This is a genomic window from Cellulophaga lytica DSM 7489 (assembly GCF_000190595.1).
Classification (GTDB): Bacteria; Bacteroidota; Bacteroidia; order Flavobacteriales; family Flavobacteriaceae; genus Cellulophaga; species Cellulophaga lytica.
In genome coordinates this window covers 2,147,913-2,205,583 of sequence record NC_015167.1, presented here as the reverse complement: position 1 = coordinate 2,205,583, position 57,671 = coordinate 2,147,913, and the positions used below count along the sequence as shown (strand labels likewise).

52 protein-coding genes, 2 tRNA genes and 1 pseudogene (2 of these 55 cut by a window edge) are annotated in these 57,671 nt (G+C 32.1%); 30 read left to right on the top strand and 25 right to left on the bottom strand.

What is annotated here, in order from left to right; genetic code table 11:
* The 3 genes from metK to CELLY_RS09855 form a co-directional block, all read right to left on the bottom strand.
* A protein-coding gene (metK, locus tag CELLY_RS09865; protein WP_013621530.1) for a methionine adenosyltransferase crosses the window boundary here: on the bottom strand, positions 1-135 show its start. It extends 1,122 nt beyond the left edge of the window; only the first 135 of its 1,257 coding nucleotides appear in the window; the start codon lies at positions 133-135; its stop codon lies beyond the left edge, outside the window.
* Positions 136-411: 276 nt separating this feature from the next.
* Positions 412-3,180 (bottom strand): carboxypeptidase-like regulatory domain-containing protein, encoded by a 2,769-nt coding sequence (locus CELLY_RS09860; protein ID WP_013621529.1) that lies wholly within the window; start codon positions 3,178-3,180, stop codon positions 412-414.
* 29 nt (positions 3,181-3,209) lie between these two features.
* Positions 3,210-4,043: a GLPGLI family protein gene (locus tag CELLY_RS09855; protein ID WP_013621528.1), complete on the bottom strand. Its 834-nt coding sequence runs from the start codon at positions 4,041-4,043 to the stop codon at positions 3,210-3,212.
* Positions 4,044-4,328: 285 nt separating this feature from the next.
* Between CELLY_RS09855 and CELLY_RS09850 the strand changes: the two genes are divergently transcribed.
* Positions 4,329-4,949: a deoxynucleoside kinase gene (locus tag CELLY_RS09850; protein WP_013621527.1), complete on the top strand. Its 621-nt coding sequence runs from the start codon at positions 4,329-4,331 to the stop codon at positions 4,947-4,949.
* Between the two features lie 58 nt (positions 4,950-5,007).
* Here CELLY_RS09850 and CELLY_RS09845 read toward each other — a convergent pair whose 3' ends face one another.
* From CELLY_RS09845 to CELLY_RS09830, 4 genes are all read right to left on the bottom strand, one after another.
* Positions 5,008-7,452 carry a sodium-translocating pyrophosphatase gene (locus CELLY_RS09845; protein WP_034643071.1) on the bottom strand — a complete coding sequence of 815 codons (2,445 nt, stop codon included), beginning with the start codon at positions 7,450-7,452 and terminating at the stop codon, positions 5,008-5,010.
* A 120-nt stretch (positions 7,453-7,572) separates the two neighbouring features.
* Positions 7,573-8,100: an inorganic diphosphatase gene (locus tag CELLY_RS09840; protein WP_013621525.1), complete on the bottom strand. Its 528-nt coding sequence runs from the start codon at positions 8,098-8,100 to the stop codon at positions 7,573-7,575.
* Between the two features lie 84 nt (positions 8,101-8,184).
* Complete coding sequence (locus CELLY_RS09835) at positions 8,185-10,683, bottom strand: DUF5686 family protein (protein WP_013621524.1); 2,499 nt, start codon at positions 10,681-10,683, stop codon at positions 8,185-8,187.
* A 101-nt stretch (positions 10,684-10,784) separates the two neighbouring features.
* The gene (locus CELLY_RS09830) at positions 10,785-11,762 is read right to left on the bottom strand and encodes a pyruvate dehydrogenase complex E1 component subunit beta (protein ID WP_013621523.1); all 978 of its coding nucleotides are present in this window, start codon (positions 11,760-11,762) and stop codon (positions 10,785-10,787) included.
* Positions 11,763-11,931: 169 nt separating this feature from the next.
* On the opposite strand from CELLY_RS09830, the gene CELLY_RS09825 reads away from it, so the two are divergent.
* The 6 genes from CELLY_RS09825 to CELLY_RS09800 all read left to right on the top strand — a co-directional run bounded on the left by CELLY_RS09825 (position 11,932) and on the right by CELLY_RS09800 (position 17,339).
* Entirely contained in the window at positions 11,932-12,678 is a 747-nt protein-coding gene (locus tag CELLY_RS09825) for an electron transfer flavoprotein subunit beta/FixA family protein (protein WP_013621522.1), read from the top strand.
* Positions 12,679-12,680: 2 nt separating this feature from the next.
* Positions 12,681-13,649, top strand: coding sequence for an electron transfer flavoprotein subunit alpha/FixB family protein (locus CELLY_RS09820; RefSeq protein WP_013621521.1), 969 nt, complete (start codon positions 12,681-12,683; stop codon positions 13,647-13,649).
* 91 nt (positions 13,650-13,740) lie between these two features.
* Entirely contained in the window at positions 13,741-14,373 is a 633-nt protein-coding gene (locus tag CELLY_RS09815) for a bifunctional nuclease family protein (protein ID WP_013621520.1), read from the top strand.
* Positions 14,374-14,392: 19 nt separating this feature from the next.
* The gene (locus tag CELLY_RS09810) at positions 14,393-15,844 is read left to right on the top strand and encodes a NupC/NupG family nucleoside CNT transporter (protein WP_042257403.1); all 1,452 of its coding nucleotides are present in this window, start codon (positions 14,393-14,395) and stop codon (positions 15,842-15,844) included.
* A 154-nt stretch (positions 15,845-15,998) separates the two neighbouring features.
* The gene (locus tag CELLY_RS09805; protein ID WP_013621518.1) at positions 15,999-16,823 is read left to right on the top strand and encodes a thymidylate synthase; all 825 of its coding nucleotides are present in this window, start codon (positions 15,999-16,001) and stop codon (positions 16,821-16,823) included.
* 18 nt (positions 16,824-16,841) lie between these two features.
* A complete protein-coding gene (locus tag CELLY_RS09800; RefSeq protein ID WP_013621517.1) occupies positions 16,842-17,339 on the top strand; it encodes a dihydrofolate reductase in 498 nt (165 codons plus the stop codon).
* Positions 17,340-17,346: 7 nt separating this feature from the next.
* Here CELLY_RS09800 and murI read toward each other — a convergent pair whose 3' ends face one another.
* The 8 genes from murI to CELLY_RS09760 all read right to left on the bottom strand — a co-directional run bounded on the left by murI (position 17,347) and on the right by CELLY_RS09760 (position 25,385).
* Positions 17,347-18,138 (bottom strand): glutamate racemase, encoded by a 792-nt coding sequence (murI, locus tag CELLY_RS09795; RefSeq protein WP_013621516.1) that lies wholly within the window; start codon positions 18,136-18,138, stop codon positions 17,347-17,349.
* Between the two features lie 95 nt (positions 18,139-18,233).
* Positions 18,234-18,743, bottom strand: coding sequence for an OmpH/Skp family outer membrane protein (locus tag CELLY_RS09790; protein WP_013621515.1), 510 nt, complete (start codon positions 18,741-18,743; stop codon positions 18,234-18,236).
* 56 nt (positions 18,744-18,799) lie between these two features.
* Positions 18,800-19,585, bottom strand: coding sequence for an OmpH/Skp family outer membrane protein (locus CELLY_RS09785; RefSeq protein ID WP_013621514.1), 786 nt, complete (start codon positions 19,583-19,585; stop codon positions 18,800-18,802).
* Positions 19,586-19,686: 101 nt separating this feature from the next.
* The gene (locus CELLY_RS09780; protein WP_013621513.1) at positions 19,687-22,308 is read right to left on the bottom strand and encodes a BamA/OMP85 family outer membrane protein; all 2,622 of its coding nucleotides are present in this window, start codon (positions 22,306-22,308) and stop codon (positions 19,687-19,689) included.
* Entirely contained in the window at positions 22,280-23,020 is a 741-nt protein-coding gene (locus CELLY_RS09775) for an undecaprenyl pyrophosphate synthase (protein WP_013621512.1), read from the bottom strand. Before CELLY_RS09775 ends, CELLY_RS09780 begins: the two co-directional genes overlap by 29 nt.
* A gap of 9 nt (positions 23,021-23,029) precedes the next feature.
* Entirely contained in the window at positions 23,030-23,725 is a 696-nt protein-coding gene (gene porG / locus CELLY_RS09770; RefSeq protein WP_013621511.1) for a type IX secretion system protein PorG, read from the bottom strand.
* Positions 23,726-23,842: 117 nt separating this feature from the next.
* Positions 23,843-24,724: an NAD kinase gene (locus tag CELLY_RS09765; RefSeq protein ID WP_013621510.1), complete on the bottom strand. Its 882-nt coding sequence runs from the start codon at positions 24,722-24,724 to the stop codon at positions 23,843-23,845.
* 4 nt (positions 24,725-24,728) lie between these two features.
* Positions 24,729-25,385 (bottom strand): CBS domain-containing protein, encoded by a 657-nt coding sequence (locus CELLY_RS09760; protein WP_013621509.1) that lies wholly within the window; start codon positions 25,383-25,385, stop codon positions 24,729-24,731.
* 147 nt (positions 25,386-25,532) lie between these two features.
* Here CELLY_RS09760 and CELLY_RS09755 point away from each other — a divergent pair, with 147 nt between their 5' ends.
* The 6 genes and pseudogenes from CELLY_RS09755 to clpX all read left to right on the top strand — a co-directional run bounded on the left by CELLY_RS09755 (position 25,533) and on the right by clpX (position 30,978).
* Positions 25,533-26,246 carry a pyridoxine 5'-phosphate synthase gene (locus tag CELLY_RS09755; RefSeq protein WP_013621508.1) on the top strand — a complete coding sequence of 238 codons (714 nt, stop codon included), beginning with the start codon at positions 25,533-25,535 and terminating at the stop codon, positions 26,244-26,246.
* Entirely contained in the window at positions 26,246-27,016 is a 771-nt protein-coding gene (locus CELLY_RS09750) for an alpha/beta fold hydrolase (protein WP_013621507.1), read from the top strand. The genes CELLY_RS09755 and CELLY_RS09750 overlap by 1 nt, the downstream gene beginning before the upstream one ends.
* An 18-nt stretch (positions 27,017-27,034) precedes the next feature.
* Positions 27,035-27,385, top strand: a complete 351-nt coding sequence (locus tag CELLY_RS09745; RefSeq protein ID WP_013621506.1) for a phage holin family protein — start codon at positions 27,035-27,037, stop codon at positions 27,383-27,385.
* Positions 27,386-27,484: 99 nt separating this feature from the next.
* Positions 27,485-28,813 (top strand): annotated as a pseudogene (tig, locus tag CELLY_RS09740) (trigger factor).
* A 203-nt stretch (positions 28,814-29,016) separates the two neighbouring features.
* Positions 29,017-29,697, top strand: a complete 681-nt coding sequence (gene clpP, locus CELLY_RS09735; RefSeq protein ID WP_013621505.1) for an ATP-dependent Clp endopeptidase proteolytic subunit ClpP — start codon at positions 29,017-29,019, stop codon at positions 29,695-29,697.
* A 45-nt stretch (positions 29,698-29,742) separates the two neighbouring features.
* Positions 29,743-30,978 (top strand): ATP-dependent Clp protease ATP-binding subunit ClpX, encoded by a 1,236-nt coding sequence (gene clpX, locus CELLY_RS09730; RefSeq protein WP_013621504.1) that lies wholly within the window; start codon positions 29,743-29,745, stop codon positions 30,976-30,978.
* Positions 30,979-31,024: 46 nt separating this feature from the next.
* Here clpX and CELLY_RS09725 read toward each other — a convergent pair whose 3' ends face one another.
* Both CELLY_RS09725 and CELLY_RS09720 read right to left on the bottom strand, forming a co-directional pair.
* Positions 31,025-31,615: an alpha/beta fold hydrolase gene (locus CELLY_RS09725; RefSeq protein WP_013621503.1), complete on the bottom strand. Its 591-nt coding sequence runs from the start codon at positions 31,613-31,615 to the stop codon at positions 31,025-31,027.
* Positions 31,616-31,685: 70 nt separating this feature from the next.
* The gene (locus CELLY_RS09720) at positions 31,686-33,200 is read right to left on the bottom strand and encodes a GH3 auxin-responsive promoter family protein (RefSeq protein ID WP_013621502.1); all 1,515 of its coding nucleotides are present in this window, start codon (positions 33,198-33,200) and stop codon (positions 31,686-31,688) included.
* 83 nt (positions 33,201-33,283) lie between these two features.
* Between CELLY_RS09720 and CELLY_RS09715 the strand changes: the two genes are divergently transcribed.
* Positions 33,284-34,078 carry a DUF2797 domain-containing protein gene (locus tag CELLY_RS09715; RefSeq protein WP_013621501.1) on the top strand — a complete coding sequence of 265 codons (795 nt, stop codon included), beginning with the start codon at positions 33,284-33,286 and terminating at the stop codon, positions 34,076-34,078.
* Here the strand turns inward: CELLY_RS09715 and CELLY_RS09710 are convergent.
* Both CELLY_RS09710 and CELLY_RS09705 read right to left on the bottom strand, forming a co-directional pair.
* Positions 34,068-36,806, bottom strand: a complete 2,739-nt coding sequence (locus tag CELLY_RS09710; RefSeq protein WP_013621500.1) for an AsmA family protein — start codon at positions 36,804-36,806, stop codon at positions 34,068-34,070. The two genes, CELLY_RS09715 and CELLY_RS09710, sit on opposite strands and share 11 nt — an antisense overlap.
* Before the next feature lie 109 nt (positions 36,807-36,915).
* Positions 36,916-37,626, bottom strand: coding sequence for a queuosine precursor transporter (locus tag CELLY_RS09705; RefSeq protein ID WP_013621499.1), 711 nt, complete (start codon positions 37,624-37,626; stop codon positions 36,916-36,918).
* A gap of 132 nt (positions 37,627-37,758) precedes the next feature.
* Here CELLY_RS09705 and folK point away from each other — a divergent pair, with 132 nt between their 5' ends.
* Positions 37,759-38,904: a 2-amino-4-hydroxy-6-hydroxymethyldihydropteridine diphosphokinase gene (folK, locus tag CELLY_RS09700; RefSeq protein ID WP_013621498.1), complete on the top strand. Its 1,146-nt coding sequence runs from the start codon at positions 37,759-37,761 to the stop codon at positions 38,902-38,904.
* A 164-nt stretch (positions 38,905-39,068) separates the two neighbouring features.
* Here the strand turns inward: folK and CELLY_RS09695 are convergent, their stop codons facing one another.
* The gene (locus tag CELLY_RS09695) at positions 39,069-39,602 is read right to left on the bottom strand and encodes an RNA methyltransferase (protein ID WP_013621497.1); all 534 of its coding nucleotides are present in this window, start codon (positions 39,600-39,602) and stop codon (positions 39,069-39,071) included.
* 157 nt (positions 39,603-39,759) lie between these two features.
* On the opposite strand from CELLY_RS09695, the gene mutS reads away from it, so the two are divergent.
* From mutS to CELLY_RS09640, 11 genes are all read left to right on the top strand, one after another.
* Positions 39,760-42,342 (top strand): DNA mismatch repair protein MutS, encoded by a 2,583-nt coding sequence (gene mutS / locus CELLY_RS09690; RefSeq protein WP_042257400.1) that lies wholly within the window; start codon positions 39,760-39,762, stop codon positions 42,340-42,342.
* A 142-nt stretch (positions 42,343-42,484) separates the two neighbouring features.
* Positions 42,485-42,556 (top strand) — tRNA-Gly (locus CELLY_RS09685).
* A gap of 45 nt (positions 42,557-42,601) precedes the next feature.
* Positions 42,602-42,685: transfer RNA gene (locus tag CELLY_RS09680), tRNA-Leu, on the top strand.
* 166 nt (positions 42,686-42,851) lie between these two features.
* Positions 42,852-43,205 carry a hypothetical protein gene (locus CELLY_RS09675; RefSeq protein ID WP_013621495.1) on the top strand — a complete coding sequence of 118 codons (354 nt, stop codon included), beginning with the start codon at positions 42,852-42,854 and terminating at the stop codon, positions 43,203-43,205.
* Positions 43,206-43,214: 9 nt separating this feature from the next.
* Complete coding sequence (locus CELLY_RS09670; protein ID WP_013621494.1) at positions 43,215-43,718, top strand: hypothetical protein; 504 nt, start codon at positions 43,215-43,217, stop codon at positions 43,716-43,718.
* A gap of 19 nt (positions 43,719-43,737) precedes the next feature.
* Positions 43,738-43,923 carry a hypothetical protein gene (locus CELLY_RS09665; protein ID WP_013621493.1) on the top strand — a complete coding sequence of 62 codons (186 nt, stop codon included), beginning with the start codon at positions 43,738-43,740 and terminating at the stop codon, positions 43,921-43,923.
* 252 nt (positions 43,924-44,175) lie between these two features.
* Positions 44,176-44,949 carry a hypothetical protein gene (locus CELLY_RS09660; protein WP_013621492.1) on the top strand — a complete coding sequence of 258 codons (774 nt, stop codon included), beginning with the start codon at positions 44,176-44,178 and terminating at the stop codon, positions 44,947-44,949.
* An 11-nt stretch (positions 44,950-44,960) separates the two neighbouring features.
* Complete coding sequence (locus CELLY_RS09655; protein WP_013621491.1) at positions 44,961-45,698, top strand: hypothetical protein; 738 nt, start codon at positions 44,961-44,963, stop codon at positions 45,696-45,698.
* A 3-nt stretch (positions 45,699-45,701) separates the two neighbouring features.
* Positions 45,702-46,085 (top strand): DUF5071 domain-containing protein, encoded by a 384-nt coding sequence (locus CELLY_RS09650; RefSeq protein WP_013621490.1) that lies wholly within the window; start codon positions 45,702-45,704, stop codon positions 46,083-46,085.
* A 39-nt stretch (positions 46,086-46,124) separates the two neighbouring features.
* Entirely contained in the window at positions 46,125-46,763 is a 639-nt protein-coding gene (locus CELLY_RS09645) for a suppressor of fused domain protein (RefSeq protein ID WP_013621489.1), read from the top strand.
* Positions 46,764-46,848: 85 nt separating this feature from the next.
* Complete coding sequence (locus tag CELLY_RS09640; RefSeq protein ID WP_013621488.1) at positions 46,849-47,757, top strand: hypothetical protein; 909 nt, start codon at positions 46,849-46,851, stop codon at positions 47,755-47,757.
* On the opposite strand, the gene CELLY_RS09635 is transcribed toward CELLY_RS09640, so the two are convergent.
* On the bottom strand, positions 47,758-48,519 hold the full coding sequence (locus CELLY_RS09635) for a helix-turn-helix domain-containing protein (RefSeq protein WP_013621487.1): 762 nt from the start codon (positions 48,517-48,519) through the stop codon (positions 47,758-47,760).
* Positions 48,520-48,558: 39 nt separating this feature from the next.
* Positions 48,559-49,701 carry an MFS transporter gene (locus CELLY_RS09630; protein ID WP_013621486.1) on the bottom strand — a complete coding sequence of 381 codons (1,143 nt, stop codon included), beginning with the start codon at positions 49,699-49,701 and terminating at the stop codon, positions 48,559-48,561.
* Positions 49,702-49,970: 269 nt separating this feature from the next.
* Between CELLY_RS09630 and CELLY_RS09625 the strand changes: the two genes are divergently transcribed.
* From CELLY_RS09625 to CELLY_RS09615, 3 genes are all read left to right on the top strand, one after another.
* Entirely contained in the window at positions 49,971-51,383 is a 1,413-nt protein-coding gene (locus tag CELLY_RS09625) for a pyridoxal phosphate-dependent decarboxylase family protein (protein WP_013621485.1), read from the top strand.
* 26 nt (positions 51,384-51,409) lie between these two features.
* Positions 51,410-52,495 carry an SGNH/GDSL hydrolase family protein gene (locus tag CELLY_RS09620; protein WP_013621484.1) on the top strand — a complete coding sequence of 362 codons (1,086 nt, stop codon included), beginning with the start codon at positions 51,410-51,412 and terminating at the stop codon, positions 52,493-52,495.
* Between the two features lie 164 nt (positions 52,496-52,659).
* Positions 52,660-53,478, top strand: a complete 819-nt coding sequence (locus tag CELLY_RS09615) for a 3-keto-disaccharide hydrolase (RefSeq protein ID WP_013621483.1) — start codon at positions 52,660-52,662, stop codon at positions 53,476-53,478.
* A gap of 50 nt (positions 53,479-53,528) precedes the next feature.
* On the opposite strand, the gene metE is transcribed toward CELLY_RS09615, so the two are convergent.
* The gene (gene metE / locus CELLY_RS09610; RefSeq protein WP_013621482.1) at positions 53,529-55,847 is read right to left on the bottom strand and encodes a 5-methyltetrahydropteroyltriglutamate--homocysteine S-methyltransferase; all 2,319 of its coding nucleotides are present in this window, start codon (positions 55,845-55,847) and stop codon (positions 53,529-53,531) included.
* 157 nt (positions 55,848-56,004) lie between these two features.
* Here metE and CELLY_RS09605 point away from each other — a divergent pair, with 157 nt between their 5' ends.
* Entirely contained in the window at positions 56,005-56,466 is a 462-nt protein-coding gene (locus tag CELLY_RS09605) for an Lrp/AsnC family transcriptional regulator (protein WP_042257397.1), read from the top strand.
* Between the two features lie 37 nt (positions 56,467-56,503).
* Here the strand turns inward: CELLY_RS09605 and CELLY_RS09600 are convergent, their stop codons facing one another.
* Together CELLY_RS09600 and CELLY_RS09595 are read right to left on the bottom strand one after the other, a co-directional pair.
* On the bottom strand, positions 56,504-57,019 hold the full coding sequence (locus CELLY_RS09600; RefSeq protein ID WP_013621480.1) for a hypothetical protein: 516 nt from the start codon (positions 57,017-57,019) through the stop codon (positions 56,504-56,506).
* 127 nt (positions 57,020-57,146) lie between these two features.
* On the bottom strand, positions 57,147-57,671 hold the 3' portion of the coding sequence (locus CELLY_RS09595; RefSeq protein ID WP_042257394.1) for a S41 family peptidase. 1,059 nt of this gene lie beyond the right edge of the window; the window shows 525 of its 1,584 coding nt (coding positions 1,060-1,584); the start codon falls outside the window, past its right edge — the gene reads right to left on this strand; its stop codon occupies positions 57,147-57,149.

Here is a 57,671-nt window from a genome sequence, read left to right as displayed (position 1 = left end):
AACTAGGGTTTCACAAGCTACTTTACTTTCTGGATCAAAAGCTAAAAAATTGTCTAATAATGCATCACTAATTTGATCTGCAATTTTATCTGGATGTCCTTCACTTACAGATTCTGATGTGAATAAATATGCCATAATATTGTGCTTCTATTGTTAGTAGAGGAATGGTAAGTTAGATTGCAAAAAAACAGGAAAAGGCGTCAAAAAAAATTAACTAAATCTGTTTTAGCATTTTTTGTAGTACTGAGAATCAGTATACGAGGTTGCAATCAGTCAAATCCTTCCTCTTAAATTAGATTGCAAAAGTATAAAATTAGATTGGTTCTAAAATAGTTTTAACGAAAAAATAAGAGGCTACAGTTACAAATTAATTTGCAATCCATAGCCTCTATATAAACAAACAATGCTGTATTACAGGTTGTACCTTACTTTTAAGGTTACATATCTAGGTTGTATAAAATACTCACTTGTGCTAACAAACAAAGTATTATCACTATCCTGATTTAAAGATTCTGTATTAAATAAGTTAGTTACTCCTAAAATATACTCCCATTTGCTATCCTTTTTTTGATAACCTAAGGTAGCATCCATAAAAGAATATGTATTTAAACTTTCTATCTCGTTTTTGTAATTGTAATAAGAGTAGTCTGCATTAAAAATAAAATCTCTTAAAAAAGTAGCATCTAGTTTTACGCTTGGCTGATGTGTATAATATTTTATACTAGAGCCATTTGGCTGCTCATAATTGTTCACCGCTAGGTTGTATCCAAACTCTATATTTGGCGCATTTAAAAAACGTGTTCCTAAGCTACCTCTGTAAGTAGTTGTAAAAGACTCGTTAATTGCCTGTTCATTATCTACTATTTGGTTAAACTTAGAATAATTCATAGTTGCTCCTAAACCAGCTTTTATTTTACCAAAAGTACGCTCAAAAGATCCGTTTGCAGAAAAGGTCTCGTCTGCAAAGTTAGAGTTAAATGGAGACGATATTCTGTTAGATGTTTGTATAAACTCTTCATCTGATGTTGCAGGATAATCTGGATTAGGGTAATTTAAGAAGTCTGAGATGTTACGTACTTGGTCTACCCTTTTGTTATATGATAATGATGCTCTAATATTGCTAAAATTAAACATATTAAAATTGTTATAACGCAATGTTAAGTTATGAGACAATGCACTTTCTAAATCTCTGTTACCCTGAAAAAGAGAATTGTAATTGTTCATTACAAAAGAAGATGCAAACTGGTTAACATCAGAAAAACTTGTCATCATTCTGTAATTAAAGTTAATATCTTCACTCTTTTTAATTTGTAATCTTGTATTAAAACTTGGTAATAAACGTACAAAATCATCTGTAACAGTAGATCCTAATTGTTCATTTTTTGTAGTGTAATTGTGTACAGATACACCTGGTGTAAAGGTAAATGCACCTGCTTTTACTCTATACTCAAAGGCCATATAAATATCACTAAAGTTATACTTAACATCGTTCTCTACAGAGCTCACTGCATCATCTAAGCTATATTTTGCTCCACTATCTAGTATCTGAAAAATTTCTGAATTAAATTTTTGTGTACTTAATAGAGAGCCAAGTGTAAACTTTACATTACTCTTATCTCCTGTAATATACCAGTAATCTATTTTTGCATCTAGCTTATTGGTTTTTACCATTTTGTCTTGCACAACATCATAACCATCTTGGGCTTGGTCCATACCTAAAACCTCATCTAACCTGAATTGATCACTCTGTGCTAAAGCAGCATTATAAAAAGGATCTTCTTCTTGAATTAAATACTGTGCCTCTACTGCAAAAATATTTTTAGCATTTAATGTGTAATAGTAATTAGCGTTTTGATTAATGCTGTAAGGATCTTGCTTTTGAACCTCATCTATATTACCCGTTAAATTAGAGAATAAATCTTGTACTTCTTTTTGACTAGATATTCTTCCAAAAATATCATAATCAAAATGGTTATCTGCATTAGGTTTGTAACTAGAACTTAATTTAATAAGAGCCAAATCACTCCTTTGGTTTGTAACACTCTCTGTAAGTTCATCTGGAGATGGTTGGCTACCGTCTGCATTAGCCTTATATTGTCTAAATGTGTTTTGTTGCATATCTGTAACATTACCAGAATAAATTGCAAAACCACTTAAATCCCACATTTTTTTTGGTGAATAACTAAAGTTAGCTGCACCAAACTTAGAACTAATTTCTTGAGCTCTATTGTTTTGTAATGTTAAAAAACCCATGTCACTAGAACCTACATTAAAGCTTGTACCAGTGTTAGCACTACCGCCATTACCAAAACCACCCGTAAATCTAAAATAGTCTCTACGTGTAAATGGCACCTCGCCAATATTGTTAAAATTGGTAATTAAGTTTATACTATAATTAGGGTTGTAATAAAATAATTTAGGGTGCGCAATATAACGTTCCTCATTACCAACGCCTGCTGTAATTTCTCCAAACCAAAAATTCTTTTTACCTTCTTTTAGTTTTATGTTAATTGCGTAATTGTCTTGATTATCTGTTACACCTTTTAATTGTCCAACCTCATTATAGTTTTTTAAAACCTGAATTTTATCTAATGCATTTGCAGGTATATTTTTAGATGCCAATTTACTATCGCCATCAAAAAAGTCTTTACCTTCTACCATTACTTTACCTACAGACTGCCCTTCTACTTCAATTTCCCCATCATCATTAACCTCTACACCTGGTAAATTTTTAAGAACATCTTCAAGCTTTTTTTCTGTACCAGTAGCAAAAGAATCTGCGTTATACTCTATAGTATCACCTTTTACGTTTACAGGCATCTCATACGTAATTTCTACACCGTCTAAACTTTCTGCTTCATCTAACAATGTAAAATCTCTTTTTACATCTACCTCCTTAGTTTCTAAAACAATTTCTCTTGTTTTAAATCCCAAGTAACTTACTTTAATGTTGTACTTAGAGTTTTCATTTACATTCATTTTGTAAATACCTTTTTCATTGGTAATTCCAAAACCATCTAACGCTTTAGTTTCTGCATTAATAGCTACTACATTAGCCATCTCTAAAGGGTTATTAAGGCTATCCTTAACAACACCAGTAATTGTTATTTTTTGTGCCTGTACAGCTCCAGTTATAGTAATACATACCATAACCATAAAAAACTTTATGAATTTGCTCATTATAAATTTGTATTATTTTTTGATAAAAATTAACGACCTCTTCCTCCTCTATTACCTCCTCTACGAAAGTTCTCCATCATTTCCTGACGCTTTTTTATCATAAGCTCATCAAAGTCTTTTTGATTAATATCTTTTCCTTTGGTTGGTGCTTTTACCTCTACAACATCATCTGCGTTCATAACAATTTTACTACAAACCAAAGTAGATCCTTCTTGTTCTACCTCTAAAATTAAACCAGGTAATCCCCAGTATTCTGCAGGACCTTGACTAATAGGAATATCTAATGTATACCAAGCCACAACTGTTTTTTCTGTAGGTATTTCACGTTCAGGCTGTTCTCCTTGTCTACCACGTCTAAACATTCTGGTCATAGAACCTACACCTGTAGTATCTATTGGAGTTGTAAGTGTTGCCTTATAAACTGTATAGTTTCCTATTTTTTTAGTTTCTGAGCCCATTTTCCACTCAGGTTTTTTTAGCTCATCCTTAATTAAAAAGTTTTTACTATACATTTCTACTTGGTTGGTATAGTTTTGCTCTTTAATATTTTTGTAATATTTACCAGTAGAACCACTACCCATAAAACGCATCCAACCTGGTCCGCTACCTCCAGGAGCCTCTAATTTTTCATCTTCTACGTAGTAAGACTCGGTTCTGTTAAACGTTAAAATATATGTTTTTTCCATAGCGCTTTTCATACGCTCCATAATTTCTTTTTTACGAGCCTCTGGCATATCTCTACCTCCAAAATCTGGAGCTTTAGTAAGCTTTGTTTCATAAATGGCTTTACCTTGAAATTCTTGAGCCGTTGCAGTAAACACTGTACTTATTAATGTTATTGCTATTAAAAAAATATTTCTCATTTTATCTGTGGTTTATATCCTTGTGGGATAGTTAGCTTTCAACTACTTAGACTGTTAACTTTTAATTTAGTTTAATTGCTAACCACCTTTTTTTTGAAAAAATCATTTTACACATACGTATATGACTTATTTTATCGTTGTAACTTTGCATAAATACAATGGTTTGCTACTGTTTTTAAAAAGTTTTGAGTTTATTACTGTAAACATTTTTAGATACTAGTCTTATCTTGTATATTGTGCGACCCCTATATCGGTCTAATAAAAAAATTAAAACACATACAGAATATGCATATTGCAGTAGCAGGAAACATAGGTGCAGGGAAAACAACTTTAACTAGATTACTAGCCAAGCATTTTAATTGGCAACCAAATTTTGAAGATGTAGTAGACAATCCTTACTTAGATGATTTTTACAACCAAATGGAGCGTTGGAGTTTTAATTTGCAGATATACTTTTTAAATAGCAGATTTAGACAAATTTTACAAATTAGAGAAAGCGGTAAAGATATAATACAGGACAGAACAATTTATGAAGATGCCTTTATTTTTGCTCCTAACTTACACGCAATGGGCTTATTAACAAACAGAGATTTTGAAAACTACACAAGTCTTTTTGAGTTAATGGAAAGCTTAGTACAACCACCAGATTTGCTTATTTATTTAAGAAGTTCTATTCCTAATTTGGTAAACCAAATACATAAAAGAGGAAGAGAATATGAAAACACCATTTCTATTGACTATTTAAGCAGGTTAAATGAACGCTATGAAGCTTGGATACACGGTTATGACAAAGGAAACTTATTAATTATTGACGTAGATAATTTAAACTTTGTTGATGATCCTGAAGATTTAGGATTTGTTATTAATAAAATAGATGCCGAAATAAACGGATTATTTCAGCCTTAAAAAATAAAAACCACACTAAATAGTGTGGTTTTTTTTATTGACTTAATAATGTCTTATATCATTTTTTATAATCTAGTTCTACTTCAATAGTATTAGAGTTATTGTCTTTAGATACATTAACCTCTATACCTTCTTTTTCTTTAGCAGCTTTTACTTTTTCTGTAATTTCTTCTACAGTACCATTTACAACTTGTACATTTTTATTTACTTCTCCGTCTTTTGTAGTTATTGTTGTAATAGTTGCTACAGCCAAATCGTTATTAGTAGCATCAACTTTTACATTAAATTCTTTTTTAGTTTGATGTTCTTCAGATGCAGTTCCATCCTCTATATGTCCGCCTAAAATAGGAGCTATAACCAAGCCAATTAAACACGTTAATTTTATTAATATATTCATTGATGGGCCAGAAGTATCTTTAAAAGGATCACCAACTGTATCCCCTGTAACCGCAGCTTTGTGTGCATCAGAACCTTTAAAAGTCATTTCTCCGTTAATCTCTACTCCTGCTTCAAAAGATTTTTTAGCATTATCCCAAGCTCCACCAGCGTTGTTCTGAAAAATTGCCCAAAGCACACCACTTACTGTAACGCCTGCCATATAACCACCAAGCATTTCTGCAATGGCCATATTATTCATACCAAATAACATAGGAACAAATGCAATTACTAACGGAAAACCTATGGTTAACAAACCAGGTAACATCATCTCTTTTAAAGATGCTTTAGTAGAAATTGCCACACACTTATCATACTCTGGTTTTCCTGTACCTTCCATAATACCAGGAATATCTTTAAACTGTCTACGTACTTCCTGAACCATCTCCATTGCAGCTTTACCTACAGCATTCATAGCTAATGCAGAGAACACTACAGGTACCATTCCGCCAACAAACAACATTGCTAATACTGGTGCTTTAAAAATGTTAATACCATCTATACCAGTAAAAGTTACATAAGCAGCAAACAACGCTAAAGATGTTAATGCCGCAGAAGCAATAGCAAAACCTTTACCTGTAGCAGCTGTTGTATTACCAACCGAGTCTAAAATATCTGTACGTTCACGTACAATTGGCTCTTGCTCACTCATTTCTGCAATACCACCTGCATTGTCAGATATTGGTCCAAACGCATCTATAGCCAATTGCATAGCCGTAGTTGCCATCATTGCAGAGGCAGCCAAGGCCACACCATAAAAACCTGCAAAAGCATAAGAGGCCCAAATAGCACCTGCAAATAATAAGACTGACGGGAATGTAGAAATCATACCAGTTGCCAAACCTGCAATAATGTTAGTACCTGCTCCTGTACTAGATTGTTGTACAATTTTTAAAATAGGTTTTTTACCCAGACCTGTATAGTATTCTGTTACTGATGAAATTACAGCACCAACTACCAAACCAACTAGGGTTGCATAAAAAACTCGCATAGAGGAAATAGCTACCTTTCCTTCTCCAAAAAATTCCATTTGCATTGTTTCTGGTAGCATCCAAGTAACTAATGCAAAACAAGAAGCTGCAACTAAACCTATAGAAACCCAATTTCCTAAATTTAAAGCACCCATAACCTGTGCCTCTTTAGCATCATTATTCTTTATTTTAACCAGTATTGTACCTATAATAGAAATTATAATACCAGCGCCAGCAATAGCCATTGGCAGTAAAATTGGCCCAATACCTCCAAAGGCATCTTGTATAGAGCCTCCCATATCTTTTATAACATAATTACCCAAAACCATAGCTGCTAAAACGGTAGCTACATAAGAACCAAACAAATCTGCTCCCATACCTGCTACATCACCTACATTATCACCTACATTATCTGCAATTGTAGCTGGGTTTCTGGGATCATCTTCAGGAATACCTGCTTCTACCTTACCTACCAAATCTGCTCCCACATCTGCAGCTTTTGTATAAATTCCGCCTCCTACTCTAGCAAACAAAGCAATAGACTCTGCTCCTAAAGAGAAGCCTGCAAGTGTTTCTAATACAATTGTCATATCGCCAACATTTGTCCATCCGTTAGGCATAAAAACGTATTGATAAAAAATTATAAAAAAAGCGGTCAACCCTAAAACTGCTAAACCTGCAACACCAAGTCCCATTACAGTTCCGCCACCAAAAGATATTTTTAAAGCATTAGGCAAGCTAGTACGTGCTGCTTGTGTGGTTCTAACATTTGTTTTGGTTGCTATTTTCATACCTATATTACCAGCAAAGGCAGAGAATATAGCTCCAAAAATAAAAGCAACTACAATTAACCAATGAGTTGTGGGTACTACAACAGATACTATTGCGAGTAATACACTTACAATAACCACAAAAACAGACAAAAGCTTGTACTCAGCATTTAAAAATGCCAATGCACCTTCGTAGATGTGATCTGAAATTTCTTTCATTTTACCATCACCAGCATCTTGTTTCATTACCCAAGACTGTTTTATAACCATATAAACCAGTCCTAATATCGCCATTATAATAGGCGCATAAATAATCATTGACTCCATATTTTTATAATTGTTTAATTATTAGCCTAGTAAATGTAAGAAAATGAAACTTAACAAAAAAACCCTTTCATATTTATCATATGAAAGGGTTTTTAGGTAATTTACTGATGATTTTACATTTTAAATCTTAAAAGCATTTTTAGATTTAAATTCACTTTCATCATATCTCTCTATACATTTATTTAAAATATCGTAAGCTTCTTTGGCATCTCCCCAACCACCTACGTCTACTTTTTTCTTCTCTAAATCTTTATACACCTGAAAGAAATGTTCTATTTCTTTTATTTGGTGAGGGTTCATATCTGATAAATCATTTAATATGTTCCAAATTGGATCTGATACAGGTACACAGATAATTTTTTCATCTGGACCTTTTTCATCTGCCATATGAAAAACCCCTATTGGTTTTACTTCTACAACACACATTGGAAAAGTTGGCTCTCCTCCTAAAACTAATACATCTAATGGATCACCATCTAATGCTAAAGTTTCTGGTATAAAACCGTAATCTGCAGGATACATCATTGAAGAAAATAACATTCTATCAAAACGTATCTTTTTTAAATCAAAATCGTATTCGTACTTATTTCTACTTCCTTTTGGAATCTCTATTAATACATCAAAAGATGTTTTTCCGTGTTTAGTCATTCTTATTATTAATTATTGTACAAAAATAGTGTAATCTATAGTAACAGAAAGTATTTTTTAGTTTAAATTAATGATAGCATTATATTAAAAATTAAACCCAAAAGAACCTGTTATACTAAAAGGTCTTGCATTTGGATTATCAAAATAGTTTCCTCTAAAGTTAAAGTCAACGCGTAATATTTTAAAAATATTGCCTATTCCAAAAGAATATTCCCAGTACATCTGGTCTGACGGTGCCATTAATGGAATATTGGTTGGTGCATTTAAAGCTATATTTTCTGATGAAAGTTCTCCCCAAACACCTCTTAAGCCTACAATTTCTCTTAAATTAAGCTTTCTCATAAACGGTATACGAGAAAACAGCCTACCATTAAAATTATGTTCTAAATGCACAGATGCGTACGTATCTGTTACAAATTCATAAAAATCTAGGTTAGGAAATGTGTTGTAGATAGAAAATAATGTTTGGTTACCTGGTATTACATTAAGCAAACCTAAAGGTACCTCTCCAAATGTTTTGCCAATTTCTACAGTACTATACAACCTACCAAAACCACCAATTTGCCATGGTTGGCCGTAAGAAAACTGAACCTTATCATAATCAAAATCACTATCCATTGGACCTTTAAATCCTTTAGAATAATTAAATAGCAGGGTACTATACTCGTCATTTATGTTTTTACGTTCTACTCCGTAACCAATTGTACGTTTACCTGGCGTATAAATTAATGTTGTAGTAAAGTCTAACTGCTTAATTTGTGACGAGATCCCTGTTGGAGACTCTGCATCTACATAATCTAAACTAAACGCATTTGGCAAAGCAGAACTTAGCTTCCTGTATGAGTTACCAACGCGTAGTCTTAAATTATTAACGGGTTCTACCTCTATACTAAAGGCAGATAAATCTATATTTGTTAATCTATCATTAGAACCTACAGTAAATACAGATGAGGAGGCAATACTTCTACCCAACACATCATTGGTAGCTGTTAAACTAAGCCCTAGTTGTTCTATATCTTGCCTGTGTCCTCCAGAAATTATTAGTCTACTTTTTTTATCTACCAACCACTTAGCAGAAATACCGTGTTTTACTTTATCATCATCAAAACCATAAGCCAAATAACCTTCTACACGCCAAGGATCATTTTGTCCAAAATAAGTACGTGCGCCTGCTCTTACACGAACGCCTTCTGCATCATTATAACCAAAAACACTGTACACGTCTCCTATATCTAAATTCCACTTATCTATTTCTACATAACCAGAACCTAAAATACTTACAATATTGTAGTAACTTTTAAACTTAGGTACAGTTTTTAAAGTATCTAAAAGCTCATAAACCCCTTTTTCATCTTTATTTAAACGCTCTAGTCTATTTTTTGTCCAAAAAGTATCATCTCTACTAAACGCTTCCGGACTGTATTCATCTACGCTTTGTTTATAGAATTTTTTGTCCTTAGGAATATCAAATTTATAATTATTGTAAATGGTAGTACGTTTACCATAAATACCTTTAGAGCTTTCTTTTTTGTTAAGACTAAAATCACTTAACATATAATCTCTCTTTAATAGAAAAACAGAATCGTTAACCACATCAAACTCCTGCTCTATGTAAATTTCTTTAACCCAGTTAATATTGGCACTTTTTGTAACCTCTAGATTAATTTTTTTAATAGCGTAGGTAGAATCGTTTACCCAAAAATCTCCTTTAAAGGTAAGTTCGTTTTTTCTTCTAGGGTAATAAATAATATTGTAGCACCATTTGTTGTCTATAAAAGCGCTGTCTGCCAAGGCATAATTGTATACATCTACACCTGTTTTAGAAAGCGGACTAGTAAAACTTTTATCAAAAAACTTTAAATAGTTGTTGTAAATATCATAGTCTGAATATAAATCTTCTACAAAAGCTGTTATAGCTTGGTTGTTAGAAAAACCAGAGTTTTTACTCCCTTGTAATTTTTCTTTTTTTACTCCTAAAACATTATCGCCATTAACTTTATGAAAAGTTTCATTTAAAAAAATAGGTAAATATGTTTTACCAGTTACTCTAGAGGTATCTAAATCATCAAAAACAAACTCTAACCCCCTAAACATTTTACTTTTAATTAGCGCACTGTCTATGGTATTAAGGTCAAACTCTACTTTTTCATACTTATCATACTCATACTGCTTGTATTTACGCAAGCCATTTTCCCTTTTTTTAGCCCATATTTTTTTAAGAATATCTATGGCAGGATTATTTTTTTTAGAAAGTTTTCCCGAAAAAATAACTACTTCATCTAACTGCTCTCCAGACTCTTTTAAAACAGCTTCTATTTTATAGGTAACTTTTGCTGTAAGCGGTATATCTAAAGTTTCATAACCTACAAAAGATATTTGCAAAACCGAATGGTTATTGTCTGACTCCATATAAAAGCGACCATCATCATTAGTAATGGTTCCTTCTGTAGAGTTTTTAAACAATACATTGGCAAATGCAACTGGTTCCCCAAATTCATCTAAAACAACACCACTTACTTTTGTTTGTGCAAAATTTAAAACACTAACAAAACAAAATAGAACAAAAAAGAATTTTTTTATCATAACTAATTCTTAAAAGCAACCTATACTCTCTATAGTTTTAAAAAAAGAAAAAAGCCTTGCCATAATAGACAAAGCTTTAGTTCTTTAGCAAAACTAAAATTTTATTTATACAATACCTTTTTTACTGCCTTAACAACATCTTGGTGATTAGGCAACCACTCTTCTAATAAAACAGGAGAGTAAGGTGCAGGTGTATCTGCGGTATTAATTCTTTCTACAGGAGCATCTAAATAATCAAACGCATTAGACTGTATGTGATATGTAATCTCTGTAGCAACATTACCAAAAGGCCAAGCCTCTTCTAACACTACTAATCTGTTTGTTTTTTTAACAGACTTAACAACGGTATCATAATCTAAAGGTTTTACAGTTCTTAAATCTATAATTTCACAGCTTATACCTTCTTTTGCCAACTCATCTGCAGCAGTGTAAGCTTCTTTTATAATTTTACCAAAAGATACTATAGTAACATCTGTACCTTCTCTTTTAATATCTGCAACACCTAAAGGCAATGTGTATTCTCCTTCTGGCACTTCTCCTTTATCTCCATACATTTGTTCTGACTCCATAAAAATTACAGGATCATCATCTTGTATAGCAGCTTTTAATAAACCTTTTGCATCCATAGGATTAGATGGCACAACAACTTTTAAACCAGGACAGTTTGCAAACCAGCTCTCAAAAGCTTGTGAGTGTGTTGCTGCTAACTGACCTGCAGAAGCAGTAGGACCACGAAAAACAATAGGACAATTAAATTGCCCACCAGACATTTGTCTAATTTTTGCAGCATTATTAATAATCTGGTCTATACCAACCAAAGAAAAGTTAAATGTCATAAACTCAACTATAGGTCTATTTCCGTTCATTGCAGAACCAATAGCAATACCAGCAAAGCCTAATTCAGAAATTGGAGTATCTATTACTCTTTTAGCACCAAATTCATCTAACATACCTTTAGATGCTTTGTAAGCACCATTATACTCAGCTACTTCTTCACCCATCAAATAGATAGATTCATCTTTTCGCATCTCTTCAGACATAGCCTCAGCAATAGCCTCTCTAAACTGTAATGTTTTCATTTATGTGGAATAAATTATTATAATCGATAAAAACGCTAGCAAAAATAGGAAATAATCTTTCAATTACAGTTAACATACTGGCAAAAAAACGATAAAATTTATTATGCATGCATAGTAAATTACAAATTTTATTGGTATCTTAGCCAAGTTATTATAAAATTGATAAAAGATGAAAATATTAGTCTGCATAAGTAACGTACCAGACACTACTTCTAAAATTAACTTTACAGAAGGAGATACTAAGTTTGATACAAACGGTGTACAATTTGTAATTAATCCAAATGATGAATTTGGTCTTACAAGAGCAATGTGGTTTAAAGAAAAACAAGGAGCAACTGTACATGTTGTGAACGTTGGTACCGCAACAACAGAACCTACAATAAGAAAAGCATTGGCAATTGGTGCTGATGAAGCAATACGTGTTAACGCAGAACCTACTGATGGTTTTTTTGTAGCACAACAATTAGCCGAAGTAATTAAAAACGGAAGTTACGACCTAGTAATTGCTGGTCGTGAGTCTATTGACTACAACGGTGGTATGGTACCAGGTATGATTGCTACCTTATTAGATATGAACTTTGTAAATACTTGTACTGGTTTAGAGATTGATGGTGATACTGTTACCGCAACTAGAGAAATAGATGGTGGTAAAGAAAAAATAAGCACTTCATTACCTTTAGTTATCGGAGGCCAAAAAGGTTTAGTTGAAGAAAGCGATTTAAGAATACCTAATATGAGAGGTATAATGATGGCTCGTAAAAAAGCTTTAACAGTAGTAGAACCAACTGATGCAACTAGCGCTACAAATGATGTAAGTTTTGATAAGCCTGCAGCTAAAGGTGCTGTTAAATTAGTTGATGCAGATAATATAGACGAGTTAATTAACCTATTACATAACGAAGCAAAAGCAATCTAATTATGTCAGTTTTAGTATATACAGAATCAGAAAACGGAAAATTTAAAAAGAGTGCTTTTGAAGTAGCTTCTTACGCTTACGCAGTAGCACAACAATTAGGTACAACTGTTACCGCTGTGTCTTTTAACGCAGATAACAATGAAACCCTAGGTAACTATGGCGTTACTAAAGTGTTAAATGTTAGTAATGACTCTCTAAAAACTTTTAATGCAAAAGCATATGCACACGCATTAACAGAAGCAGCAGAGAAAGAAACAGCTAAGGTTGTTATTATTGGATCTAGTACAGATAGCAAATTTTTAGCTCCTATTGTAGCTGCTAAATTAAAAGCTGGCTACGCACCAAATGTGGTAGAAGCACCAGAAAGTACTTCTCCTCTAAAAGTAAAAAGAACAGTATTTAGCAACAAAGGTTTTGCACACACAACTATAGACACAGATGTTAAAGTTATAGGTGTATCTAATAATGCTTTTGGAGCTAAAGAAAATACGACTTCTGCAAGTGTAGAAGATTTTTCTCCTGCAATTACAGATGCAGACTTTTCTACAAAATCTATAGAAATAGACAAAGTTGTTGGTAAAGCTACAATTGCAGATGCAGATGTGGTAGTATCTGGCGGTAGAGGATTAAAAGGTCCAGAAAACTGGGGAATGATTGAAGAGTTAGCAGACGTTCTTGGCGCTGCAACAGCTTGTTCTAAACCAGTATCAGATTTAGGATGGAGACCTCACAGTGAACACGTAGGCCAAACAGGTAAACCAGTTGCTAGTAATTTATACATTGCCATTGGTATTTCTGGGGCAATACAACACTTAGCAGGTATTAGCGCTTCTAAAGTAAAAGTAGTTATAAATACAGACCCAGAAGCACCTTTCTTTAAGGCTGCAGATTACGGTATTGTTGGTGACGCTTTTGAGGTGGTTCCTACCTTAATCGAAAAATTAAAAGAATTTAAAGCCCAAAACGCTTAATTTTTTATAAATTGTGCCCATACTAAAGGGCTGTTTAAATACAAGGTAAACCCTTTTATTTAAACAGCCCTTAGTAATTTTAAAAGTTTATATGAGTTTAGTACGATTAAAAATAAAAGGAATTTCTTATAGCCAAACGCAAAATGGCGCCTACGCACTTATACTTAATGAAGTAGAGGGCGACAGAAAACTACCTATTGTTATTGGTGCTTTTGAAGCACAATCTATTGCTATTGCACTAGAAAAAGAAATTAAGCCACCAAGACCACTAACCCACGATCTTTTTAAAAATTTTGCAGATAGATTTGCCATTGTTATTAAACAAGTAATTATACACAAGTTAGTAGACGGCGTATTTTATTCTAGTATTATTTGTGAAAGAGATATGGTAGAAGAAATTATTGACGCCAGAACTAGTGATGCTATTGCATTAGCACTTCGTTTTGATGCACCTATATTTACCTACAAAACCATTCTGGATAAAGCTGGTATTTTCTTGAAATTTTCATCTAAAGAAGAAGATGAAGACAAAGACAAAGATGATAGTATAATGGTTGATGAAATTCTACAAGAAGGTGAAACTGTAGAAATAGAATCTAACCCTTCTGATGCTTACAGAGAATTAAATTTAAGTGAGCTACATGAAGAACTTAACAAAGCAGTAGCCAATGAAGATTATGAAAAGGCTGCTAAACTACGAGATGAAATCTCAAAAAGAAAATAACACTTACACAAAATTTATTATGAAAAAAAGTTACTGGATTTTCCTATTTGCTTTTTTTGTTATATTTCCATCTATAGCACAAGATTCTATACCTGCACAAGCAGCTATAGAAACCATACAAACCACAACAGACAGTAACACCACTATAAAGCCTATTATAGACAATGCAGGATTTTCAGTTAGCAGTTTATTAAGAGGACTTTTAGGTATGGCCGTTTTAATACTAATAGCCTTTTTATTTAGTTCAAACCGCAAGGCTATTAATTGGAAGACGGTTGGTGTTGGTTTAGCATTACAATTAATTATTGCCATTGGCGTTTTAAAAGTATCTTTTATTCAGAAAGCATTTGAATTGGTTGGTAAGCTTTTTATTGAAATTTTAGAATATACCAAAGCCGGAAGTAAGTTTTTATTTGATGGTTTAATCGCAGATATGGATACATTTGGGTACATATTTGCATTTCAAGTTTTACCAACTATCATCTTTTTCTCAGCATTAACATCATTGTTATTTTATTTAGGAATAATACAATGGATGGTTAAAATTTTAGCAATTGTATTATCTAAGTTCTTAGGTATTTCTGGGATGGAAAGTTTATCTGTTGCAGGTAATATTTTCTTAGGACAAACAGAAGCTCCATTATTAATTAAAGCATATTTAGAAAAGATGAATAAATCTGAAATGCTTTTAGTAATGATTGGTGGAATGGCAACAGTTGCCGGAGCAGTATTAGCTGCTTACATAGGCTTTTTGGGTGGCGGGGATAAAGAATTAGAATTGGTTTTTGCAAAACATTTATTAGCCGCCTCTGTAATGGCAGCACCTGGCGCAATTGTAATTTCTAAAATTTTATATCCGCAAACAGAAGAAGTAAATAAAGATGTTACGGTTTCGCAAGACAAAATTGGAACTAACATATTAGATGCAATTGCAAATGGAACAACGGAGGGCTTACGATTAGCTGTAAATGTTGGTGCAATGTTATTGGTTTTTGTGGCTGTAATTGCAATGATAAACGGTGGTTTAGGTTTAGTAGGAAAATTAACTACTTTAAATGAAATTATAGCAAATAATACGGCTTATGATCAATTGTCTTTAGAGTTTATTTTAGGATATCTTTTTGCCCCATTAATGTGGTTAATTGGTGTGCCAGCAGAAGATATGACCCTCATGGGGCAATTATTAGGTATTAAACTAGCAGCAAGTGAATTTGTTGGTTATATACAATTAGCAGAATTAAAAAATGCTGCAAATGTAACACATTTCACCTACAATAAGTCTATTTTAATGGCTACCTATATGCTTTGTGGCTTTGCTAACTTCGCCTCAATTGGCATACAAATTGGTGGCATTGGGTCTTTAGCTCCTGGACAAAGAAAAGTATTGTCAGAATTTGGTATGAAAGCATTAATTGGTGGTACAATAGCATCTTTAATGTCTGCTACTATTGCAGGTATGATATTAGGCTAACACTAAGCTAAAACACCATAAATTTACAAACCAGTTAATAAGTTTTGGATATATGATTAAATCATTATCTAAAACTTATTAAGCTATTACTTATTTTTACATAAGACTAAACAATTTCTGTTTACACCAAACAGAAGAAAGATACTGCTTTAAAATGAAACAATATCACGACTTACTTAAACACGTACAAGAAACAGGTAACCAAAAAGGAGACCGTACAGGCACCGGAACAATAAGTGTTTTTGGATACCAAATGCGATTTGACCTTAGCAAAGGCTTTCCTATGGTTACCACAAAAAAACTGCATTTAAAATCTATCATTCACGAATTACTATGGTTTTTAAAGGGCGATACAAATATTGCTTACCTACAAGAAAACGGAGTTCGTATTTGGAATGAATGGGCAGATGAAAACGGAGATTTAGGTCCTGTTTACGGGCACCAATGGCGTAATTGGAATAGTGAAGATATTGATCAAATTAAAGAGGTAATTGAAACACTAAAAAACAATCCTAACAGCAGAAGAATGCTAGTTACAGCTTGGAATCCTAGTGTTTTACCAGACACCTCTGTTTCTTTCTCTGAAAATGTAGCAAATGGTAAAGCAGCACTACCACCTTGTCACGCATTTTTTCAATTTTATGTGGCAGATGGTAAATTATCATGTCAGTTATACCAAAGAAGCGCAGATATTTTTTTAGGAGTCCCTTTTAATATTGCTTCTTATGCCTTATTTACAATGATGATGGCACAAGTTTGCGGTTATGAAGCAGGAGACTTTATTCATACATTTGGAGACGCACACATATACAACAATCATTTAGAGCAAGTAGAATTACAATTAAGTAGAGAACCAAGGGCTTTACCTAAAATGATCATTAATCCTGATGTGAAAAATATTTTTGATTTTACTTTTGATGATTTTACATTAGAAGGTTATGATCCACACCCACACATTAAAGGAAAGGTAGCTATATAATTATCTAAATTACAAGTTGTGCAAAAAATAATTGCTATTGCTGCTGCGGCAGAAAACAATGCCTTAGGAAAAGACAATGATTTGCTTTGGCACTTGCCAGATGACTTTAAACGTTTTAAAAAAATCACTACAGGCAACCCAATTGTTATGGGCAGAAAAACTTTTGAGAGCTTCCCCAAACCCCTCCCTAACAGAAAGCATATAGTTATTACAAGAGACAAAAACTACACTATTAATTATAGCAATTGTGTGGTTGTACACTCTTTAGAGGACGCGTTAAAGGCCACCCAACAAGAAGAAACAGTGTTTATAATTGGCGGCGGAGAAATTTACAAGCTAGCTTTAGAGTACACGCAAAAAATAGAACTTACAAGGGTACACGCGACTTTTGACGCCGACACATTTTTTCCTGAACTAAATAAAGAAAATTGGGAAGTGGTTTTTGAAGAATACCACCCAAAAGATGAAAAACACAAATTAGATTTTACATATTTAACATATGTACGCAAATGCTAAATAGATTTTAAAAATCTAAATACGCAACATTTACAGTAGCTTTAGCTCCCTTTAAAAAAGATCTTAGAATAGACACATCTGCATTTGTGTAAAATTTATGTGAAGAGGCTACATTACCTCTATTTAACAAATTTTCTCTTTCTAGAATAGCTTTTGTTTGCCTCGCAACAGCCTCTCCAGAATCAATAATATTAACATGTGCAGGCAATAATTCTTTTAACACAGGTATTAAATAAGGGTAATGAGTACAACCCAAAACAAGGTAATCTATATTTTGCTCTAGCATAGGCTCCAAAAATGTTTTTAACAAATCTTTTGCCTCTACAGAAGTAGCCTTTCCAGATTCTATTAAAGGAACCAACCCCTCTCCTTCTTTCTCTATTATTTTAATGCCTTCTGCGTGGTTTTTAACAGTACTATGAAACAAACTACTAGACAATGTTCCTTTTGTAGCCAAAACACCCACAGTTTTAGAATTAGACTGCAATACAGCAGGTTTTATAGCTGGCTCTATACCTATGAACGAAACATTAGTGTAAGTTTCTCTTAAATACGTAATTGCATTAGTTGTAGCAGTATTACAAGCAACCACAATTATTTTACAGTTGTGTTGTAGTAAAAGCTCAGTGTTTTTTATACTAAGCCTTAAAATGTCTTCTGGTGACTTTTTTCCGTAGGGTGCATTAGCACTATCAGCTAAATAAATTGTATTTTCTAAAGGAAGTAATTTATGAATTTCTTTCCAAATAGAAGTACCACCAACTCCTGAGTCAAAAACACCAATAGGATTGTTTTGCATTACAAACTATAATTTTTTAAAAACTAAATATACCACAAAGAAACAAAAAAGGCTGTGCAAATAGCACAGCCTTTGTAATAAACTAATATGGTTTATTAGAAGTTTAATTCTTTTTTAACGTCAGCTAAAAGATCTTTACCTTTTGCTACAAGAACACCAGCACCAGGGCTAGCATCAATAACGTAATCATAACCTTGAGCAGCTGCTACTTTTTCTATAGCTTTCATTGCAGACTCCTGTATTGGAGCTAACAACTCTTGTTGCTTTTTTTGCAATTCTTGTTGTGCAGCTTGTTGTGCAGTTTGAATTGTTTTTTGATAAGTCATTATTTCTTGCTCTCTTTTAGCATTCTCTTCTGCAGTTTTAGAAGCCGCTTCATTTTGGTACTGTGTAGCCTTATTTCTAGCTTCTGTCATACTTGCTTGTATATCTGCACCTAGAGTTTCATTTAATTTTTTCAATTCTGCATCAGCTTGCTTCATTGCAGGCATCTCTTGTAACAACTGTTGTACATTAATATGCGCAACTTTAGACTGTGCGTTTACAAATGCTGTTGTAGCTACAAATAATACAAATGCTACTGCTATTTTCTTTAAATGTTTCATAATAGTAATTGAATGTTAATTTAAGTATTTAGTTAATTTTAGTGTATAGACTTTTATTAGTTATCGTCTTTTTCTTCTTTGGTTTTCTTCTGTTTAGCTGCTTTTTCTTCTAATAACTTTTTTCTTCTAGCCTCGTAAGCCTTTTTACGTTCTTCTCTTAATTTTAATTGTTCTGCCCTCTTTTCTTCTGCACTTTTTGCTCTTGCCGCATCTGCTTCTTTAGCTTGCTCTTGTCTAATTCTTAAAGCTTCTGTAATTGGCTTCTCTTCCTCTTCATCTTCAAACCTACTTCTAGCACTTTTTTTAGGTGCACTAATTTTTCTGGTTCTAGAAATTGCTCTAAGCACCAACTCACTAATGTCATTTCTTTTCTCTGCATACAACATTACAACATCTGCAGATTTATCAAAAATAAAATCGTAATTTTTATTCTTTCCTATCTTTTGCACCTCACTAAAAACTTGGTCTTGTATTGGCTGCACCAATCTTAATTTTTGCATTACCAAATCTCCTTGAGGACCAAACCTGTCTTGTTGGTATTGTAGCATTTCTTTTTCTAACAAAGCAATTTCCTCTTCTCGCTCTTCAATTAACTCATTAGTTAATAAAACTTTTTCAGCAAGTAAGGTTTGCCTCATATCATAAATCTGCTTCTTCTCACCTTCTATTTCTAGTTTCCATTTTTCAACTTTACTAGCAAGTTGCTCTGTAGCCTCTCTGTATTCTTCTACATTTTCTAAAATGTATTCCATATCTACATAGGCTACCCTAACTCCCCTTTGGGCAAAAATACTAGTTGACAATAGCAACGTAGTTAAAATTAAAAGAACTTTTGTTTTCATTTTGTTTATCGTTTTAATACATAGAAAATATCGTGCCAAAAATATTAATTACCTAAAAACAAGCTTATTAACATATGGTAAATTAGAAATATCCTTTGTAATTAAAACTGCTGACCAATGATGAAGTGTGTTTGCCATCCACTTGGTTCAGTAGAGGTTGGCAAGTTATCCTTGTCAAACCCATAACCAAAGTCAATTCCCAATAGACCAAAAGCTGGCATAAATATGCGCAACCCTACTCCGGCCGATCGTTTTATTTCAAACGGATTAAATTCAGTAAAATTGCTGAAAGAGTTACCTCCTTCTAAAAATCCTAGTGCATAAATAGATGCAGAAGGCTTTAATGTTATAGGATATCTAAGTTCCATAGAGAATTTATTGTAAACCACACCACCTTCTTGTTCGTTAGTACTTGCAATTACCGGCGTTAAAGATTGGTTTTCATATCCTCTTAATTGTATTGTTTCTCTTCCGTCTAAAGTAAAGTTACCTAAACCATCACCTCCAACAAAATAACGCTCAAAAGGAACATTACCTATATCATTATTATAATTACCCAAGAAACCAAACTCTGCATTAGAACGTAAAACTAAATCTCCTGTTAAAGTTGTATACCAATCTCCTTTAAAACTAGCTTTATAAAATTCTAACCACTTAAATCTGTCTTCCTCAATTTCTTCTAAACGAGTTTGCTCATAAGCTGTTAAATTTCTTGTAGTACGCGCCTCTTGCAACTCATCACTTTCCTCTTTTAACCCTTTGTAATCTTTATCTGAAAATAATGAATAAGGTGGTGTTGCTTTAAATTTAAACTGGAAACTAGATCCACCACGTGGAAATATTTTACCACCTGCTAAAGATTCTCTAGACAAACCAAATGTGTAAGAAAATGCATTTGCAGAACCGTTACCAAAATTAAACAAACCTATATTGTAATCTTTAAAGTCATACAATTGATATGCTAAAGAGTGCGATGCAACAAAAAAGTCATCTGGCCACTTTAATCTTTTTGCTAAACCTACAGAAATACTAGATATTGAAAACTGTCTCTTTTTATCTACTTCATTCTCCTGGTAGTCATAAGCAAATTGTTGGGTTCTAGATAAAGACATATTAAATTGTACAGGTTTTTTACCTCCCAACCAAGGTTCAGAGAAATTAAAACTATACACTCTGTAAGTTCTACTTGCTTGTAATCTTATAGAAAATGTTTGTCCGTCCCCCATTGGCACAGGAACATAAGCATCTTTATTAAAAATATTTTTTAATGAGAAGTTACTAAATGACAACCCTAACGTACCAATAAAACCACCGCCACCGTAGCCACCTTGTAATTCTATTTGACTAGAGCCAGCTTCTAAAACACTATAGTTAATATCTACAGTACCAGCATCTGGGTTAGGGTTAAGAACATCTGGCTTAATACTTTCTGCATCAAAATAACCAAGAGCTCCTAACTCTCTAATACTTCTAATTATATCTGCTTTGTTATATTTTTGACCAGGTCTTGTTCTTAATTCTCTAAAAATTACGTGGTCATTAGTTTTATCATTTCCTGTAACTGTTACATGATCTAAAAACGTTTCTTTTCCTTCTATAATTCTTATTTCAAAATTAATAGTATCATTTTCTGCAGAAACCTCTACTGGGTTAATTGTAGAAAACATATATCCATTGTTTTGATACAGGCTACTTAGGTCATTTGGATCTGGTTTTGTATTATCAGAAATTCTCTCCTTAAGTAAAACACCATTATAAGTATCTCCTTTTTTAATACCTAAAGCTCTACTTAAAATAGCATCTGGATAAACGGTGTTACCAACAAAATCTATATCTCCAAAGTAGTACTTATTACCTTCTTCTACCTTAATATTAATTTTAATATTATTTTCGTTAACATTAGTAATAGTATCAGAAATTACTCTTGCATCTCTGTAACCACTTTCTGCATACTTTTCTATTAATGTTGTTAAGTCATTTTTATAGTCTTCCTCTATGTATTTAGATTTTTTCCAAAAACGATAAAATTTCTTTTTCTTGGTCTTTTTAAGTGCTTTACGTAATTTTTTTGCAGACATTTCTTCATTACCATCAAAAGTAATGTCACTAATTTTTACTTTTTCACCTTTTTTAATATTAATAACCATTTTTTGAGCATTGGTTTCTGATGTATCTACAGCAGTAGCAATGTTTACTTTAGTGTTTAAGTACCCTTGTTTTTTGTACTTATTTTTTAAGTAATTCTCTGTGTTATTAATAAGACTTTGTGTTATTTTCTTGCCTTTCTTAAGGTCTGTGTCATTTATTATATCTGCTACTTTACGTTTTTTAACTCCGTAAACAGTAACATCTGTAAGCGTAGGACGCTCTACTATATTAAGTTCTAAAAAAACTTCTTCTCCTTTAATGTCTGTGATATAAAAATTAATATCACTAAAAAGCTCTAAAGCCCATAGCTTATTAATTACAGCACTAATTTCTTCTCCTGGAAGTGTAATTGGTTGTCCAACCCTAAGACCGGTAAACGTTATTACAGTTTGCTCATTGTAGCTTTTTACGCCTGTAATTTCTAAGCCACCTAAAATATACTTTTTACCATCTTCATAAGATGCTTCTTGCCCATAAGCAATAAGGTTAGTAAAAAGAAAAAGGATGGTAATAATAGAACCAAAAGTAATGGTTCTTTTGGTTGTGTTAGTTGAGTTGTTCGCTAGTTTTTCCAAATCTTCGTTCTCTGTTCTGATAATTTTTAATTGCGTCTACTAAATGATGTTCTTTAAAGTCTGGCCAAAGAACATCTGTAAAGTACAGCTCTGCATACGCTATTTGCCAAAGTAAAAAATTACTTATACGGTGTTCACCGCTAGTTCTTATAAGTAAATCTACGTCTGGTAAATTTTGCGTGTAAAGATGGTTATTAATAATGATTTCATCAATATTTTCGGGAGAAATTATATTATTTTTAACTTTGATACTAATTTCCTGAACAGCTGTTCTAATCTCATCCCTAGAACCATAGCTTAGTGCCAATGTTAGTGTCATACCAGTGTTTGCCGAGGTTTTTGACATAACATTCTTTAGCTCTTCACCTGCTTTTGCTGGCAATAAACTTAAGTTGCCTATTGCATTAAGTTTTATGTTATTTTTGTTAAGAGTTTTAACTTCTTTCTTTAATGAAGACACCAAAATACGCATAAGCGTATCTACTTCTAACTTAGGTCTATTCCAATTTTCTGTAGAAAAAGTATACAATGTTAAGTAGCCCACGCCCAATTTAGCACAATTTTCTACCACTTTACGTACAGTTTTTACTCCATTTTCATGGCCAAAAATACGTAGTTTACCTTTTTGCTTTGCCCATCTGCCATTACCATCCATAATAATGGCTAAATGATCTGGTATATTTTCTTTATTTAAATCTTCTATAGTATCCATAAGTATAATTTACTCAAAACAATCTGAGCACGGTTTTCTACCAAAGGTGTAAGTTAGTGTAAAACCTGAAAAAACATACCAATCATCACTAAAAATATTTCCAAATTTAGGATCTATAAGGGTTGCAACGTTTGCTTTTTCTGGATTACTAGCGTCTAAATTGTCTGTAAACGTGTATCTAGCACCTATTTCGGCGCCTAAGATAAAAAATTGATTTAATCTATACTTTAAACCAACTGTCATTGGAATAGCAAAATCTCCTTCACGCTGATCTAAATCTTGCAGAAAACCAACTTCAAAGTAATTATAATCATACCTAAAATAGGTAACACCTGTGTATAAATAAGGAGTAAAAGCCGGACCTAATTTATGTAAATTGTACTCTACAAAATTAACTTCTAAACCTGCAGAGAACTCTGTAATAGTGTTCTCCATTTTTAATTGTCTTTTTTGCCTGTAAGCTAAGTCGGACTTTAAATCATCTGCAACAAACTTACCATGAAGTATACTAGCACGCCAAGCATAACGTTTACTTTTATTCCATTTAAAAATACCACCGTAAGCAAATCCGCTTGGACTTATATAATTGGTTCTACCAACGTCGCCAATATTATTTAAACCACCTGTTAGCACACCAACTTCATAAGTTTGCGCGCTGGCGTTGCCTAAAATAAAAAATAATAGAATAGCAATAAATATTCTCATAAATCCTAAAAGTTTGCAAATATAATAATATTAGATTTTAGTAGAATCCTAATTATTACACCCCTGTTCTCTTCATTGAATAACAGTTTTATAGCACATTTATTGTTTAACAGACAATTAATTACGCTTATCTTCTCCCCACAAAAGTTTATTGCGTAGGGTTTTTAAAAAGCTTTCTGATGTGTACTCAATTAACTTAACAGTAAAGTCTGCTTTTTTTACAGTAATCTCTGTTCCGTTCTCTAATGTTACTATTCTAGAATCTAAAGAAAGTAAATGGTTTTTTTCTCTGCCAGACACTTTTAATTTCACCACAGTATTATCTGAAATAACCAGTGGTCTTGCATTTAAATTATGAGGTGCTATAGGTGTTATTACTAAAGATTTTGCAGTAGGTGTAATTACAGGGCCTCCACAACTTAAAGAGTATCCTGTAGAACCGGTTGGTGTAGAAACTATTAAACCATCTGCCCAGTACGAGTTTAAATACTCGTTATTTAAAGAGGTCTCTACAGTAATCATAGATGTGGTATCTTTTCTACTTACAGTAACCTCATTAAGAGCAAAATTAATAGCATTAAATTCTGGTATATTTACATTAGATGTTACCGCCACCAAACTCCTGTCTACAATAGTATAATCTTTAGCAACAAACTCTTGCACTACTTTTTTTACATCTTCTTTTTTAAAGGTTGACAAAAACCCTAGTCGCCCTGTGTTTACTCCTACAATTGGTATGCCTAGATCTTTTACAAAGGTAATGGCACGCAATATTGTACCGTCTCCTCCAAAACTCACAAACATATCAAAAGAAGCGTCTAAACCACTATTTTCTGTAAAAATTGAAAAATCTTCAATTTCTTTTGAGGCTGTTACAAAATTGTAAAAATCTTTTTCAAAACTAATATTGGCATTATGTAGTTTTAACTCGCTTAAAAGTTCACATACATAATCTACAGTATCATCATTATAAGTTTGTCCGTAAATGGCAACTTTCATACACTTATACGTTTAGGTATTTGTCTAAATAATTAGAACGTTCTTTTAAATCTTGCAGAAAAAGATCATCATCATTACCAAATAAAATACTATAGTTGTAACGCCTAAAAGATTGTGTAATTTCATTTAAATTGGCAGAAGTAATTTTTAATGTAATTTGCACAACATCATTTTCTATTTCAGTAATAAAAGCACCGTACAATTTTGCATTGTTACTTTCTACAATTTGCGCTACTTCGCTAAAAGAATAATCAGACATTCCTTTTGCTACAACCAAAATACCACCTGGTTCTGTAAAAAAAGGTGTTCCAATAAACAAAGCTACAATATCTGTTAAATCATAATAACCAACAAAGGCTTCGTTTTTATCTAAAACAGGTAAAATATTAGCATCATTTTTAGAAAAAACTTCTAAAACATCTAACCATGATGTATCTGAGTTTACTGTAAAATTTTCTAATTGATATTTGTAATCTTCAATTTTTTTGCCTTTTTCAAAAGATTTAAAATCATTTTCGGCAATCATACCTATCAATCTATTATCATCTACAACTGCAACATGTGAAAAAGTAGTTGTTTTAAAAAAACGAATTACCTCTTCCATACTGTCATTTATAGAGAATGTAGGAATTGTTGTTAATATGTTAGACTGTATCTGCATAGCTTAAAATATTACTGCAAATTAATAATAATTTTTTCGACCAAGGTTATAAATACCAAGGCATTTAATAAAAATAAAAAACCTTAACAAAGTAATAACAAAAGCTATGCCTTATTTGTATTTTTGCACTAGCTAAATAAAATAAAAATGACAAAATTAAGCGTAAACGTAAATAAAATTGCCACTTTAAGAAACTCTAGAGGAGGCAATGTACCTAATTTATGTAAAGTAGCAACAGATATAGAGTCTTTTGGAGCAGAAGGCATAACTATACATCCAAGACCAGATGAAAGGCATATTAGATACCAAGATGCGCGAGATTTAAAAAAGATTGTTACCACAGAATTTAATATAGAAGGCAACCCTATTAAAAAGTTTGTAGATTTAGTGTTAGAAACACAACCTACACAAGTAACTTTGGTACCAGACGCTGTAGATGCTATTACAAGTAACGCTGGCTGGGACACAATAAAGCATAAAGATTTTTTAAAAGATGTTATTGCAACTTTTAAAGCCCATAATATTAGAACATCTATTTTTGTAAATGCAGATTTAAAAATGGTTGAAGGTGCTGCTGAAACAGGCACAGACCGTATTGAGCTATACACAGAAAGCTATGCTGATGCTTACGCAGAAGGCAATAAAAATGGCGTACAACCATTTACAGATGCTGCAATTTTAGCTCACAAATTAAACTTAGGCATAAATGCTGGTCATGATTTAAGTTTAGACAACATTGCGTTTTTTAAAGAAAAAGTACCGCATTTATTAGAAGTTTCTATTGGCCACGCATTAATTAGCGAATCGCTTTACCTTGGGCTAGAAAATGTTGTAAATATGTACTTAAACAAACTAAAATAATGCCAACACTACATTCTAAAATACTTGGAGAAGGACAACCTTTGCTAATTTTACACGGATTTTTAGGAATGTCTGACAATTGGAAAACCCTAGGCAATAAATATGCAGAGGAAGGCTTACAAGTACATTTAATAGACCAGCGCAACCACGGTAAAAGTTTTCACTCTACCGAGTTTAATTATGACATTCTTGCAAACGACATTAAACAATACATTGCAGAGCATAATTTACAAAACTGTATTGTTCTTGGCCATTCTATGGGTGGTAAAACAGCTATGCAATTGGCCTGTAGCTATCCAGAATTGGTTAACAAATTACTAATTGCAGACATAGCACCAAAGTTTTACCCACCACACCATCATGAAATAATTAATGGTTTAAAAGCATTAGATCTTAACACCATTAGCTCTAGAACAGAAGCTAGTAATGAGTTAGCTAAACACATATCTAATGCAGGTGTACGTCAATTTTTATTAAAAAATTTATATTGGGTAGAAAAAGGAAAATTAGCCTTTAGGTTTAACTTAGACGTTTTAGCAGAACGTATGGAACAAATTGGAGAAAACATAGATGCTTCTGCCACATACAACAAACCAACATTGTTTTTAAGAGGCGATAAATCTGAGTATATATCTCCGTTAGATACAGATACTATAAAAACACATTTTCCAAATGCAGACATACAAACTATAACCAATTCCGGGCATTGGTTACACGCAGAAAACCCTAAAGAATTCTTAGAAAAATCGCTTACCTTTATAAAAAGTTAATTTAAAAAATTATAAGCTATGAAAACTATACTACGCATACTATTAAGCGCCATTGCTGTTGTTGTACTATCTAAAGTTTTACCAGGCATTGGTGTAGACAGCTACACTACCGCAATAATTGTTGCAGTGGTATTAAGTCTACTAAACTTTTTTATTAAACCATTACTTGTAATATTAACTTTACCAGTAACAATTGTAACACTAGGTTTATTTTTACTAGTTATAAACGCATGTATTATAAAATTAGCAGGCTATTTTGTATCAGGATTTACGGTAGATAGTTGGCTATGGGCTATTGTATTTAGCTTATTATTATCATTATTACAATCCATATTATTTTCTATCTTAAAAACCGATAAAGAAAAATAACATAGTCTTTTGTATTACAACAATTTAAAAAGTTGTAGACGTAATTAAAAAGTACTATTTTTGCAGCCCATTTTATTTAAGTAAAATCAGATTCAAGAAATGAATATTACAAAAGAGCAGATTGATGCATTAAATGCAGTTGTGAAAGTTGCTATCACTAAAGAGGATTACCAAGATAAGGTACAAGCAATTCTTAATGATTATAGAAAGCAAGCAAACATACCAGGTTTTAGAAAAGGACATGTACCAATGGGCCTTATTAAAAAACAATACGGTAAGGCTGTTTTAGTAGACGAAGTAAACAAACTTATACAAGACAACCTAAACAAATACTTAACTGAAGAAAAGTTAGATGTTCTTGGTAACCCATTACCTAAGCAACAAGATGATTTTAACTGAGATGCAGAAAATCTAGATTTTGAATTTGAATTAGGTTTAGCTCCAGAATTTGAAGCTCCAATTAAGACCAAAAAAGCAATTACTCAATATAAAATAGTTGCAGATAAAAAAATGATAGATGAGCAAGTAGAACGTATTGGTAAGCAATACGGAAAACTTATCTCTAAAACTGAAGTATCTAAAAAAGATGAAGTAACTGGAGTTTTTGCTAACGAAGAAGAAGAAATTAACAATAAAACAACTATAGAACTAAGTAATGTTAAAGCTAAAAAAGCTTTAGATGCTTTAGTTGGCAAAAAAGTTGGTGATGTTGTTACATTAAAAACTAAAGGCCTTTTTAAAGAAGATTACCAACTTTCTAGTGCTTTAGGTTTAGCTGCTGATAAATCTGCTGATTTAAATACAGAGGTTACGTTTACAATTGAAGAAATTAACGAACGTGAGCCTGCAGAAATGAACCAAGAGTTGTTTGACAAGTTATTTGGAGAAGAAAAAATTACTTCTGAAAAAGAACTTAGAGAAAAAATAAAAGAAGATACAGAAAAGCAATTTGAGCAACAAGCAGATCAAAAATTGTTAAATGACATTACTGAAAACTTTATTGAAAATGTAAAGTTTGATTTACCTACTGAATTCTTAAAAAAATGGATTCAAATGACAGGTGAAAAGCCATTAACAGAAGAAGAAGCTGCTGCTGAATTTGAAAAATCTGAAAAAGGTTTACGTTACCAATTAATTGAAGGTAAAATAATACAAGAAAACAATCTTCAAGTTGAGTTTGATGAGCTTAAAGAATTTGCTAAAGGCTTTATTAAATCTCAAATGGCACAATACGGACAATTAAATCCTGCTGAAGAAGAATTAGACAATATAGCCGGAAGAATTATGTCTAACCAAGATGAAGTTAAAAGATTGTCTGAGCAGTTAATGAGTCAAAAATTATTAACGCTTTACAAAGAAAAAGCAAACCTTAAAGTTAAGGAGCTTTCTTATGACGATTTTATTAAAGAAGTTTACGGAAAAGAATAAATTTTACCCTGTGCATTGTTAAAAAAACACTAGCACATATATGGTAAAACAAAAAATTCCGTTAAATTTAGTATCAAACTATAGCAAATAGCTTTAAAAGCAAATTACACTATAGGTCGTCACTAAAAAAAATAAGTATATTTACGGTGCCGAAAGTATAAATTTTCGGCACCTTTTTTATTTAAAAATACCAAATACTACATATGGACTACGGAAAAGAATTTAAGAACTACGCCATAAAGGACCAAGGGATAAACAGCATGTACTATGACAAAATATTAAGTACAATGTACCCAAGCAATATGACGCCTAACATTATTGAAGAAAGACAACTAAATGCTATTGCAATGGATGTTTTCTCTAGATTAATGATGGATAGAATTATATTTTTAGGAACCGGTATTAATGACCAAGTTGCTAACATAGTACAAGCACAATTATTGTTTTTAGAAAGTGCAGATGCATCTAAAGACATACAAATATACATTAACTCTCCAGGAGGTAGTGTTTACGCTGGATTAGGTATTTATGACACTATGCAATTTATTAAACCAGACGTTGCAACAATTTGTACTGGTATGGCAGCATCTATGGGTGCCGTTTTACTTTGCGCAGGTGAAAAAGGAAAACGTAGTGGTTTAACTCACTCTCGTGTTATGATTCACCAACCATTAGGTGGCGCACAAGGGCAAGCTAGCGATATAGAAATTACAGCAAGAGAAATACTAAAGTTAAAAGATGAGTTGTACAATATTATAGCAACGCACTCTGGCCAAACTTTTGACAAGGTTAGCAATGACAGCGATAGAGATTACTGGATGAAGGCTGATGAAGCCAAGAAATACGGTATGATAGACGAAATATTAGTAAGGGAAAAGAACTAAAACCGACTAATAAACACCTTACTCTAAAAGAGAAGAAGTAGACTTATGGCAAAGGAAAATTTAGAATGTTCTTTTTGTAAAAGAACCAAAGCAGAAACAAACATATTAATTGCAGGTGAAGGTGCACATATTTGTGACCGTTGCATAGAGCAAGCATATGGTATTGTTATAGAAGATACTAAACAGTCTAAAACAGACAGTTTATCTGCAGAATTGGTTCTAAAAAAACCTATGGAAATAAAAGCGTTTTTAGATACTTTTATTATAGGACAAGAACGTACAAAAAAAGTAATGTCTGTAGCAGTATACAACCACTACAAAAGATTATTACAGCCTTCTAGTGCAGATGACGATGTAGAAATACAAAAAAGTAACATTGTAATGGCTGGGCAAACTGGTACTGGTAAAACATTAATGGCCAAAACAATTGCCAAAATGCTTAATGTACCTTTAGCTATTGTAGATGCTACCGTATTAACAGAAGCCGGTTATGTTGGTGAAGATGTAGAAAGTTTACTTACACGTCTTTTACAAGCTGCAGATTACAATTTAGAAAAAGCAGAACGTGGTATTGTTTTTATAGATGAGATTGATAAAATTGCTCGTAAAAGCGATAACCCTTCTATTACTAGAGATGTATCTGGCGAAGGCGTGCAACAAGGTTTATTAAAACTTTTAGAAGGTACTGTTGTTAATGTTCCGCCTAAAGGAGGACGTAAACACCCTGATCAAAAATTTATTGAAGTTAACACAGAAAACATATTATTTATTGCTGGTGGTGCTTTTGACGGTATAGAACGTATTATAACAAAGCGTTTAAATATGCAAGCAGTAGGTTACAGCGCATCTAAATTAGATGACAATGTAGACAACACTAACATTTTACAATACATTATTCCAAAAGACTTAAAAGAGTTTGGTTTAATTCCTGAAATTATTGGCCGTTTACCAGTTTTAACGCATATGAACCCGTTAGACGAGAAAACGTTACGCGCAATACTTACAGAGCCTAAAAATGCTATTATAAAGCAATATGAAAAGCTTTTTGCTATGGACGACATTAAGTTCTCTATAACAGACAAAGCCTTAGATTTTGTTGTTTCTAAAGCTATAGAGTACAAATTAGGAGCAAGAGGTTTACGTTCTTTATGTGAAGCAATTTTTACAGATGCTATGTTTGAGCTACCAAGTAGCCAAGACAAAGAGTTTAAAGTAACACAAGAGTACGCAGAGCAAAAACTATCTTACGAGACAGTAAAAAAACTAAAAGCCGTTTCATAACAAAACGGCTTTTAAAAACTATATTATAAATATCCTAAAGTATGCTTTAGGATATTTTTTTTGCTAATACTTTAACCTTAGCCTCTTTCTTAACTTGTTCTGGTTTTACCATTACTTTTTTTAAAAGATCTAAGCTTACTTTTTTTATAATTTCTGAGTCAGAGTACATTTCATGACCATAATTATCTACAACTTCTAAATCTACTCCAATAGTTTCAGACCATTTTGCAGAAGGCCTGTACAAATCTTTACTGCCAAAAAGCATTTTTACATCTACATCTACACGCTCCACTTCTTTGCGTATTCTTGTTGCAGACACTGCATATAAAGATTTCATAGGCAAACCTTTTAAGTTTGCCTTCCAAGCAATAGAACCCCCCATACTAAAAGCAAGGTAGTGAGCTGGTTTAGTTTCTTTTTTTAACAAATGAGATACAGCTGTATCAATACCTCCTTCTACAAAAGCGCTGTGTATATTTTTCTCTGTTTGTTTTAGCAAATTTACATTTGCCAATTGCTGAATATCATAATACTCAATATCATAATACTGCTGCAAGTATGCCAGGTAAGATGTTATCCACATTCCTTTTTTTGGACCCCACATATCTGACAAAACAACTAGTCTTTCTGAATTCATAATTTATAGTTTTATATACTGGTTAGGTTTATATATTGCAATATGATATTTAACCCGTAAATAAGCCAATTTATTTGTTCATTAGAAGCAATTCATCGATATAGACCCTTTTATTAGACAATCTAGGTATTTTATGTTGTCCTCCTAATTTGTTTCTATCTTTTAACCAGTCATAAAAAAGATTCTCTCTGGCACTGTGTACTTTAGGCATTGTTAGCGTAATATTATTATAACGCTTGGCTTCATAATCAGAATTTAAAGATTTTAAAGCATTATCTAACAATTCTGTAAAATGATTAACATCTTTAGGCTCCTTTCTAAATTCTATAATCCACTCGTGAGCTCCTTTTTCTTTACCTACCATAAATATTGGAGCAACTGTATAATCTTTTATCTGTGCTCCTGTTTTTTTACACACCTTTTTTAGAGATTCTTCAGCATTTTCTATAATTAACTCCTCTCCAAAAACATTTATATGGTGCTTTGTACGACCAGTAATTTTAATTCTATACGGACTAACAGAAGTAAACCTTACCGTATCTCCTATTTTGTAACGCCATAAACCAGCATTAGTTGTAATTATAATTGCATAGTTTTTATGCAACTCAACATCCCACAACGCTACCACTTTCTGGTCTTCTAAGCCATAAGAATCCATTGGTATAAATTCATAAAAAATGCCATAGTCAAGCATAAGCAATAAATCATCCGCATTGTTTCTGTCTTGTATTGCAAAAAAGCCTTCAGATGCATTGTATATTTCGTAGTAATTAAATTGCTTACGAGGCAACAGTGCTTTATACTGGTCTTTATACGGACTAAAACTTACTCCTCCATGAAAATACACTTCTAGGTTTTCCCAAATCTCAAACAAATGATTTTTACCTGTTTGCTCTAACATATTATTTAACAACACCAACATCCAAGAAGGCACACCAGCCAAACTGGTAACGTTTTCTAACTTACTTTCATTAATAATTGCATTTAACTTAGTCTCCCACTCACTCATTAAAGACACCTTGTTACTTGGCGTACTACTCAATTCTGCCCAAAAAGGCATATTATCAATTAAAATAGCAGATAAATCTCCAAAAAAACTACCGTTATCTTCATACAACTCTTTACTACCACCCAAGCGCAAACTTTTTCCTGTAAATAATTGGGAGTTTTCATTATTATTAAGGTATAAACACAACAAATCTTTACCAGACTTGTAATGACAATCTTCCAAAGCCTCTGAACTTACAGGTATAAACTTACTTTTAGCATTGGTAGTACCACTACTTTTAGCAAACCATTTTATACTTGTAGGCCAAAAAATATTTTGCTCTCCTTTTCTAGTTCGCTCTATAAAAGGCTCTACTTCTTCATAAGAAACTATTGGTAAACGCTCTGCAAATTCTTTGTAATTGGTAATAGAAGCAAAATTATATTGCCTACCAACTTCGGTATCTTTAGCAATACTAAGCAGTTTAAACATTACTTCTTCCTGAACCTCAGCTGGGTATTTTAAAAAGAGTTCTATTTGATGATACCGCTTTTTAAGCAACCAAGAAGCAATAGAATTAACAAAAGGTATTGACATTTTTAGGTATCTTTATCCTGAAAAATTTCAGTGGTTATTTTGATAAAAATAGCCTATACAACTTTAATATTCAAATACATTTTATGCAGTACCAAGGTGTTTTACAAAAAATGCAAACCGAGAACGGAAACCCTATACAATATTATTTAGTTTTTGAGAATGACTTTTTAAATGTAAATCAGATTTTAAACAAATCTGTAGAAATTTCTTTTATAAAACACCAATGTCTTAACTGTAAGTTAGACAAGCCCATATACAGACAAGGCTTTTGCAAATCGTGCTTTTTTGAGATCCCAACGGCTGGAGATTGGATTATGAGACCCGAGCTAAGCAAAGCTCATTTAGACCAAGAAGATCGTGATTTAGCTTATGAAAAAAAAGTTCAACTACAACCGCATATTGTTTATTTAGCAAACTCTAGCAATGTAAAAGTAGGTGTTACACGTAAAGCCCAAGTACCAACAAGGTGGATAGACCAAGGAGCTCATGAAGCTATAGAAATTGTAGAAGTACCAAACCGTTATTTAGCAGGCATAACCGAAGTTGCACTAAAAGAACACGTTGCAGACAAAACCAATTGGCGTAAAATGCTTACCAATACTGTAGATGACGAAAATTTAATTGAATGGCGTAACAAATTAAAACAATATATACCAAAAGAAGCTACACAGTATTTTATAGAGGACAACCAGGAAACTCATCTAGAATTTCCGGTAATGCAATATCCAGAAAAAGTAAAAAGTCTTAATCTGGATAAAACACCTGTATACAAAGGCACATTAAAAGGCATTAAAGGCCAGTACCTAATTTTTGAAGACAATACCGTTTTTAATATTAGAAGTAACGAAGGTTACTACGTAAGCTTAACTATTGCTTAGTAGTATCCTTTTCTGTTTCCTTTTTCTTTTTACCAAACAAGCCGCCTAAAATTTCTTTTACAGCTTCTTTTTGGGTTTCTTGTTTGGTACTAGTTGCTGTATCTTTTTTTACTGCAGTAGTATCTTTTTTACCTAATAAACCACCTACAACATCTTTTACTACCGACGTTTTAGCATCATCTTGAGTTAAAGAGTCTGTTTTAGATTTATTTTTGTTTAACAAATCACTAATAACACTAGTTGCTTTATCTTTTCCTTTGGCAATTAATTTTTGTTTTTCTATTTCTATTAACTGACTTGTTAAGTTTTTAACACCACTAGTTAAGTCTGTTTTCACCTCAGGACTTGTAAAATTACCACCAATATTAGCTGTAACCGGTATAGTTAAGTCTTCTAATTTTTCATCATCAATTTTTGCAATTAGCTTGGTTACATCACTACCCAAATATTTAGCAGGCACCTCTACAGTTGCATTGTATGCCAATTTACTATCAAATGTATGACTACCTGCAACATTCATTACAATATCTCCGTAATTAAGCTTAAATGGCTTTACTGCCACCTTTCCATTATCAAAAGTCAAAGCCGTTTTTAGTCCGTTTAAGTTTAATTTTTCAGGTTTTAAAAAGCTTAATTTATCACTTAAAGCAGTTACAAATTTTTCTTGTTTACCGTCTAACTCTGTCTGCATTAACTCTGCCAACACCTTACCAGAAATTGTAGCTAAATCTGGAGTAAAATCATCTTTTAAATTACCAGCTATAGAAATGTCTGAATTTAAATTACCTCTAATAATTTTTGCAACAGGAGCTAAAACCTCTAACATTTCTAAACCTTTTAGAGCCTGACTTATGTTAAACTGATTCATTCCTAAATTCATCGCAAAAGTTGCTGCATCATTTTTGGTAGAAACCTCTCCATTAAATGCCATTTTTCCGCCAAATAAAGACGTAGTCATATTAGATAACGTGGCAGTTTCATCTTTTACTTTTAATGTACCTTTTACATCTTTAAGTGTTAAATTATCATACAAAACTGTATTTGCATTGGCAGTAATTGTAGCATCTAAAAACGATGGTATTTTTAATTTTTCATCAGCTACAGTTTGTTTCTCTTCTGTTTTTTCAGTTGATTTTTCTGTTTCCTCAACCTCATCAACCATAAAATCATTTAAAGCAAATGTATTAGAATTTAAAGCAAAATCTCCTTTTACCTTTTCATCCTTAAACATAAAACCTAATAAGTTTGTAATTGTACCCTTGGCTGAAAAATCGGTCTTACCTGTTTTCCCCTGAAAATCATTTAAAGAAACAGTTTCTGGGTTAAAAGTTAAAGATGTAGTTGTAATCTCTACCGGGTTTTTAAGTTCGTTAGAGTTGTACTCAAAATCTTTTAAGTCTAAAGTACCACTTGTAGTTGTGTTTTGATATTGTTCCTTTTCTATAGAAGCCATATCAAAAGCTGTAGAAACATCTGCTTTAAGTATTCCTTTTAAATTTAAATCTGCAGGCACAGGGTAAGCTTGTGATATGTTAGCCAAGTTTATATTACCATCTAAATGCGCTTTTACCTTAGTATTACCCATTAAATCTGTAATCTGAGAATTAAGATTAAACCTATCTTGATCTATTGCAAAAGCTAATTTTTTAATATCAACAGAAGTATCTTCTACCAAACCAGTTGTATTATCTATAGCTGCATTTATAAATATATTAGTTACAGCCTTTGGTAAGTCTGGATATTTAAATGACGCATTATCAGAATTTAGCTTTACAGAAAATTTAGGAATATGTGTTTCGTCTACAATACCATCCAACTTACCTTCAACGGTAAATTTCCCGGTAGTTTTTACGTTTTCAATACTTTTAGTATACTCTTCTGGCACTAATGCCAAAAAGTTTTTAAACTCACTAGATAGCGTTTTAAAATTAATATTTACCTCTTGGTTATCTTCATTAATTTTAACAAAACCATCAAAAACCAAAGGCAACTGGTTTACTAGTGCCTCATTTTTTAAAAAAGAAAATTTACTTTCTTTTAAATCTATCCCTATTAATGCATCTAAACCAACCTTATTTCTGTTTAAGTAATTTGTTCCGCCCATACCAAAAGACACCAATGCATTTGTTTTGGTATCTAACTCAGACTTCTCCAAGGATAAATCTCCTGTACCGGAGTGCTGCAAATCTGTTAAAGCTAAAGCCATACCAGAAGTTTGGTCTACATATACAATTTTAGAGTTGGTAATTTTATAAGACTCCATTGCCAAAGTAAAGCTACTACCCTCTTCTTCTGTTTCTGAAACTACAGGCTCTGCTGTATCTTTTTTTGCAATATCATAATTAGCAATGCTATCTTTATTTACAATAATATTTAAAGCAGCACCATCTACCGCTAAACTTTTTATACCAATAGCCTCAGAAGAATCTTTAAAAAGTTCTGTTATTGCCATATCTAAAGCAATTTCTTTAGATGCAAAAAGCGTATCTCCTTTAAAAGGCGCATTATTAGTTAACACCAACTCATTAATGGTAACCTTTGCATTAGGAAAACTAGAAAACAAACTTAAGTCTGCACTAGCAAAGTCTAATGTAGCTTCTATATTATTGTTTACTTTGTCCTTTATAATTTTTTCTATTTTGCCTTGTAAAAAGAAAGGTGCAGCAATTAATAAAACTACTATTAACAATACTACAACACCTATAATTTTTAATATTTTCTTTTTCATACAGAACTATTTTTTCTTTTTTAAAATTTAGCTGAACCAAGCAAATACATTATCCTTTTTAAAGCTGTGATATAAATCTTACAATTAAAACAACTTTAAGCTTGTTTTATTATGACTCCAATGTTAATTCTTGGTTTATTTTTAAATTAAATCTTTTTCTCATTATATATACGAATAAATACAAGAAAGGGGTGTCTACAAATGCTATAATTATCTTAAAAATAAACCCGCTAATTAACAAACCTGTAAATTTATCCCAACTAATTTCTCCAAAAGAACACAAAAGCAGCAAAACAGTACAGGTATCTACAAACTGAGAGAAAAAAGTAGAAAAATTGTTACGCAACCACAAATGCTTTCCTTTTGTTATTTTTTTCCAGAAATGATACACCTGTATATCTATAAATTGCGCAAATAAATACGCCAACATAGATGCTGTAACTGCCAAAATTGTATTACCAAAAACATCCTTAAACATAGTATTGCTAACAGGAGACCAACTAGTAGCTTCTGAGGCAGATGCTAAATACACAATTAATAATGAAAAAAACGAGGCAAAAATACCAGCAACAACAATTTGGTTAGCACTTTTTTTACCGTAGATTTCAGAAATTAAATCGGTTAACAAAAAAGTAACCGGATAAGGAAGTACTCCCACAGAAATCTCAAACAAGGTTGCTCCAAAAATAGTAACATCACCAAAAGGTTGCCAAATAAAAAATTTTTGAAAAATAAGATTAGAAACCACTAAGGAAGTTATAAAAAGTGCTCCTAAGTATAAATATATTTTAAAGGCTAATTTTTTATCTGTTTTATTCATAAAAAGTGTCTGCTTTTCTAATTTACAACTAATTTGTAAAGATACTTAAGTTAAGCTTTTAATACCTTTACAAAAAAGATATTTAATTTTAAGATAGCGCCTTAAAAACTATTTTATTTACTTTGTTTTTAAATGAAGAAGAACGTTACAACTGCATACCTATCTATAGGTAGTAATTTAGGTGATAAGATAGTTAACCTACAAGATGCCATTTTTCTATTAAAGGAAAAAGCTGGTGAAATAGTAGGCATATCTAAAGTATACAAATGCCAATCATGGGGTTTTGAGTCTGCGGACTTTTTAAACGCCTGCGTGTCTATAAAAACAACTAAAGATGCGTTTGAGCTTTTAGATATTATTTTAAAGATAGAAAATGACCTAGGTAGGCAACGTACAGATGAAGCCGGATACCAAGCCAGAACCATAGATATAGACATTATATACTACGGCAAAGAGGTAATTAACACAGATAAATTAGTGGTACCACACCCAAACTTGCAATTTAGAAGTTTTGTACTACGCCCACTTGCAGATATTGGTCCGCAATTTTACCACCCAATATTAAACAAAGATTCTAGAAACCTTTTTCAGGAATGTAAAGATAAAGGAGCTATAGAGCGCACAGAAAGAAGATTATACCCTAACAGAGAAAGTTTACTAGCAAAAGCACAGTTTTTAGCCATAGAAGGTAACATTGGCGCTGGTAAAACAACATTAGCTAATAAAATTTCTGAAGATTACAATGCTAAATTAATTGTAGAGCGCTTTGCAGATAACCCATTTTTACCCAAGTTTTATGAAGACCAAACAAGGTATGCTTTTCCGTTAGAAATGTCTTTTTTAGCAGACCGTTACCAGCAATATTCAGACGATACATCTCAGCTAGACTTATTTAGGTCTTTTATGGTTAGTGATTATGACATTTTTAAATCGCTCATATTTGCAAAAGTAACCTTACACCAAGACGAATTTAAGCTATACCGTAAGTTGTTTGATTTAATGTATAAAGATGTAAAAAAGCCCGATGTTTTTGTATACTTATACCAAAACACAGAGCGCTTAATTGCCAACATTAAAAAACGTGGTCGTGAATATGAACAGGATATACAGACAGATTATCTAGAAAAAATTAACAAAGGTTATTTAGATTTCATAAAAAGTTATCCGCAGCAAAATACCTTTATTATAGATGTTAGCGACCTTGACTTTGTAGCTAATGACGCTGATTACGAGCACATTTTACACGAAATACAAGGTTACATTTTACGTAATCTTTAAAAAAAGCCGAGTATTAAATTAACAGTTATTTCACAATTTATTTGCAATATTCAAAACGTTTTCTTTAATTGCATATCTCTTAACAGAGGAACTAACTAACTCAAACTACATAATGGACCCAACTTAGTTGGGTCTTTTTTTATACCTTAAAACTAAAAAATGTTTTATTTGTCTTGTAGTTTAGACCACAAATCCCAAACCACAACACCTGCACTTACAGAAATATTTAAAGAGTGTTTTGTACCGTATTGCGGAATTTCTAAAACCACATCACTAGCTGTAACTACATCTTGTGCCACGCCCTTAACCTCATTACCAAAAATTAGTGCATACTTTTGGTTTTGAGTTATTTTAAAATCATTTAAAAAAGTAGCATTTTCTGCTTGTTCTACAGCAAGTGTTTCATAGCTATTGCTTTTTAACTGCTCTATTAAAGGCAAAGTTTCATTTACATACTCCCAAGCTACACTATCTGTAGCACCTAATGCTGTTTTTTGTATGTCTTTATGTGGCGGTTTAGCAGTAATACCGCACAAGTATATTTTTTCAATTAAAAAAGCATCAGCTGTTCTAAAAACAGAACCAATGTTGTTTAAACTTCTAATATTATCTAAAACAATAACAATAGGCGTTTTTTCTGCTTGTTTAAACTCTTCAATATTTAATCGCTCTAATTCGTTATTTTTTAACTTTCTCATTCTATTTATATCTAGTAAACTTATCCACAAATATCAACAAAGGTTTTGTAACCAAAGAGAAAAACTTAAATTCGTTTTGTAATTTTTAAGTTAATCAATAAGATTTTTCAATTTGCCTAAAACAAGTACACCAAAAAAGAAAAAGGTAACACCTTTAATGCAGCAATACAACGCTATAAAAACAAAGTATCCAGATGCTATGTTGCTTTTTCGTGTTGGAGATTTTTATGAAACCTTTGGTGATGATGCCGTTAAAGCATCAAAAATATTAGGTATTATTTGTACACACCGTAACAATGGTGGCGAAAAAACAGAATTGGCTGGTTTTCCGCATCACTCCTTAAACACCTATTTGCCTAAATTGGTAAAAGCTGGCCAACGTGTTGCCATTTGTGACCAGTTAGAAGATCCTAAACAAACTAAAAAAATTGTAAAAAGAGGCGTTACAGAATTGGTAACTCCTGGGGTGGCTTTAAATGATGATATTTTATCTGCCAAAACCAACAACTTTTTATGTGCAGTACATTTTGGAAGAAAAAAAATAGGTGTAGCATTTTTAGATATTTCTACAGGAGAATTTTTAACATCAGAAGGTACAGAAGAACAAATTGATAAACTGTTACAAAACTTTGCACCAAATGAGGTCTTAGTTTCTAAAACACATAAAAAGGATTTTTTAAAAGCTTTTGGTACCGAGTTTCATACCTTTTTTATAGAAGATTGGATTTTTCAGGAAGATTATGCACAAGAAACACTAACCAAGCATTTTAACACTGCAACTTTAAAAGGTTTTGGCGTGGCACATTTAGAGCAAGGTATTATGGCATCTGGTGCTGTTTTACATTATTTATCTGAAACGCAACACCACAAACTACAGCACATAAATACGTTACAACGTATTGCCGAGGAAGAATACATTTGGATGGATAGGTTTACTATTAAAAACCTAGAGCTATATCACTCCTACAACCCAAATGCTGTTACCCTTTTAGATGTTATAGACAAAACCATATCACCTATGGGTGGGCGTATGCTAAAACGCTGGTTGGCGTTGCCTCTAAAAAATGTAGAAAAGATAAAAAGAAGGCATCAAGTTATAGAGTACCTACAAGCCAATGATACCATTTTGCATAAACTACAACAGTCTATAAAGCAAATGGGAGACTTAGAGCGTTTAATTTCTAAGGTAGCAACGGCTAAAATATCACCCAAAGAAGTAGTACAACTAAAAAATTCTTTAGAAGCAATACTACCAGTTAAGCAACTTACTAGTAGCAGCAAAAATGACGCTGTAAAACTTATAGGCGACCAGTTACACGGTTGTGATATGCTACGCGCTAAAATTAAAGAAATGATTAGTGAAGATGCACCTGTTAATATGCTTAAAGGTGAAACTATTGCTAATGGATATTCAGCAGAGTTAGATGAGCTACGCGGATTGGCATTTTCTGGTAAAGATTATTTAAATAAGATGCTAGAAAGAGAAACCGAGCGTACCGGTATCACCTCTTTAAAAATAGCTAGCAATAATGTATTTGGTTATTATATAGAAGTACGTAATACCCACAAAGACAAAGTACCAGAAGAATGGATACGCAAGCAAACCTTAGTAAATGCAGAACGCTACATTACTGAAGAATTAAAAGAATACGAGAGTAAAATATTAGGCGCAGAAGAACGTATACAAGTTTTAGAGCAAGAGCTATTTTCTAAACTTGTTGTTTGGATGCAAGAGTACATTGCACCTGTACAACACAATGCACAGTTAATTGCGCAACTAGATTGCCTTTGTGGTTTTACACAATTGGCTACAGACAATAAATACACCGCTCCTGTAATAAACAACTCTACAGACTTAGAAATTGTAAATGGTAGACACCCTGTTATAGAAAAACAATTACCAGTTGGCGAAACTTATATTGCCAATGATGTTACTTTAAATAGAGAAGAACAACAAATAATAATGATTACAGGGCCAAATATGAGTGGTAAGTCTGCCATATTACGCCAAACAGCCTTAATTGTATTATTAGCGCAAATGGGAAGTTTTGTACCAGCAGAAGCTGCTAAAATTGGTTACGTAGACAAAATATTTACCAGAGTTGGCGCCAGTGACAATATCTCTATGGGAGAATCTACGTTTATGGTAGAGATGAACGAGACTGCATCTATCCTTAACAACTTGTCTGAACGTAGTTTGGTATTGTTAGATGAAATTGGCCGTGGTACAAGTACATATGATGGTATTTCTATTGCCTGGGCAATATCAGAATACCTACACCAACACCCAACACAAGCAAAAACATTGTTTGCCACACACTACCATGAGTTAAATGAAATGACAGCTACGTTTAGCAGAATAAAAAATTACAACGTATCTGTAAAAGAATTAAAAGACAATGTCTTGTTTTTACGCAAACTTACTCCTGGTGGTAGTGAACATAGTTTTGGTATACACGTAGCAAAAATGGCTGGTATGCCACAGCAAGTAATTTCTAAAGCAAATAAAATACTTAAAAAATTAGAAAAATCTCACTCTAGTGAAGAGCTCACAACAAAGCTAACAGATGCACAAAATGAAATGCAACTAAGCTTTTTTAATATGGATGACCCTCTGCTCTTAGAGTTAAAAGAAGAAATAATAGACTTAGATATTAACACGCTAACACCGGTTGAAGCACTAATGAAGTTAAATGAGATAAAAAGATTGCTTTCTGCACAAAAAAAAGATGAAGTGTAAAACGCTCATTTTATGTTATTTGAAAATGAAATTTAAAATTAGATAAAAAATATCAATATTTTTTTTCAAAATAGCTTTGTGGTTTAGAAAAATGTCTTAAATTTGCACCCGCATCTGATAAAGATGTACGCTCATAAAAATTGCGAAAGTAGCTCAGGGGTAGAGCATCACCTTGCCAAGGTGGAGGTCGAGGGTTCGAATCCCTTTTTTCGCTCAGAAAAAATTATACCAATTGCCTGTTAGTAATAACAGCTAATTTGCTCGAGTGGTGGAATTGGTAGACACGTTGGACTTAAAATCCAATGGACATTAGTCCGTATGGGTTCAAGTCCCATCTCGAGTACAAAGCCCTTGTTAATCTCACGATTTTCAAGGGTTTTTGCTTTTTATACCTTTTTGGTTTTCACCTATTTTAATTTACTCTAAAAATTTTAATTCGCATAACTTATAAAATAAGGTACTATTTTACCTACTTATTTTTATATTGCCATAAAATATAGCCAATTTTTATGAGTGACATTACACCACACAACCAAGAAGACAACCAAAACCAGCAACAACAAGAAACTCATCAAGCGCAACCTATTATTATTAACCAAAATAATAATAGCAACTCCAATCCAATTGGTATAGCCGGCTTTATAATCTCTATACTTGCATACCTATTATATTGTATTCCTATTGTGGGACACTTAATATGGATTTTAGGACTTATATTATCTATAATTGGACTTTTTAATCGTCCACGCGGACTTGCCATTGCCGGTGTAGTTATTTCTTTAATCTGGATTATTTTTTACGTTTTCCTTATTGCAGGATTATTGTTTTTTGATGCTACCACAACAGGTCTAGAAGGCTTATAAAAATATATTGTGACTATAAAAACCTACGCCCTACTCTTTCTTTTATTTCTTGTGAGTGCAACTGGCATTTGTCAGCAGTCACAAGAAACAGACACAACAAGCCATTTAAAATCGGGCTTTTATATTTTAAATGATTCTGTTGGCGTAAAAGTTTTTGTTCCAAGTTTTAATAAAACACAATACGTTAACACAAAAACATTAATTCCTATTACAGCAATTAAAAAGTGTTCTACTGTTGGTATAGGTGCTACATTTGGAAATACTGGAGAAAAACAGTTTGGTTTAAACCTAACCTTTACACCTAACGGAGATATTAAAATGCAAATTGCTACAGACATAGCTTTTGAAGAGCGTAAAAGCATAGGCTTGTTTATAGATAACAAAATTATTAATGGCTTTTACGTAAATAGTAAAATTAGAAACGGAAATTATTTTTTAGCTCTAAATTTACCTTTTGCCGAGATTAAGAAATTGGAAAAGAAAATTAATACAGAACTTAAAAAAAAGAAATAAAACACTAGTTTTAACAGCTATGAGAAAAACAATATTAATTATTGGTGTAGCACTTGCCCTTGTAAATGTTGTATACAGTTTTATGAGAGACGCAGAAACTGTGCTATTTTTTGGCAAGGATATAAACATATGGGTATATAGGTTAATTTGGGCATTTATGGCTGTACTTATTTTTAATGCTTACCGTAAAGAAGCTAAAAAATAAATTATTTAGTAACGGTAATACACCTAATTACTACAAATAAACATTAACGCATTACAACACCCTATATATACTTTAATTTGTACTTTTTAATTGAAGTACAAAAATGATGCGTAATAACATAAAAAATACAACCATAACCAGCAGATTTAATTTTCTGTACCTATTCTTGCTATTTTTTTTATTGTCATATTGTTTTTTCTTTATGTACTTATAATTAGCAAAGAAGAGATTATACTGTTTTTAATAGCCTTTATGGCTTTTGTGCTCTATGGTATTTATATGATTGTAAAGAGCCTCATTTTTTATAGAGTAGACTCTAAAAACATTAAAATTGGCATATTTAAAACATATACTTATAATGAAGTAAAGAGTATTGAGTTACATAGTTCTGTACCTTCTAAATTCATGTTTTTTACCATTTATGAAAAAGGACTTACCATACACCTAAAAAACAATAAAAAAATATACCTAAAAGAGGCTTACTACACTAACTTTTGGAAACTACGTTTACACTTAGACAACACCTTTGGCAATAAACAGATAAAAATAAGTAAACCTGTTACTAATAGTACTATTGCTATTACTAACAAAACCACATCAATACCATTTTATATTACACTAGTAAAAATAATTATATTAATAGCACTAACTTCCTCTATTATATTATTGCTAGACCTGTTTATTACCAACTACCTAGATCCAGGATATTTTATATTTAGTACAGGTACATTTCTTTTTTTGTTACTTTTTACAACACAAATGGGTTATATAGAAAGTTCTAAAAATTACATCATTATAAAAAACTTAATAAATCCGTTTGTAAAAAAAATAATACCTACAAATGATATAACCCACACAACTAAAGAAACAGTGGGCGGTGGCAGAAACAAAAGAACATTTATAACTATACACACCGTGTATCATAAAAAATTTAAAGTTACCATAGATTTTATAAGTCAAAAAAGAGAAAAAAATATTGTAAAACAGTTTAAAAAATTAGCCATCCCTTACAAAGATTACACCTAACAATATATTGTATGAAAATAACAAAACGACTTAAAATTCTATTTTTTGCATTTGTAATATGCAATAGTACATTAGCTCAAGAAGATTATAATTATTCTGACGAGCTACTTGCAACCACATTTAAAGCCTACCAAGCCGTAGATTTTGATATGGCAAACAGTATGTTTCCTTTTGTAAAGCAACGTTTTGTAGAACACTTAAAAGATACTACTAGTTTTGCTAACCCATATGATAGTTTATCTAAACATATAAGCATACAATACAGTCTAGATAGTGTAGTAAAAACATATACCTGGAGCCAAAGAGACTCCGGATGTTGCCACAGCTCTGTAATTTATGCACAATACAAAAACAGTAGTGGATCTATTAAATATATAAATTTAAAAGATAAAGATGATGGAGATCAAGATGTTTTTATACTTGGTGTACACCATATAAAAATTAATAACAAACCGCACTACTTGTTATTAGGCTGGGGAACCTGTTGTGGTGGCAAACATTACAGTACAGCCAAAGTATACAAAATAGAAGATGGTGAATTGCAAAAAAGCGACACTGCTTTTATAGGAGAAACCTCTATTTTTACAGAAGCAAACCGTGGGCAAGACATTAAAATAAAATACGATGAACAAAAAAAAATATTGTCTTATTTTAGTTACCCAGAAGATGAGGAAACTGGTTTTTACGGAAAAGAACAAACACATACCCAATGGAAACTAACCAATAAAGGGTTTAAAAAAGAAAAATAACCATTGCAACCACAACTACCAAAACACAAAGGAGACCTAGAAGCTATAGCAGACTTAAAAAACTATAGTTATGAGCAAGTAAAACCAATAGTGCCAGAGTTATTAACTTGGTTACAAGATTTAAACTGGCCCGTTGCAGGTCCAATAGCGCTATATTTACAGTCTATAGCAAAACATATTACAGATGATATTATTGCCATTTTAAGGGGCCAAGATGAAGTTTGGAAATACTGGCTTGTGTTAGTTTTTGGCACAAATGCCACAGCACCAATAGATCCAAAATTACTGGCTGAATTTAAACGAATTGCTACACAACCTACTAAGGCAGAAATAGCTGAAGAAACACAAGAATTGGCTTTAGAGGTGATTAAAAAAACTAAAACCTAGAAAAGTAACTACTTTACTTAATACTCCATAAATAACCCTATGACCCTAGAAGAATACAAAAAGAAATATACAGAAGAAGATGCTGTTGGTTGGGACTGTATAGATACTGTGGTAGAAAAAATATACCCAGAGCAAAATCCGCAGCATTATGCCCCACAATTACCTTATGCATTGGGTGGCACAGAGCCTATAGATGGCATTAGCGTGTACAACAGTAACTTGCAAGAACCCCACTTGCATTACATTTCTTATGGATTTTCTGAGCTGTATTACAATGAAGAATCTGTAGGAGAAGAATATAGCAAACTTGGTTTTGAACTTACTTTTAGACTAAAAAAATATAGTGATGAAGATAATGTTAATTGGGCGTGTAATTTAATTCAGAATTTAGGAAAGTACGTTTTTAGCAAAGAAAAATGGTTTGAGGAATACCATCTTATACCTGCAAACGGACCAATAAGAAGTAATTACAATACAGATATTACTGCTCTGGCCTTTGTTATAGACAAAGAATTAGGTATATTAAACACTCCACACGGTGAGGTTCAGTTTTTACAAATGGTTGGCTTAACCAACACAGAATATGAGGAACTAAAACAAAATCCTAGTACCACAAAAACTAAAGAACTACTAAAACAAAACAACCCTTTGCTTATTACAGATTTAGAACGTAAGTAAAAATTAACAACACTAACACCGCACCTACTCCAACTTTATGTAAATTAGCTTTACTGCACTACGTACTCTTAAACCAATAATAACTATGTTTAAAAAGTTGTTTACTTATTTATGTTTTACACTAGTTACCCTTGGTGGCATATCTCAAACCAAAAACAATGCAAATTTATTAGGTAGCTTTCCGTTTACTTTTACTCCTAAAAATAACATTGCCGTAGAAGCCATTTTAAATAAAAAAGATACTGTTAGCCTAATGCTACACACAGCTGCAGAATCTATCACTTTAATTGAAAAAAGCACTACCAAAGCTACTAGTGTACTATGGAACACAGAAGAAACTGTAGAAAGTTGGGGCGGAAAAAGCACATCTAGACATAGCAACAGTAACACGTTACAAATAGGAGGTTTTAATTGGAGTAATTTACCTATTTGGGAAAATAAAAACTCAGGCCCAGGAACAGATGGCAAATTTGGACCTAGTTTATTTAAAGGCAAAGCCCTACATATTAGCTTTACAAACCATAAAATTACGGTATACAAAACAATACCTACAAAAATAAAAGGCTATACAAAAGTACCTTTATACTCTAAAGACGGCTTTATGTTTTTAGGCGGTGTAAGTAGTATAGCATCAAAAAAATATGAGAATTCATTTTTAATTCATTCTGGCTACACTGGTTTCCTATTATTTGATGACAATTTTGCTAAAACCAATAAATTAGATTCGCTTTTAAAAATAACTGATACTAAAACGCTTAAAGATTCTTATGGTAATGTGCTAAAAACACAAAAGGCAATTTTACCTAAATTTAAAGTTGGTAAAACTACATTTAAAAATGTATCTATTGGCTTTTTTAAAGGCGCAATTGCTAGGCAAAGTATGAGTGTTTTAGGCACTGATTTTCTAAGGAGGTTTGATTTTTACATTAACACAAACAGAACGTTTATATACTTAAAACCAAACAAAAATTACAATATGGCTTATAATAATTAGCTATTTTAAATCTACAGAAAATTTAGAAGGACTAACCCCTGTATGCTTTTTAAAAAATCTAGAAAAACTACTTAAAGACTCAAATCCCAACTCAAACGCAAGTTCTTTAATTGTAATTTCACTTTTAACAAGTTGCCTTTTTGCTTCTGTAATTTGGCGCTGCTGTATAATTTGTTTTGCTGTTAAGTTTAATTTTTCAGTTAAAATCTGATTTAATCTTTTTTCAGTTATACCCAACTCTTTTGCATAATAATTAGCTTTAGTTTCTTTTAAAAAAGAGGTTTCCATCAACTCTAAAAAATCAAACACTCTTTTTTGCTTAAGGTCTTGTGCTATAAAATTTTCATTACCAATACGTATTAAACTTAGTAATAACACCTTTAAAAGTGTTTTCATCATTATGTATGATGCTGCTGTGTTGTACTCTTCTACCACTAAATTAATAGCGTTTTTCACCTTTGCAACTTGCTTAGGGGTTTTTAAAACTAATTGGGGTTGTTTATTAAAGAGCGTCATTACATCTAAGGCATACTCTATATCATCTTCTTCAATTAAATCTCTTTCAAAATTTAATAAAATTCCATTTTTAACTTCAAACGCTGTATCCGGAAAAAAATCGTTTAAAGGTTTAAAATATACAACAGCATTATAATCCGCAGTTAAGCAAAAATAAATTCCAAAAGAATTACCAGAAAGCATAGTTGTCTTTTTAGTTAAGCTTTTCTCTATCTTTATTTTATGTTTTAAATTGGCTACAGGCATCTATATTTAAAATTTAATTTAAATATAGGCATACTATATTTATTGGTTATGCTCTTCTATTTTTTTAAATGCATAATAAAGTACAATACCTATAACCAGAGCTAATAAAGCAGTTACAGTATACACAACAGCATAATTTGTAGATATATATTCTATAAAAGTTGATAAAAATTGGCCGCCAAAAACTCCCATTGAATACAAGCCTAAGTTTTTTCCCAAATTTTTAGGCGCACTAACCTCTATCATCATATGGTTTAAAAGTGGTATTGTAAAGCCAAAACCTGTGCCAATAAATACAGCACTTAAAATCAATAGAGGTATACTATTAAAAAAAGCTAGTGTAACATACCCTAGCATAAAAAATAAAAAACCCAAAGCTACCACTTTACCATCTCCTATTTTTTTAACTGCCCTAGGCATTTGACTTGCTGTAATAATAGCAATTACAGATATAAATGCCATAAAATAACCAGTGTAAGACTCTGTAAAACCAATAGATTTTGGCAAATAAATGGGTAAGGTTACAAAACTAACAAAGAACAATACCATAGACAGTAATGAAGCATAAAAAATAGTTTTTATAGCTAGCTTACTTTCTTTTTTCTCTTGTTTAGCCACAACTTCATCACTTTTAATTGTTTTAAACAATGTTTTTATGACCAACAACCAACACACAATTGCTAATAAATATATAAAAAACGGATACTGCCAATGCCACTGCCCAAGTATACCACCAATAGAAAGAAAAATTACACCACCTAATTCTATAGACATACCTTGCCAAGCAATAAGTTTCATTCTTTTTTCACCCGTAAAAAAATCTGCAATAAAAGAAGTTACTGACACTTGCACTGCAACTGTAGCTGCTCCTAATAAAAACCGGTCTAGCATTAAAATATAGTCGTTTGTAATATACGCCCCAGCAACTCCTAAAAGTGCATATGGCACCAACCCCAAACACAACATAGTATAAGAACCTGTTTTATGTAAAAGTTTACCCACTATTGGTGCAAATACTACTACTCCCAAAGATGGTAGTGTAATTAACCAACCTGGAGAAAAACTAAAATTTAAATTTTCTACAATTCCTGTTAAAGATGGCGCAATAACTGTACCTACCATTATTGTTAAGCTACTTACCAATAACAGTGTAAATATTCCTAAGTTTGTTATTTTTTTCATATTGCAAAATTGCAATACTAATTTGCTTTCTACTGTGCCATTTTTCTAATAGAGTATACCAAAATGGAAATAACTAAACTACGCGTAAACTCTTCTGCCTTTTGTATATTAAATATCAGATTCTATTGCAAAAAAATAACTCATATTAAAACTAAAATAGCATAGGTTAACTTTTAAAAAACAATAAAAATAACATTTAGGTTACTTTGTTTTTTTAACTTGTAAACCAATTAGGCATCCTATTTTACACCATAAAGCTTTATTAAATTATGAATAAACTGCTTGAAGAAGATTTTAATAATTTTGACCAATTATTACAAAAAGTAGCTATACAAGGCACTGCATATTTTAAAAATATTGATACAGAAAAAACTACTTTACCTGTGTTAAATACTATTTATGAAGGCTTAAATAAAGAGGGTATTGGAGGATTAAATACACTTAAGTTATTTAATAAAAAATTTAAAGACACTATTGTTGCTTCTTCTGGCCCTAGATATTTGGGCTACGTAGTTGGCGGGTCTACACCTGCTGCTGTTATTGGTGATTGGCTCACAACTATTTATGATCAAAATCCGCAAACAACCTCTGCCCAAGGAGATGTATCTGTGCAAATAGAACAAGAAACTATAAAGTTATTGTTAGATTTGTTTGCTTTACCACATAACTTTTTAGGCGGGTTTGTTTCTGGTGCTACAATGTCTAATTTTACTTGCTTGGCAGTAGCCAGGCAATGGTTTGGGAAACAAAAAGGAAAAGATTTTGCAAAAAATGGCATTTCTATACCAATAAATATACTATCTGCTGTACCTCATTCTTCTGCTATAAAATCTTTATCTATGCTTGGTATAGGCAGTACTAACGTTAGTAAAATAAAAGTTGAAGAAGGCAACAGAGAGTCTATAGATATTAATGATTTAGAGCAAAAAATTAAAGCTTTAGACAACCAACCATTTATACTTATCTCTAGTGCAGGAACCGTAAACTCTGCAGATTTTGATAATTTTGAAGCTATAAACACATTACATAAAAAATATAATTTTTGGTGGCATATAGATGGTGCGTTTGGTGCTTTTGCAGGATGCTCTCCAAAATACAAACATTTAGTTAAAGGCTGGGAAAATGCAGATAGCATAACTATAGATTGCCACAAATGGCTGAATGTACCATATGATAGTGCCGTTTTTTTTATTAAAGAAAAGCTCAACTTACTACAGCTTCAAACATTTCAAAATTCTAATGCTCCATATTTAGGAGACCCTTTAGAAAACTTTAATTATCTAAACTTTTTACCAGAAAACTCTAGAAGACTAAGAGCTTTACCTGCTTGGTTTTCTCTTGTTGCCTATGGTATAGATGGTTACAAAGATATTGTAGAAAACTCAGTTAAAATGGCACAAATGTTAGATGAGTATATTACTCAAAATAACGAGCTAATACTACTAACCCCTACACGTTTAAACAATGTTTGTTTTTCTTTAAAGGATAAAAATAAACAAGATAAAATACCTCTTTTTATAACCGAACTAAACAAAGAAGGTAAAGTGTATATGACACCAACAGTATATAGAAACACTAAAGGGGTTAGGGCTTCTTTTGTAAATTGGCGTACCAATAAAAAAGATATTACTGTAGTTATAACAGAAATTGAAAGAGCCCTTAAAACTACTTATCAACACTAAACCAACAATGTATTATTTTATATAAAATGAAATTTTCTTTTTACGTTCTCATCTTATCAATTGTAGTGCTTACTTCTTGTAAAAGCACTACAAAAACCATAATAACCAATACAAATAAAGACATTACATATTGGGGAAGAGTAAATAGTAACACTACAGATAGCACAGACTTACACTGGTCTGGTACATCTATAAAATTAAATTTTGAAGGCACTAGCATACAAGCATTATTACAAGATGAAAAAGGAGAAAATTATTATAATGTTCTTGTTGATAATGACAGCGCTAAATTATTACGATTAGATACTACAAAACGCTATTATACGCTTGCCAGCAATTTAAAAAAAGGAAAGCATACTGTAGAGCTATTCAAAAGAACAGAATGGGATAAAGGAAAAACAAGCTTTTTTGGTTTTAAACTGAATAAGCAAGGTAAAATATTACCAAAAGATGCCCCTAAAGCTAGAAAAATTGAATTTTACGGAAACTCCATTACTGCTGGTTATGCTGTAGAAGATTTTACCGGAAAAGACAGACCAGATAGTACATACACAAACAATTACCTAAGTTATGCTGCCCTAACTGCCAGACATTTTAATGCAGAATACAGAGCTATTTGTAAAAGCGGAATTGGAGTTACAGTAAGTTGGTTTCCTATAATAATGCCAGAGCTTTACAATAGACTAGACCCCAATAACCAAAACAGTGTATGGGACTTTTCTTTATACCAACCAGATGTAGTAGTTGTAAATTTATTTCAGAATGATTCTTGGATAGTGAATATGCCAAAAAATGAAGAGTTTAAACACCGGTTTGGGTACAAAAAACCAGAAGATGACTTTTTTATTACTGCTTATCAAAACTTTATTACTAGCTTAAGAAAAGAATACCCTAAAGCTAAAATTATATGCGCTCTTGGAGCTATGGATGCCACAAAAGAAAACTCTAAATGGATGAATTTTATTAGCAAAGCAGCAGCTAAAATAGCAGATAAAAATGTTTACACACATTTTATGCCCTATAAAAACACTCCTGGACACCCAAGTATAAATGAGCAAAAAGAAATGGCCAAAAGTCTTATTGCTTTTATTGATAAAAACATAAACTGGTAAGTATTTTTTTTATTTTACAATTACATTTCTGCAATGTAAAATTTAAACGTGCTAATTTAAAAACAAACAAAGCTGTAAGTTTTTTCTACAGATTTAACATCATATACATTACAACTCTCCCTTAAATTTATATTTTAGCAGATCCTAAATAATCTACCAAAAATATGAAAACCAAAACCTATAATGTAATTGTTATTCTTATATGCTCACTTTTTATAATGAGCTGCAACAATAACAAACCAAAATGGAAACAACTTTTTAATGGTAAAGACCTTAAAGGTTGGCAAGTAAAAATAAGAAACCATCCGTTAAATGATAATTACGCCAATACTTTTAGCGTAAAAGATGGCAACATACAAGTGCGTTATAACAACTACGGAGATTTTAATCAGCAATACGGACACCTATTTTACAAAAAGCCTTACAGCGCATACTTAATTGGTGTAGAGTACAGGTTTGTAGGAGAGCAAGCCAAAGGTGGTGAAGGTTGGGCTACTAGAAATAGTGGTATTATGATTCACGGACAGTCTCCTAATACAATGACGGTAGAGCAAGATTTTCCTAACTCTATAGAAGTACAACTTTTAGGAGGCAACGGAAAAGATGACCGCCCTACTGCTAATATTTGCACACCTGGTACACAGTATGTGTTTAATGATGAGATAATACAAGAACATTGTGCAAAATCTACATCTAAAACATACCACGGAGACCAATGGGTACGTGTTGAAGCTTTGGTTTTAAAAGATTCTTTAATAGTACATTATGTAAATGGTGAAGAAGTACTGCGTTATACAAAACCTCAACTAGACCCTGTAAACGGAGCCAAAGAAGGAAAACCATTAACTAGTGGTAGCATCTCTTTACAAAGTGAGAGTCATCCTGTAGATTTTAGAAAAGTAGAAATAGTAAACCTAGAAAAATACATCACAGATAAAGCTAAGCTTACAGAAGTAATTAACGAACTACTTACCAAAAAGTAAAAAATTAAAAGCCTTTAGTAAAATCTAAAGGCTTTTTTATTCAGCTTATTTTAATAGGCAGTTTTTAATTTAGAACGCATTGTTTTTGCAGCAGCCACCAAATTTTCTAAAGCAGCTTTTGTTTCTGGCCAATCTCTAGTTTTTAATCCGCAATCCGGATTTACCCAAATATTATCTACAGGCAACAACTTACTTGCTTTTTCTAAAAGATCTTCTATCTCTTGCAATGTAGGTACACGTGGCGAGTGTATATCATAAACACCAGGACCAATTTCATTAGGATATTTATAATCTACAAATACGTTTAATAAATCCATTTTAGATCTAGAGGTTTCTATAGTAATTACATCTGCATCTAATTTAGTAATATGCTCTATAATATCATTAAACTCAGAATAGCACATATGCGTATGTATTTGCGTTTTATCTGCCACTCCAGAAGTAGCTATTTTAAAACTCTCTACAGCCCAAGTTAAATATGCATCTCTATATTCTTTTCGTAATGGTAAACCTTCTCTAATAGCAGGTTCATCTACTTGAATAGCCTGTAAACCTGCTTTTTCTAAATCTACAACCTCATCTCTAATTGCTAAGGCTATTTGCTTACAGGTTTCAGACCTTGGTTGGTCATTACGTACAAAAGACCATTGTAAAATAGTAACCGGCCCTGTTAACATACCCTTTACTACTTTAGAACTTAAAGACTGTGCATAGGCAGACCAGTTAACTGTCATTGCCACTGGTCTAGATACGTCTCCAAATAATATTGGTGGTTTTACAGCTCTACTACCATAACTTTGTACCCAACCAAAACTAGAGATAGCAAAACCATCTAGTTTTTCTCCAAAATACTCTACCATATCATTACGCTCACACTCACCGTGTACAAGTACATCTAACCCTATTTTTTCTTGAAAACGTATGGTTTCTTCAATTTCTTTTTGAATTAATGTATTGTAAGCATCTAAACTAAGTTCTTTTTTCTTGAATTTAGATCGCCAACTCCTTACTTCTTTTGTCTGTGGAAAAGACCCAATAGTTGTTGTTGGGTATACTGGTAACTTTAGTTTATTTTTTTGAATTTTTTGACGTGTTGAAAACTCTGCATTACGCTCACTATCATTTGCAGTTAACAAACCTATTCTTGCTTTTACCGCAGCATTATGTATAACTAAAGATTCTTTTTTTGCTTTATGCGCCTTAGTGTTACTTAATAATTTAGCAACAACCTCTTTACTTGTGTCTCCTATAGCAAGTTTTTTAATTGTAACCAACTCATCTACTTTTTGTTTAGCAAAAGCCAACCATTGTTTTACACTTGCAGGTAACGTTTCTTCATTCTGTTCCAAATCTAAATCGTAAGGTGAGTGCAATAAAGAACAAGAGGTTGCTAACCAAACATTCTCTTTTCCTATTTTTTCTTCAACCTTTTTAAGTGTTGCAATTGTATCTTCAAAGTTATTTTTCCAAATATTTCGTCCGTCAACCAAACCTAAACTAAGTATTTTATCATTCTTAAAATTAGTCGCATTTAAAACATCATCTAATTGTAAAGAACAACGCACCAAATCTAAATGTAAAGCGTATACTGGTAACTGAAGTACAGTTTCTAAATTATCTCCATAACAATCAAAATAACTAGTTAAAATAATTTTTAAGTCGGGAAATTTACCGGCTAATTGGGTATACAATTTAGTTACTGCCTGCCTATCTTTAGCTGTAAGGTTTAATGCCAAACAAGGTTCATCTAATTGTACGTGTGTTGCCCCAGCTGCAACCAACTCTGTTATCAACTCAAAAAATACAGGTAACAAATTGTTTAACAAATCTATTTTATTAAAGCCCTCCTCTTTTTCCTTTCCTAAAAGCAAATAAGTAACCGGACTTAATACTACTGGTTTTGTAGTAATGTTATGTGCTAATGCTTCTTTAAACTCCTCTACAGGTTTTAAAGAGAACAATTCAAAATCTTGATTAGCTGTAAACTCTGGCACTAAATAATGATAATTGGTATCAAACCACTTAGTCATTTCCATAGCAGTAACATCAAACTCATTATTTTGTAAGCCTCTTGCCATAGCAAAATATAAGTTTAGCTTAGATTCTTTTTCTTTTATTTTCTGATATCTTGCAGGAATACAACCGTAGGTTAAGGTAGCATCTAAAACCTGATCGTAAAAAGAAAAATCGTTAGACGGAATAAGATCTACTCCTGCCTTTTGCATTAATTTCCAATTGTAAAGTTTTAACTGCTTACCCATTTCTACCAATTCGGTTTTAGTAGCTGTACCTTTCCAGTACTTCTCGCTTACTTTTTTTAACTCTCTTTTAGCTCCAATTCTTGGGTAACCTAAAACATTAGTTTTCATAGCATTGTAAATTTATTATTCTATGCAAAGTTTAGTATAATAAATATTTTAGCTAAATAAGTTGTTGATTTTAGAAATAACAACTACAAGATATGTAGTAAAAAGAATAATAATCTTTTATACATTTGTTTCAAATCAATTTTTAGATAAATTTTCTATGAGCAACTTAGACCAGATAGATGTACAACTTTTACGATTACTACAATTAAACGCTAACCTAACTTCTAAAGAATTGGCCAACAAAGTAAATTTATCTACAACGCCAGTTTTTGAAAGAATAAAAAGGTTAGAAAGAAATGGATTTATAAAAAAATATGTTGCTGTTTTAGATGCCGAAAAGTTAGAGAAAGGATTAACTGTTTTTTGTAATATTAAACTAAAGCAGCACACTAAAGATATAGGGCACAATTTTGTAAAAGAAATTAAGTCAATAAAAGAAGTAACAGAGTGTTACAATATTTCTGGTGATTTTGATTTTTTACTTAAAGTGCAAGTAAAAGATATGCTGCATTACCAAGACTTTGTGTTAAATGGCTTGGGCTCTGTAAAAAGTGTAGGAAGCACGCACAGTACATTTGTAATGGGAGAAATAAAAAACACCTACGCTATACCAATTTAGATATACTGTAGGTGTTTTAAAATCTTGTATTCTTTATTTAGAATCTCTTTATTGTTTTTATGGTGTGCATAATACCTATAGATACCGTAGACCATTCTGTATTATCTCCTAATTGTATGCCTGTATATGATAAATTAAGCTCTGTACTTTCTCCCATTAAATAACCTATTTGAGGTCTGTAATAAAAGCCACCTTCATTATCATCATTTAGTCCAAAACCCTGACCTAAATCTGCGCCAAAAGAAAAAGAATTGGATGTCCAAACACGCACAGAAGCTGCAGCTTTTAAAAACTGAATATCAGGTAAATCATTAGTAATAGTGCCTGTATGGTATTTTTCTGCAAAGCCGTGTATGTAGCCACCAGTTACACCTAAGTCTACTACTTCACCCAATGCCCACATATGGCCTATATCTGCAGCAACTATTAAACTTACATTATCTGTATAATCATCTAAAGGAATACCACCTTGTATACCTATTTTTAATCCTTCTTGTGCAGATAAGTTTACAGCCATTACTGCAAACACAATTAGTAACGTAATTTTTTTCATTTTTTGTTTGGGGTTTAGTTATTTATTGCCAAAACTAAACGCTTACATAAAAGATGCATAATTAATGTTGCAAAACACTTGTTTACCGTTGTAGAACAACTGTTTTATAAAGTTGTACAGTAAAAACTTATTTATTTATTGAATTTAAAATCCAATCTAGCTCTGGATCGTAATTGTTTGCACGATCCTCTAAAGTAGGTGTAATAACTATGTCTGGTTTAACGCCATACCCCTCAATTTCAGTTTTAAAAGGTGTTTCTAAAACCATTAATCCAAAGTATAACATTAGCTTAGAATTTGGCAGTCTAACCAATTTTGTTTGGCCTGCAACAGTACTATTATAAGCACCGCCTGTTTCCTCACCAACAATAATGCCTCTTTTACGTGCTTTTATAACATTAGAAAATACAGAAGATGCAGAAAAAGAACGGCCATTTATTAATACATACACATTACCTTTATAATTATTTTCTTTAGGTGCTGCTATCTTAGATTCCTTAAACTTATATACTAGCTTCCCATTTTTTTTGTGCGCCTTAAAAACTTCTTTAAAAAATAGAAACGGCACAAATAAAGACTTGTATGCTGCTCCATAAACTGTTTTGTTACGAGACATATAAGACTTTATCATTGGGTATCTTGTGTTTACCTC

Excerpts from the sequence above, each read along its gene's own strand:
- CELLY_RS09860 (WP_013621529.1), bottom strand. The coding sequence starts at position 3,180 with ATGAGCAAATTCATAAAGTTTTTTATGGTTATGGTATGTATTACTATA.
- CELLY_RS09855 (WP_013621528.1), bottom strand. The coding sequence starts at position 4,043 with ATGAGAAATATTTTTTTAATAGCAATAACATTAATAAGTACAGTGTTT.
- CELLY_RS09850 (WP_013621527.1), top strand. The coding sequence starts at position 4,329 with ATGCATATTGCAGTAGCAGGAAACATAGGTGCAGGGAAAACAACTTTA.
- CELLY_RS09845 (WP_034643071.1), bottom strand. The coding sequence starts at position 7,452 with ATGGAGTCAATGATTATTTATGCGCCTATTATAATGGCGATATTAGGA.
- CELLY_RS09840 (WP_013621525.1), bottom strand. The coding sequence starts at position 8,100 with ATGACTAAACACGGAAAAACATCTTTTGATGTATTAATAGAGATTCCA.
- CELLY_RS09835 (WP_013621524.1), bottom strand. The coding sequence starts at position 10,683 with ATGATAAAAAAATTCTTTTTTGTTCTATTTTGTTTTGTTAGTGTTTTA.
- CELLY_RS09830 (WP_013621523.1), bottom strand. The coding sequence starts at position 11,762 with ATGAAAACATTACAGTTTAGAGAGGCTATTGCTGAGGCTATGTCTGAA.
- CELLY_RS09825 (WP_013621522.1), top strand. The coding sequence starts at position 11,932 with ATGAAAATATTAGTCTGCATAAGTAACGTACCAGACACTACTTCTAAA.
- CELLY_RS09820 (WP_013621521.1), top strand. The coding sequence starts at position 12,681 with ATGTCAGTTTTAGTATATACAGAATCAGAAAACGGAAAATTTAAAAAG.
- CELLY_RS09815 (WP_013621520.1), top strand. The coding sequence starts at position 13,741 with ATGAGTTTAGTACGATTAAAAATAAAAGGAATTTCTTATAGCCAAACG.
- CELLY_RS09810 (WP_042257403.1), top strand. The coding sequence starts at position 14,393 with ATGAAAAAAAGTTACTGGATTTTCCTATTTGCTTTTTTTGTTATATTT.
- CELLY_RS09805 (WP_013621518.1), top strand. The coding sequence starts at position 15,999 with ATGAAACAATATCACGACTTACTTAAACACGTACAAGAAACAGGTAAC.
- murI (WP_013621516.1), bottom strand. The coding sequence starts at position 18,138 with ATGCAAAACAATCCTATTGGTGTTTTTGACTCAGGAGTTGGTGGTACT.
- CELLY_RS09790 (WP_013621515.1), bottom strand. The coding sequence starts at position 18,743 with ATGAAACATTTAAAGAAAATAGCAGTAGCATTTGTATTATTTGTAGCT.
- CELLY_RS09785 (WP_013621514.1), bottom strand. The coding sequence starts at position 19,585 with ATGAAAACAAAAGTTCTTTTAATTTTAACTACGTTGCTATTGTCAACT.
- CELLY_RS09775 (WP_013621512.1), bottom strand. The coding sequence starts at position 23,020 with ATGGATACTATAGAAGATTTAAATAAAGAAAATATACCAGATCATTTA.
- porG (WP_013621511.1), bottom strand. The coding sequence starts at position 23,725 with ATGAGAATATTTATTGCTATTCTATTATTTTTTATTTTAGGCAACGCC.
- CELLY_RS09765 (WP_013621510.1), bottom strand. The coding sequence starts at position 24,724 with ATGAAAGTTGCCATTTACGGACAAACTTATAATGATGATACTGTAGAT.
- CELLY_RS09760 (WP_013621509.1), bottom strand. The coding sequence starts at position 25,385 with ATGCAGATACAGTCTAACATATTAACAACAATTCCTACATTCTCTATA.
- CELLY_RS09755 (WP_013621508.1), top strand. The coding sequence starts at position 25,533 with ATGACAAAATTAAGCGTAAACGTAAATAAAATTGCCACTTTAAGAAAC.
- CELLY_RS09750 (WP_013621507.1), top strand. The coding sequence starts at position 26,246 with ATGCCAACACTACATTCTAAAATACTTGGAGAAGGACAACCTTTGCTA.
- CELLY_RS09745 (WP_013621506.1), top strand. The coding sequence starts at position 27,035 with ATGAAAACTATACTACGCATACTATTAAGCGCCATTGCTGTTGTTGTA.
- clpP (WP_013621505.1), top strand. The coding sequence starts at position 29,017 with ATGGACTACGGAAAAGAATTTAAGAACTACGCCATAAAGGACCAAGGG.
- clpX (WP_013621504.1), top strand. The coding sequence starts at position 29,743 with ATGGCAAAGGAAAATTTAGAATGTTCTTTTTGTAAAAGAACCAAAGCA.
- CELLY_RS09725 (WP_013621503.1), bottom strand. The coding sequence starts at position 31,615 with ATGAATTCAGAAAGACTAGTTGTTTTGTCAGATATGTGGGGTCCAAAA.
- CELLY_RS09720 (WP_013621502.1), bottom strand. The coding sequence starts at position 33,200 with ATGTCAATACCTTTTGTTAATTCTATTGCTTCTTGGTTGCTTAAAAAG.
- CELLY_RS09715 (WP_013621501.1), top strand. The coding sequence starts at position 33,284 with ATGCAGTACCAAGGTGTTTTACAAAAAATGCAAACCGAGAACGGAAAC.
- CELLY_RS09710 (WP_013621500.1), bottom strand. The coding sequence starts at position 36,806 with ATGAAAAAGAAAATATTAAAAATTATAGGTGTTGTAGTATTGTTAATA.
- CELLY_RS09705 (WP_013621499.1), bottom strand. The coding sequence starts at position 37,626 with ATGAATAAAACAGATAAAAAATTAGCCTTTAAAATATATTTATACTTA.
- folK (WP_013621498.1), top strand. The coding sequence starts at position 37,759 with ATGAAGAAGAACGTTACAACTGCATACCTATCTATAGGTAGTAATTTA.
- CELLY_RS09695 (WP_013621497.1), bottom strand. The coding sequence starts at position 39,602 with ATGAGAAAGTTAAAAAATAACGAATTAGAGCGATTAAATATTGAAGAG.
- mutS (WP_042257400.1), top strand. The coding sequence starts at position 39,760 with ATGCAGCAATACAACGCTATAAAAACAAAGTATCCAGATGCTATGTTG.
- CELLY_RS09675 (WP_013621495.1), top strand. The coding sequence starts at position 42,852 with ATGAGTGACATTACACCACACAACCAAGAAGACAACCAAAACCAGCAA.
- CELLY_RS09665 (WP_013621493.1), top strand. The coding sequence starts at position 43,738 with ATGAGAAAAACAATATTAATTATTGGTGTAGCACTTGCCCTTGTAAAT.
- CELLY_RS09660 (WP_013621492.1), top strand. The coding sequence starts at position 44,176 with ATGGCTTTTGTGCTCTATGGTATTTATATGATTGTAAAGAGCCTCATT.
- CELLY_RS09655 (WP_013621491.1), top strand. The coding sequence starts at position 44,961 with ATGAAAATAACAAAACGACTTAAAATTCTATTTTTTGCATTTGTAATA.
- CELLY_RS09645 (WP_013621489.1), top strand. The coding sequence starts at position 46,125 with ATGACCCTAGAAGAATACAAAAAGAAATATACAGAAGAAGATGCTGTT.
- CELLY_RS09640 (WP_013621488.1), top strand. The coding sequence starts at position 46,849 with ATGTTTAAAAAGTTGTTTACTTATTTATGTTTTACACTAGTTACCCTT.
- CELLY_RS09635 (WP_013621487.1), bottom strand. The coding sequence starts at position 48,519 with ATGCCTGTAGCCAATTTAAAACATAAAATAAAGATAGAGAAAAGCTTA.
- CELLY_RS09630 (WP_013621486.1), bottom strand. The coding sequence starts at position 49,701 with ATGAAAAAAATAACAAACTTAGGAATATTTACACTGTTATTGGTAAGT.
- CELLY_RS09625 (WP_013621485.1), top strand. The coding sequence starts at position 49,971 with ATGAATAAACTGCTTGAAGAAGATTTTAATAATTTTGACCAATTATTA.
- CELLY_RS09620 (WP_013621484.1), top strand. The coding sequence starts at position 51,410 with ATGAAATTTTCTTTTTACGTTCTCATCTTATCAATTGTAGTGCTTACT.
- CELLY_RS09615 (WP_013621483.1), top strand. The coding sequence starts at position 52,660 with ATGAAAACCAAAACCTATAATGTAATTGTTATTCTTATATGCTCACTT.
- metE (WP_013621482.1), bottom strand. The coding sequence starts at position 55,847 with ATGAAAACTAATGTTTTAGGTTACCCAAGAATTGGAGCTAAAAGAGAG.
- CELLY_RS09605 (WP_042257397.1), top strand. The coding sequence starts at position 56,005 with ATGAGCAACTTAGACCAGATAGATGTACAACTTTTACGATTACTACAA.
- CELLY_RS09600 (WP_013621480.1), bottom strand. The coding sequence starts at position 57,019 with ATGAAAAAAATTACGTTACTAATTGTGTTTGCAGTAATGGCTGTAAAC.